The organism is Galbibacter sp. L-19, assembly GCF_056857615.1.
This window is the reverse complement of record NZ_JBSXNL010000041.1, coordinates 1-57,671: the sequence shown is the minus strand read 5'-3', so window position 1 is coordinate 57,671 and position 57,671 is coordinate 1. Positions and strand designations below refer to the sequence as shown.

40 protein-coding genes (1 of these 40 running past the window's edge) are annotated in these 57,671 nt (G+C 33.4%); 16 read left to right on the top strand and 24 right to left on the bottom strand.

Translation table 11 applies throughout. The annotated features are described in order from the left end of the window. Positions 1–907, bottom strand: partial view of a SusC/RagA family TonB-linked outer membrane protein gene (locus AC13CQ_RS04900; protein WP_335587441.1) — the start only. Its footprint begins 2,189 nt before the window's first position; the window shows 907 of its 3,096 coding nt (coding positions 1–907); its start codon is at positions 905–907; its stop codon lies off the left edge, out of view. Positions 908–1,820: 913 nt separating this feature from the next. Beyond that, entirely contained in the window at positions 1,821–4,619 is a 2,799-nt protein-coding gene (locus AC13CQ_RS04895) for a helix-turn-helix and ligand-binding sensor domain-containing protein (protein WP_337900015.1), read from the bottom strand. Positions 4,620–4,759: 140 nt separating this feature from the next. Between AC13CQ_RS04895 and AC13CQ_RS04890 the strand changes: the two genes are divergently transcribed. The 4 genes from AC13CQ_RS04890 to AC13CQ_RS04875 all read left to right on the top strand — a co-directional run bounded on the left by AC13CQ_RS04890 (position 4,760) and on the right by AC13CQ_RS04875 (position 8,182). Next, positions 4,760–6,124 (top strand): DNA recombination protein RmuC, encoded by a 1,365-nt coding sequence (locus tag AC13CQ_RS04890; RefSeq protein WP_456867418.1) that lies wholly within the window; start codon positions 4,760–4,762, stop codon positions 6,122–6,124. A gap of 44 nt (positions 6,125–6,168) precedes the next feature. Next, positions 6,169–6,714, top strand: a complete 546-nt coding sequence (locus AC13CQ_RS04885; RefSeq protein WP_008613895.1) for an acyl-CoA thioesterase — start codon at positions 6,169–6,171, stop codon at positions 6,712–6,714. 138 nt (positions 6,715–6,852) lie between these two features. After that, on the top strand, positions 6,853–7,464 hold the full coding sequence (locus tag AC13CQ_RS04880; protein ID WP_335587444.1) for a transcriptional regulator: 612 nt from the start codon (positions 6,853–6,855) through the stop codon (positions 7,462–7,464). A gap of 10 nt (positions 7,465–7,474) precedes the next feature. Then, on the top strand, positions 7,475–8,182 hold the full coding sequence (locus AC13CQ_RS04875; protein ID WP_335587445.1) for a DUF3307 domain-containing protein: 708 nt from the start codon (positions 7,475–7,477) through the stop codon (positions 8,180–8,182). 266 nt (positions 8,183–8,448) lie between these two features. Here AC13CQ_RS04875 and AC13CQ_RS04870 read toward each other — a convergent pair whose 3' ends face one another. Together AC13CQ_RS04870 and AC13CQ_RS04865 are read right to left on the bottom strand one after the other, a co-directional pair. Beyond that, a complete protein-coding gene (locus AC13CQ_RS04870; RefSeq protein ID WP_008613892.1) occupies positions 8,449–8,835 on the bottom strand; it encodes an acyl-CoA thioesterase in 387 nt (128 codons plus the stop codon). Positions 8,836–8,862: 27 nt separating this feature from the next. Then, a complete protein-coding gene (locus AC13CQ_RS04865) occupies positions 8,863–9,345 on the bottom strand; it encodes a Dps family protein (protein WP_008613891.1) in 483 nt (160 codons plus the stop codon). Between the two features lie 320 nt (positions 9,346–9,665). Here AC13CQ_RS04865 and AC13CQ_RS04860 point away from each other — a divergent pair, with 320 nt between their 5' ends. The 5 genes from AC13CQ_RS04860 to AC13CQ_RS04840 all read left to right on the top strand — a co-directional run bounded on the left by AC13CQ_RS04860 (position 9,666) and on the right by AC13CQ_RS04840 (position 19,961). Next, positions 9,666–12,926 (top strand): S41 family peptidase, encoded by a 3,261-nt coding sequence (locus tag AC13CQ_RS04860; protein ID WP_482882724.1) that lies wholly within the window; start codon positions 9,666–9,668, stop codon positions 12,924–12,926. A gap of 342 nt (positions 12,927–13,268) precedes the next feature. Beyond that, the gene (locus AC13CQ_RS04855) at positions 13,269–14,348 is read left to right on the top strand and encodes an efflux RND transporter periplasmic adaptor subunit (protein WP_337900018.1); all 1,080 of its coding nucleotides are present in this window, start codon (positions 13,269–13,271) and stop codon (positions 14,346–14,348) included. Continuing rightward, positions 14,345–17,425, top strand: coding sequence for an efflux RND transporter permease subunit (locus AC13CQ_RS04850; RefSeq protein ID WP_337900019.1), 3,081 nt, complete (start codon positions 14,345–14,347; stop codon positions 17,423–17,425). The genes AC13CQ_RS04855 and AC13CQ_RS04850 overlap by 4 nt, the downstream gene beginning before the upstream one ends. 2 nt (positions 17,426–17,427) lie before the next feature. Beyond that, positions 17,428–18,732, top strand: a complete 1,305-nt coding sequence (locus AC13CQ_RS04845; RefSeq protein ID WP_337900020.1) for a TolC family protein — start codon at positions 17,428–17,430, stop codon at positions 18,730–18,732. Between the two features lie 125 nt (positions 18,733–18,857). After that, positions 18,858–19,961 carry a formylglycine-generating enzyme family protein gene (locus AC13CQ_RS04840; RefSeq protein ID WP_335587449.1) on the top strand — a complete coding sequence of 368 codons (1,104 nt, stop codon included), beginning with the start codon at positions 18,858–18,860 and terminating at the stop codon, positions 19,959–19,961. A gap of 4 nt (positions 19,962–19,965) precedes the next feature. Here AC13CQ_RS04840 and AC13CQ_RS04835 read toward each other — a convergent pair whose 3' ends face one another. Continuing rightward, positions 19,966–20,445, bottom strand: a complete 480-nt coding sequence (locus AC13CQ_RS04835; protein ID WP_474506677.1) for an OsmC family protein — start codon at positions 20,443–20,445, stop codon at positions 19,966–19,968. 296 nt (positions 20,446–20,741) lie between these two features. Here AC13CQ_RS04835 and AC13CQ_RS04830 point away from each other — a divergent pair, with 296 nt between their 5' ends. The 4 genes from AC13CQ_RS04830 to pgl are packed head-to-tail and all read left to right on the top strand — an operon-like array spanning position 20,742 to position 24,893. Continuing rightward, positions 20,742–21,206, top strand: a complete 465-nt coding sequence (locus AC13CQ_RS04830) for an RpiB/LacA/LacB family sugar-phosphate isomerase (RefSeq protein ID WP_008613883.1) — start codon at positions 20,742–20,744, stop codon at positions 21,204–21,206. Positions 21,207–21,218: 12 nt separating this feature from the next. Further along, positions 21,219–22,631, top strand: a complete 1,413-nt coding sequence (gene gndA, locus AC13CQ_RS04825; protein WP_008613881.1) for an NADP-dependent phosphogluconate dehydrogenase — start codon at positions 21,219–21,221, stop codon at positions 22,629–22,631. Between the two features lie 22 nt (positions 22,632–22,653). Continuing rightward, entirely contained in the window at positions 22,654–24,168 is a 1,515-nt protein-coding gene (gene zwf / locus AC13CQ_RS04820; protein ID WP_008613879.1) for a glucose-6-phosphate dehydrogenase, read from the top strand. Further along, on the top strand, positions 24,168–24,893 hold the full coding sequence (pgl, locus tag AC13CQ_RS04815) for a 6-phosphogluconolactonase (RefSeq protein WP_337900022.1): 726 nt from the start codon (positions 24,168–24,170) through the stop codon (positions 24,891–24,893). The genes zwf and pgl overlap by 1 nt, the downstream gene beginning before the upstream one ends. 226 nt (positions 24,894–25,119) lie before the next feature. Here pgl and AC13CQ_RS04810 read toward each other — a convergent pair whose 3' ends face one another. The 11 genes from AC13CQ_RS04810 to xylE form a co-directional block, all read right to left on the bottom strand. Next, positions 25,120–26,619, bottom strand: a complete 1,500-nt coding sequence (locus tag AC13CQ_RS04810; RefSeq protein WP_456867425.1) for an alpha-L-fucosidase — start codon at positions 26,617–26,619, stop codon at positions 25,120–25,122. A gap of 41 nt (positions 26,620–26,660) precedes the next feature. Further along, positions 26,661–28,838: a glycoside hydrolase family 3 C-terminal domain-containing protein gene (locus AC13CQ_RS04805; RefSeq protein ID WP_456867426.1), complete on the bottom strand. Its 2,178-nt coding sequence runs from the start codon at positions 28,836–28,838 to the stop codon at positions 26,661–26,663. A gap of 9 nt (positions 28,839–28,847) precedes the next feature. Beyond that, entirely contained in the window at positions 28,848–30,854 is a 2,007-nt protein-coding gene (locus AC13CQ_RS04800) for a glycoside hydrolase family 97 protein (RefSeq protein ID WP_456867427.1), read from the bottom strand. Positions 30,855–30,863: 9 nt separating this feature from the next. Beyond that, positions 30,864–33,257, bottom strand: a complete 2,394-nt coding sequence (locus tag AC13CQ_RS04795) for a glycoside hydrolase family 31 protein (protein WP_456867428.1) — start codon at positions 33,255–33,257, stop codon at positions 30,864–30,866. Between the two features lie 295 nt (positions 33,258–33,552). After that, a complete protein-coding gene (locus AC13CQ_RS04790) occupies positions 33,553–36,042 on the bottom strand; it encodes a glycoside hydrolase family 2 TIM barrel-domain containing protein (RefSeq protein ID WP_456867429.1) in 2,490 nt (829 codons plus the stop codon). Between the two features lie 63 nt (positions 36,043–36,105). Then, a complete protein-coding gene (locus AC13CQ_RS04785) occupies positions 36,106–37,521 on the bottom strand; it encodes a hypothetical protein (RefSeq protein ID WP_456867430.1) in 1,416 nt (471 codons plus the stop codon). 25 nt (positions 37,522–37,546) lie between these two features. Beyond that, positions 37,547–39,130 carry a RagB/SusD family nutrient uptake outer membrane protein gene (locus tag AC13CQ_RS04780; RefSeq protein ID WP_474506678.1) on the bottom strand — a complete coding sequence of 528 codons (1,584 nt, stop codon included), beginning with the start codon at positions 39,128–39,130 and terminating at the stop codon, positions 37,547–37,549. Positions 39,131–39,134: 4 nt separating this feature from the next. Next, on the bottom strand, positions 39,135–42,263 hold the full coding sequence (locus AC13CQ_RS04775; RefSeq protein ID WP_456867431.1) for a SusC/RagA family TonB-linked outer membrane protein: 3,129 nt from the start codon (positions 42,261–42,263) through the stop codon (positions 39,135–39,137). Positions 42,264–42,322: 59 nt separating this feature from the next. After that, on the bottom strand, positions 42,323–43,636 hold the full coding sequence (gene xylA, locus AC13CQ_RS04770; protein ID WP_456867432.1) for a xylose isomerase: 1,314 nt from the start codon (positions 43,634–43,636) through the stop codon (positions 42,323–42,325). A 26-nt stretch (positions 43,637–43,662) separates the two neighbouring features. Further along, on the bottom strand, positions 43,663–45,147 hold the full coding sequence (locus AC13CQ_RS04765; RefSeq protein ID WP_456867433.1) for a xylulokinase: 1,485 nt from the start codon (positions 45,145–45,147) through the stop codon (positions 43,663–43,665). 4 nt (positions 45,148–45,151) lie between these two features. Further along, positions 45,152–46,783, bottom strand: coding sequence for a D-xylose transporter XylE (xylE, locus tag AC13CQ_RS04760; RefSeq protein ID WP_456867434.1), 1,632 nt, complete (start codon positions 46,781–46,783; stop codon positions 45,152–45,154). Between the two features lie 176 nt (positions 46,784–46,959). Between xylE and AC13CQ_RS04755 the strand changes: the two genes are divergently transcribed. After that, on the top strand, positions 46,960–47,679 hold the full coding sequence (locus AC13CQ_RS04755) for an NUDIX hydrolase (protein ID WP_008613860.1): 720 nt from the start codon (positions 46,960–46,962) through the stop codon (positions 47,677–47,679). Between the two features lie 6 nt (positions 47,680–47,685). On the opposite strand, the gene AC13CQ_RS04750 is transcribed toward AC13CQ_RS04755, so the two are convergent. Both AC13CQ_RS04750 and AC13CQ_RS04745 read right to left on the bottom strand, forming a co-directional pair. Then, a complete protein-coding gene (locus tag AC13CQ_RS04750; RefSeq protein ID WP_335587459.1) occupies positions 47,686–48,897 on the bottom strand; it encodes an OprO/OprP family phosphate-selective porin in 1,212 nt (403 codons plus the stop codon). Between the two features lie 130 nt (positions 48,898–49,027). Further along, positions 49,028–49,585, bottom strand: a complete 558-nt coding sequence (locus tag AC13CQ_RS04745) for a DUF4251 domain-containing protein (RefSeq protein WP_008613858.1) — start codon at positions 49,583–49,585, stop codon at positions 49,028–49,030. A 169-nt stretch (positions 49,586–49,754) separates the two neighbouring features. Between AC13CQ_RS04745 and AC13CQ_RS04740 the strand changes: the two genes are divergently transcribed. Continuing rightward, positions 49,755–50,111 carry a hypothetical protein gene (locus AC13CQ_RS04740; protein ID WP_456867435.1) on the top strand — a complete coding sequence of 119 codons (357 nt, stop codon included), beginning with the start codon at positions 49,755–49,757 and terminating at the stop codon, positions 50,109–50,111. A gap of 195 nt (positions 50,112–50,306) precedes the next feature. Next, positions 50,307–50,774, top strand: coding sequence for a hypothetical protein (locus tag AC13CQ_RS04735; protein WP_008613856.1), 468 nt, complete (start codon positions 50,307–50,309; stop codon positions 50,772–50,774). 72 nt (positions 50,775–50,846) lie between these two features. Here AC13CQ_RS04735 and AC13CQ_RS04730 read toward each other — a convergent pair whose 3' ends face one another. The 6 genes from AC13CQ_RS04730 to AC13CQ_RS04705 form a co-directional block, all read right to left on the bottom strand. Further along, entirely contained in the window at positions 50,847–52,106 is a 1,260-nt protein-coding gene (locus AC13CQ_RS04730; RefSeq protein WP_482882722.1) for a DUF4374 domain-containing protein, read from the bottom strand. A gap of 116 nt (positions 52,107–52,222) precedes the next feature. Continuing rightward, positions 52,223–54,565, bottom strand: a complete 2,343-nt coding sequence (locus tag AC13CQ_RS04725; RefSeq protein ID WP_482882721.1) for a TonB-dependent receptor — start codon at positions 54,563–54,565, stop codon at positions 52,223–52,225. 162 nt (positions 54,566–54,727) lie between these two features. Next, on the bottom strand, positions 54,728–56,299 hold the full coding sequence (locus AC13CQ_RS04720) for a PepSY-associated TM helix domain-containing protein (RefSeq protein WP_482882720.1): 1,572 nt from the start codon (positions 56,297–56,299) through the stop codon (positions 54,728–54,730). Positions 56,300–56,307: 8 nt separating this feature from the next. Further along, a complete protein-coding gene (locus AC13CQ_RS04715; RefSeq protein ID WP_008613850.1) occupies positions 56,308–56,604 on the bottom strand; it encodes a hypothetical protein in 297 nt (98 codons plus the stop codon). A 1-nt stretch (position 56,605) separates the two neighbouring features. Next, positions 56,606–56,938, bottom strand: coding sequence for a hypothetical protein (locus AC13CQ_RS04710; protein WP_456867440.1), 333 nt, complete (start codon positions 56,936–56,938; stop codon positions 56,606–56,608). 10 nt (positions 56,939–56,948) lie between these two features. Further along, a partial coding sequence (locus AC13CQ_RS04705; RefSeq protein WP_482882719.1) for an NAD(P)/FAD-dependent oxidoreductase occupies positions 56,949–57,671 on the bottom strand: 723 nt, incomplete at its 5' end.

Genomic DNA, 57,671 nt, shown 5'->3' with positions numbered 1-57,671 from the left:
CCGAACCTCCAGAAATAGCTACATTATTATTGTTAGAAAAAGCCGTTCCTATTAGTTCATCATACCAATCTGTATCATACGCTTGATTTGGCGATAATTGATAAGATCCTCCAGTTGACGTTTGCTTTTCATTAAAGTAGTTAATATACTCCTGTCCATTAGCCATCTCTACTGGATTTAGCACAGATTTAGCTCCGTAGAAAGATTCTACTTTAATTTTAGCTTTTCCACTTTTACCACTTTTTGTTGTAATTAAAACAACCCCATTGGCAGCATCACTACCATAAATTGCTGCGGAAGAAGCATCTTTCATAATATCAACACTAGCAATATCACTAGGACTGATATTCTGAATATTACTTACCATAATTCCATCTACAACATATAAAGGACTACTCCCAGCAGATGCCGTTCCAACCCCTCTAATAACAACCTTAGGGTCTGTACCTGGCGCATCACTATTTATAATGTTTACCCCTGCAACTTTACCTTGTAAAGACTGCATTGCATTAAGTGCTGGCTGTTCTGCTATATCTTCAGCTTTTGCAGATACAATAGCTCCTGTTAAATCGGAACGCCTTTGTGTACCATAACCTACCACCACTACTTCGTCTAATTGGTTGGTAGAAACTGTAAGAGAAACGTTTATTGAAGAAGTGTTTCCTACTACAATTTCTTGAGGCTCCATTCCTACATAAGAAAATACAAGTGTATCTCCATTAGTAGCTTCAATAGAATAATTTCCATCGAAATCTGTTTGGGTTCCTGTTGTGGTTCCCTTAATTAAAACTGATGCTCCTGGTAACGGCATGTCTTGATCATCCGTAATTACACCAGAAATTGTTTGCTGTTGGGCGAACCCTGAAAAACAACATAACAATATAAATGTTAACAAATAATTTTTCATTTCTATTTACATATTAAAGTTAGCTTCTTAAAACTATCATAAACTATAACGATGTAGTAGAAAAACACCACTTCTTAAATACATCATTAGTGAGAACTGTTCTTAAGGCAGGTTTTTAGAGGGATTCAAGTGTGTTAAAATGAAGTAATTCTATACAAAATTACAAAATGTAGTAGTGATGATGTATTATTTCAATGTTAATTTCGTTTTTTTAGACCCTAAAAAATGATGATTTTTCATTTAAAACCTAAAATTTTAAGATTATAGCATTCTAAGTTTTGTTAAAATAAGGATAGATAACTCCTTAAATCAACTACCTAGAGGCAAGTCTACGAGGTATTCAAAGTAAAATAATTTAATCCATTTTAACGTAGAACTCTTCGATATACTCAGAACAGACTCTGGAAAAAAACCTCAATGAGGGATTAATAGCAAAGGACTATTTTGAAAACCTCATTTAAACTTCGATATAAGTAGAGGCTAATAAATTCCGTTAACTTTTGTAGGACAACAATAATATGTTTTATAAGTTTAAGCTACAGATTCACAGATTTATTTTTCTTCTCTTCTCTTATTAAGGTTATGGGCAAGGGAAGGCAAAAAAATATTTGTGAATTCGTGGCAGAAAAACTTTGCAGCCTAGGTATAGGAGATTTTTCAAATAAAAATCATTAATGTCCGAATAAAATATAAGACCGCTTCGCTGTAAGAGAAAAGAACAAAGACTAAATCTAAACTATTACAAAATGAGTAGTTTAAAGAAACAACATTACCAACTCCTTCTTTTTATTCATTTTTCTTGATAGTAAAGGGGGAGGTATTTTAAAAACCTCTTTTAAACCTTGGTATAAGTGGAGTCCAATAAATCCAATCCCGTTAACTTTTATCGGACAACAATAATAAAAAATAGAAACTATATATTCATTAAATACTCATTAAGATTCTGTTCTGAGGTTAAGTCCAACTTTTTACGTAATCTGTATCTGTGGATTTCTACTCCTCTCACCGAAATACTCATAAGTGGTGCAATTTCTTTACTAGATAAATTCATTTTTAGATATGCACATAACTTTAAATCCTTAGAAGTAAGCTTATCTGGATGAAGTTGTAATAGGTTTTTGAAAAATGAATCGTGAATTTCATTAAAATTAGATTCAAAAATCTCCCAGTCGTTTGCGTTATTAATATTACGATCTACTTTTTTAAGGAGTTTATTAAAACGTACTTTATCAATTATTTCTGACTTAAAATGATTTAACTCTTCTTTTAAATCTACAAGAATCTCATTTTTCTTAGTCATCTCCATGGCGGTATTTGCCAATTCTTTAGTTTTCTTTTTTAACTCTTGTTCATGCTGTTGCTTCTCAATCTCATTAAGTTTTTTCTCATGCCTTAGTGCCTCTTCCTTTCTATTAAGCTCTTTTTGATGCTCAAACTGATCATCTAGATATTTTTTATGGCGAATTAAAACAAACTTATTCACCGTAAAAACTCCTACTATAATAATTGCTAAAATTCCTAGTGCAAGAAGAATTCCCCAAACACCTAGATACCATGGTTTTTTTGTTTCCAACTCAAGTTTAATTCCTGTTTTGGAAATTTCTGTTTTCATTTTAGAGCGGATATCTATAGTAGTTTCTCCATAAGGCAAATTTGTAACTATAATTTTACCATTTTGTGCATCTCTATATTCTGTTTTTTCTCCATTAGACAAGCTATAAACAATAGAGTTATTTGTAAGAAAAGGAACAGAAGTTTCAATTATAATAGTATCTCGCGGCTTAAATACATGCAAACTATCTAAAGGCAAAGGGTTTCCGTTCTTTAAAACTCTATTTATTATGGGATTTTCATGTTTTTTATTTCCGCTAATCTTTTTTGTATTAACCGCTAGGATGTCGTTATATAATGCTATCTGAACTAATGAATCGTTTACCACAATGGCTCTTTCGTCATTTTTTAACAATCGATTTGCATAATACCTAGAAGGAATATAAAATTGAGAATTTTCATCATTTAACTGCTCTCGCATAAATAACATCCCATCCGCTTTTTTAAAAATAACAGGTTGCACTCCATCATCTGTAATTGGATAGGCTGCAGCATCTTTTCCTAAAATAGTTCTTAACGATTCAAAAGGTTCAATTTTTTGCTCTATAGGATTATAAACAAACCACTTATTATTGTTATAAAAAGCTATTTGTCCTTCTATTTTAAAAATTTTCACCAAATAAATATTTGATAACGCTGTATTATATTGCTCTTCTATTCGAAGAATTTTAGCGTAATCTTCAGAAAAATGAACTCTATAAATCCCTTTATAAGTATGAGCTACCCATGCAATATGATCTTTTTCGAAAACTATTTTTTTAACAGGAAAATCTATTCCTTCTACATCATTTACCTTCCACTCTTTACCATTTTTTTTATAAAGTGTAAGTCCAGAATAATTTCCTTGTATATACGTATTTTGCTTTCCATCTATCTTCTTAAAAACGTAGCCTCCATTTTTATCAGAAATGACTTCCAATTTTTTATTTTTTATTTGATATGTTGCAAGATTATGCCCACAAACAATAACATCGTCAACCAGTGTTAAATCCCAAATATGTCCTTGAGAACCTTCAATAAATTCTATACTATCTTGGTTTCCTACATATACCCCTGTATTGGTAGCAATATAGGTTTGATTATTTAAAGAAACCATATCATAAACACCGCCAATATCGAGTTTAGAAGGGTTTAAATAATACGCATCAAAATGTATTGGAATTGCAGAAACTCCATTGTCTAATGAGAGCCATAAAATTCCTCTATCTGTAAATAAACTTCCAAGAATGGTGTTGTTTTGAAGTCCATTTTGAACATTTAAATTGTAAAACTGTTCTGTCTTACGATTAAAAACATACATTCCATTTTTAATAGTTCCCAAGAAAATATAATCCTTGTTTATAGTTATTTTATTGAGCTGATTATGCTTCATCAACTCATTAAGAGGATGCTTCCAAGGTTTTAAACTATTATTATCCCATATAAAACAACCGTTAAGAGATGTTCCTATTATAATTTTATTGCCTTCAAAAGAAGCAATAGATTGTACTTTATAATCTTTTAAAAGTGTTGTTTGCTGCTGAAGTATTAATTCATCATCTATTAACTTATAGATCCCTTTATCTCTTCCAAAAACAAAAAATTCGCCATTAACTACATTAGCACCTAAAATGGTGGTTTCAGATTTTAGTACATTTATTTTTTCATTTTTATAAATAAATATGCCACTGAAGGATTTAAAAATTATAGCGTCTTTTAATTTGTAAATAGACCAAATAGATTCCGTTTCAATATTAGTTGCTGCTAATTGATTACTCAAACTAGTATATTGCAACTCTCCGGTGGATGTTTTTTCCCAAAATCCAAACTCCTCATAAGACCCAGTGTAAATTTTATTATCAAAATAAGCTACAGAGCGAACAATTGTTTTATTAGGCAATTCATAAAATCGCCAAGTATTGCCATCAAACTCTAGCAAACCTTCATTATTAGCTACATATAAATTCTTGTCTCCATATGCAATACCCCAGTTCTGGATTCCAGCCTGATAATCTCCTACATTAAAGTTATGAATAGGTGGTCTCCGCTGTCCATTTAATAGGAAAGAACAAAGTAGAATTGCTAGAATACTAAATTTATGGTAGCGTTGATAGAAGCTCATGCTTTGCGAAAATTTCTTTTAAAATACTAAAATCCTAAAAAAGGAATCGTAATTGTTATTCTTGAAAGTTTTAAATTGAAGCTATTCTTTTATCTTTACAACTAAATTTCAATTTAAAATTTTCAACGAAAATACACATAATGACTGAAAATCTTCTTTTAATAATTGTCGCATTTATATTTGCCATTGGTGGGATCTTTTTGGGTATCTATATTCAGAAATTAAAAAACAATAGTACCCAAGGGGCTTTTGACGCCCAAGAAGCCCAATTATTAGAGCAAATAGCACAGTTAAAAAACAGTATAGAAAAAGAAGTTTTAGCAAAAGAAGCTATTAGACAAGAGAAAGATTCCCTTGCAATTCGGCTATCTAGAAAAGAAGTAGATTTTGATAATTTATTAGAGCGAAATAAAGAGCAAAAAGCAGAAGTAGAACAACTCCAAGTAAAGTTTGAAGAAAAATTTCAGGTTTTAGCTAATAAAATTTTAGAAGAGAAATCTCAGAAATTTACACTTCAGAATAAAGAAAATATAACAAATATTTTAACACCTCTTCAGGAGAAAATTCAACATTTTGAGAAACGAGTAGAAGACAGTAATAAGGAAAGTATTACCCGCCATTCTGCTTTACAAGAACAATTAAGAAACTTAAAAGACTTAAATCAGCAAATTACAAAAGAGGCTTCCAATCTTACCAAAGCGCTAAAAGGCGATACAAAAATGCAAGGAAATTGGGGAGAATTGGTGCTTGAGCGCGTCCTCGAAAAATCGGGTCTAGAAAAAGGAAGTGAATATACGGTGCAAAATAGTTTTACTACGGATGAAGGTAAACGTGTATTGCCAGATGTAATTATTCATTTACCAGATAATAAAAAAATGATTGTCGATTCAAAAGTTTCGTTAATTGCTTATGAACGTTATGTAAATGAAGAAGATGAAGATTTAAGGCCTGCTTTATTAAAAGAGCATGTAAATTCTATTAAAAAACACGTAGAGCAATTAAGTGCAAAGAATTATCACGACTTATACAAAATTGAAAGTCCTGATTTTGTATTACTCTTTATCCCTATGGAACCTGCCTTTGCCATAGCATCCCAACAAGAACCACAATTGTACAATATTGCTTTTGAAAAAAATATAGTTATTGTTACCCCTTCCACCCTTTTGGCAACACTACGCACCATTGACAGCATGTGGCAAAACGATAAACAACATAAAAATGCACTAGATATTGCTATCCAAGCCGGACGGCTGTACGATCAATTTAAAAACCTTTTAGACGATTTAGAAAAAGTAGGGAAACAGCTTAATACTGTTCAAACTTCCTACGCAAGTTCTATGACTAAACTTACAGGAAAAGGGAATCTGCTTGGACGTGTAGAAAAACTTAAAAAGTTAGGAGCCAAAGCAAGTAAGCAAATAGACCAGAAATGGCTAAATCGAGTTTCAGACGAGCAAGACGAATTGGATGAACTCCCTGCTTCTGATCAAAATAAATTACTATAAAACCACCTACCAATTTTTAAATTTGAATAACTAATTATCTTAAAATGACTCCAAAATTCAAGCCCGTAAGCGCTTCCACTGTTGAAATATCTGAACTCATGCTTCCCTCCCACTCTAATTTTAGTGGGAAAATCCATGGGGGATTCATACTTTCTCTTCTAGACCAAATAGCATTTGCATGTGCTTCAAAACATTCAGGATCTTATTGTGTTACAGCCTCTGTAGATACTGTAGATTTTTTAATGCCGATAGAAATTGGCGAATTAGTAACCATGAAAGCTTCCGTAAATTTTGTCGGAAATACATCTATCGTTATTGGAATTCGTGTTGAGGCTGAAAATATTAGAACTGGAGAAATCAAACATTGTAATTCTTCTTATTTTACAATGGTTGCCAAAGATGACGATGGTAAAAGTGTAAAAGTACCAGGTCTTATTTTAAAGACAGAAAACGATTTAAAACGTTTTTTTAAGAGTATCAAACGAAACCAACTGAGAAAAGAGCGCCATGACTATGCTAATAAATTGGATTATACAGTTAACCAACTGATCCATGAATTAGAAGGTTATAATGTTCAAATAGATTTGTAATTTATCGATTTAAAAAACGATATCTCTGTTTATCGTTTAAATAAGTGATAAAATTAATTATCGTTAAAATAGACGATATTTGTATATATCGGCTAAAAACACGATATTTGATACTCCCGGGTAAAAACCCAATATATTATGACAAGTATTATAACAGGAGATATTATTAATTCTAGGGAAATAAAAAATCCCGAAGAATGGTTAGCACCCTTAAAAGAAATTTTTTATAACATCGATTCTTCAAATAAGTATTGGGAAATTTATAGAGGAGACAGTTTTCAAATAGAAATAAAAGATTGGTATCAAGCTTTTGAAATGGCTGTATTGATAAAAGCTACTATAAAAAGTATAAAGGCGCTAGATGTACGTATGGCAATTGGAGTTGGAGAGAAAACACACAAAGCCAAACGTATTTCTGAATCTAATGGAAGTGCTTTTATTTATTCTGGAGAAGAGTTTGAAAAACTAAAACAAAATAAGGTCAATTTGGCAATAAAAACGGCTAATAACGAGTTAAATGAAGAGTTAAATCTATATTTTAAACTTGCTTTAATTGCCATGGATAATTGGACAAAAAAATCGGCAGAAATTGTAACACTTTCCATCAAAAATCCTGAATTGCCTCAAGAGGAATTAGGGAATATTATAGGAATTAAGCAAAATACTGTGAGCGAACATTTAAAAAGAGCATCGTTTGAAGAAATTATGGAAGTTGATAAAATGTATCGCCATAAAATAAGCACTTTATAAAACAGCAAAAATGGAGTTATTTTTAAAACTATTCTTAGCGCATCTATTAGGAGACTTTACATTTCAATCAAAAAAATGGGTCGTAGAAAAAGAAGAAAAGAAACTAACTTCAGGAAAACTTTATTTACATATACTCCTCCATACGCTACTAGCTTTTTTATTTATTTGGGATCTAAGTTTATGGTATATCCCTTTAATTATAGGGGTTTCACACTTTTTTATTGATGCTGGAAAGCTTTTATTTCAAACCGAAAAATCTAAAAGACTTTTATTTTTTATTGATCAAATTTTACACATATTAGTAATTTTCATTATCAGTAAATTACAAGGATCCTTAAATTTCAACTTAGATATTTTAAGCAGCACACAAACATTACTTGTTATTACGGCTATAATATTTCTAACACAGCCTACTTCAATTTTAATAAAAACATTAATCTCAATTTACACTCCTAAAACAGAAATGGATAAAGGAGATTCCTTAGAAAATGCAGGAAAATATATTGGGATGCTAGAGCGTTTACTTGTTTTTACTTTTATTGCTACAAACCATTGGGAAGGAGTAGGTTTTTTAATTGCAGCCAAATCGATTTTTAGATTTAGCGATCTCACAGAGGCTAAAGATCGAAAACTTACCGAGTATATATTAATTGGAACCCTACTTAGTTTTGGAATAGCCATTGTTATTTCTCTATTGTTTATTTTTCTACTGAAGTAAACTCTTTTAACCAGTAACTAGTGTAGGAATATTCAAACCTCTATTAACGAGGCGTATTCAGAAAATTACTGTATTTTCAAGATTATTCCATACAATCTACTATTCAAGAAAAAATATGGAAAAAACTAACAGTAATATCTGTGGATACAATAATATTAATTTAGCGCTCACGTTTAAACGAAAAAACAGTACGTATTTGCCTTATCTATCATACCAAATAAAAAAAGCGCTCCATTTCTTGAGCGCTTTTATGCATGATTTTATAATTACTTTAATCGGTCTTTAACATATTCTATTTCCGTTTTATAATGTGGCAGTGGTTTTCCATCTTCATCCAGATTTACCATAATAATTTTATCAATTGTAATTATGGTTTGCCTAGTCATTTTATTACGAACCTCACAACTCAATGTTAAGGATGTTTTTCCAAATTTTTTAACCTCTATACCTATTTCAATAATATCTCCTTTTCTAGCGGAAGAGATAAAATTTATTTCAGACATATATTTAGTTACCACATAGTTATTCTCAAGCTGAATAATACTATATAGTGCAGCTTCTTCATCTATCCATGCTAATAATTTCCCTCCAAAAAGGGTTTCATTAGCATTTAAATCTTCTGGTTTTACCCATTTTCTAGTATGAAACCTCATTGTTATTTTTTCTAAAAATATTAATAATTATTTTGCTACTACTGCAGAAAACATCCAAACCAATTTTTCTTGCTCAGTAATATAATCACTCATTAAAGATACAGTTCCTTCATCATTTATTTCGGAAGCAACTGCTAAAATTTCTCGTTCTATAATAAGTAGCTGCCTCAATCCGTCTAAAACAGTATTAACAGCCGCAACACTATCAAAAACATTTTCAACTTCTTCTATTTTTGAAATTTTAGTATAGACTTTATAAGAATGTAATGGTGTTACCCCTAAAGTTAAAATACGTTCCGCAACTTCATCTATATTTTCTAAAGAACCATTATACAACTCCTCAAACTTTTCATGTAATACAAAAAAATCTTTCCCTTTAATATTCCAATGCAAACCTCTCACGTTCATATAAAATATTTGATAGTTTGCTAAAAGCTCATTTAACTTTTCTGCTGTATTTTTAGACCCTTCATGGGTTAATCCTATTTTATTTAACTCTTGTAAATTCATTTTATATCTGTTTATTTTTCTGTATGCAAGATACTTGATAAGCTGTAAATAGAAAAATACTATCGATATGTTATTTTTATATAATAATAATTTATAGTTATTATGAATTCTATAAAAAAGTATGTTATACTAAGTAACTAGCTCAGGGCAAGCCCACAAGGTATTCAAGGAAGTAAATTTAACTCTTTCAACGCAGAGCCCTTCTACTTCTATGGGGCATTAAATCATAAAAACTATACCATGAAGCGAAACTATACTTTTTCAATTAAATAAAATTATTACCTTACTTTCATTATTTTTCTCACTTTAAACTAATTTAAATGAATCCACATTTACCCTCAAAAAAAGCATTAAGTAAGTATGTTTTTCTCACAAGTATTTTATGGTTAGTATTTTTTTCAATTAAAGTTCAAGCCCAAGGGTTTGAAGGTTATTATAGATACCCAAACATACATAACAATACTATTATTTTTACTGCGGAAGGAGATTTATGGAAAGTTTCTATCCAAGGAGGATTGGCTCAAAAAATTACTTCACATTTGGAGGAAGAAATAGCTCCTGCAATTTCTCCAGACGGAAAGTTAGTTGCATATTCTGCTAGTTATGAAGGCCCAACAGAAGTTTATACAATTCCTATAGATGGTGGAATTCCTACACGATGGACTTACGAAAGTGATTTTTCTTTAGTAAATGGATGGACTCCTAATCAAGAGTTAGTTTATGACACCAGAGCCTACTCTACCTTACCTAACAGACAACTAGTTGCTATTAACTTAACTTCAAAAGAGAAAAAAGTTATCCAATTAAGTCAGGCAAGTGAAGCTTCTTTTAGTGATGACGGAAAAACCGTTTTTTTTGTTACTCCAGCCTATCATGGTAATGTTACCAAAAGATACAAAGGTGGAACAGCAAGACAGGTTTGGAAGTATACAGAAGGAGCACCAGAAGCCATCAAACTAACTACAGATTATCTAGGAGAAAGTCATCATCCTATGTTTTTTAATAATCGAGTTTACCATATTACAGATCGAGATGGAACAATGAATATTTGGTCTGTAAACCTTAATGGAAAAGACCTACAACAGCATACTTTTCATAAAGATTTTGACATTAGGTATGCAAAACAAAACCAAGGAAATATTGTTTATCAAAGAGGAGCAGATATATGGGTATACAATATTAAAGAAAACACCGATAAAAAAATCAATATAAAAATTGTATCAGATTTAGAGCAACTTCAAGAAAAATGGGAGGAAAATCCTAAAAAATATATTACAGCTGTAGAACCAGATTATTCTGGAGAAAAAATTGTGGTAACTTCCAGAGGAAGGATTTTTGTTTTTCCTACTAAAAGCGGAAGAACTATAGATTTTACTAATAAAAGTAATGTTAGATATAGAGATGCTTTTTTTTCTACTGATGGTAAAAATATATATGCTTTATCTGATGAATCTGAAGAATTTGAATTTGTTTCATTACCCGCAAATGGCATTGGAGAAGCAAAACAAATTACAAAAAACGGAAGCGTTTTACGCTATGCCGGTATTCCTTCTCCCGATGGTAAATTTATAGCCTACGATGATTTAGAAAACAGACTTTTTATTTTAAATATCTCTTCTGGAGAAAGTGTTGAAATTCCTACTAAACATGAAGGAATTGGCTCTTTCTCATGGTCGCCAGACAGTAAGTATTTGGCATACGTGCAAACAGCTTATAACACCATGAATCAACTATACATTTATAATATAAGCTCAAAAGATAACTTTCCAATTACTACTGATAGAGCTAATGATAAAAACCCACAATGGAGTGATGACGGAAAATACATCTATTTCCTTTCCGATAGAAGCTTTACTTCCTTAGTTGGTTCTCCATGGGGCACCAGACAACCAGAGCCGTATTTTGATGCGAGCGAAAAAATATATTGTATTCCTTTACAAAAAGATACTAAAACTGCTTTTTCCGAAGAGAATGAGTTAACTGTTGATTCAGAGAAAAAGGAAGAGAAAGAGAAAGAAACTAAAGTGAGCGTTAAAATAGATGCTCAAAATATTATAAATAGAGTCTATGAGCTTCCTATAAAACCTGGGAATTATAGCAATTTAGCGGTTACAAAAAATGCTTTATATTTTACTGTAAGAGAAACTGGTGTAGACGCCAAAACTCATTTGGCTTCAGTAAAAATAAGCAACGAAACTCAGAAAGTAGACGTTATTGTAAATGATATTCAGAACTTTAAGTTATCTGGAGATAAGTCTAAAATCTTACTAAAAAAAAGCAACAAATACTATATGTTTGAAGCTGCTCCAAAAAAAGTAAGTGATTTAAGCGAGAATGAAATAGACCTAAGTAATTGGAAATTTCCTATCTCCCCAAAAGAAGACTGGAAACAAATTTTTACAGATGCTTGGAGAATGGAAAGAGACTATTTCTATGATCAAAATATGCATGGTGTAAATTGGGACGCTATGCATAAAAAGTACGCTCCACTACTGGAAAGAATTACTACTAGAGAAGAACTTTCAGACTTAATTGGAAGGTATGTTGGAGAGCTTTCTGCTTTACATACAAGCGTTCGAGGAGGCGATTTAAGAGAGGATAAAGAAGATGTTTCGGTGGCTAGCTTAGGTGCTATTTTTAGTAGAGATCCAAAAAATAACGGATATAGAATTGAACATATTTACAAAGCAGATCCAGATTATCCTGATGAAAAATCTCCTTTAGACGATCCTTATTTAAATATTAATACTGGAGATATTATAACTGCAGTTAATGGGAATGCGGCATTGGAGGTTTTAGATATTGGAGCTTTGATTCGCAATAAGCAAGAAAAGCAAGTTAGACTTACTGTTAAAAGTAAATCTGGAACTAAAGATATAATTGTAAAACCAATTAAAAACGAATACAGTTTACGTTACAGAGATTGGGAATATTCTAGAAGATTAGAAGTTGAAAATAAAACAGATAGCAAGGTTGGATATGTGCATTTGCAGGCTATGACTGCGCCAGATCTTAACCAATGGTACAGAGAATTCTATCCTGTTTTTGACCGACAAGGACTCATTATTGATGTTAGAAATAATAGAGGTGGAAATATAGAAAGTTTTATTTTAGAAAAACTACTCCGCAAAGCATGGATGTATTGGAAACAAAGATCTGGAAAACCCTATTGGAATATGCAATACGCATTTAGAGGTCATATTGTAATTTTGGTTAATGAAAATACTGCTTCAGACGGAGAAGCTTTTGCAGAAGGTTTTAGAAAATTAAATCTCGGAAAAGCTATTGGAACCAGAACATGGGGAGGAGAAATATGGCTTAGCGGCGTCAATCAACTATCGGATAACGGAATTGCAAGAGCTCCAATGATGGGAGTATATAATGATGAAGGTGAATGGGTTATAGAAGGACATGGTTTCGAGCCAGATATTGAAGTTAACAATTTACCACATGCTACTTTTAACGGTAAGGATGCGCAATTAGAGGCTGCTATTAATCATTTAATGGAATTAATTAAAAAAGATCCACGTTTAGTTCCAGATCCGCCCGCATATCCAGATAAGTCGTTTAATAATAAGTAATTATAATCAATACTACATCATTAAGAGGTCTAAAAAGTAATTAAACTCTAAATGTCATCCTGAGCTTGTCGAAGGATTATTTAGAGTTTAATTATTTTTTAGACAGCCTCTTATTATTCTTAATCCATTTCGACGTGGAACCCTTCAAGATATTCAGGACAGGCTCTGGTGAATAAAACCCTCAATGAGAGATTCAAAAAGTTAAAATTAAAACTTTAACAAACTTTAACTTGTCAAATTGACAAAATACTATTCTTTTTGAAGATTCTATAAGTTCTTAGCAATCCCTATAACTAAAATTTATAACAAACCTATTTAAATACCTGCTAATTAGTACTCCTTATGAAAATTAAACATATTATCTACCTCCTATTACTTATTGGTATTGGCGGACTTATTGCCTATCGAATAAATAAAAACAATAATGAAAATGGTAGCAATTCCAAAGCTAAAAACAGCGCCCCTGTTACCGTAAAAGGAATGATTTTAAAACCGCAAGAATTCAAAGATAATTTATCGCTTTCGGGCTCTTTAGAGGCAAATGAGCAAGTAGATATCCGAAGTGAGGTTACTGGGGTTGTTCAAAGTATTAACTTTGATGAAGGAAGTAAAGTTAACGAAGGACAAATATTAATTAAGGTTAATGATATTGAATTACGTGCACAATTATCTAAAGTAGAAACCGCACAAAAATTAGCTTCAGAAAATGAAAGGAGAGCCAAACTTCTCCTAGAAAAACAAGCCATAAGTCAGGAAGAATATGATGTAGCTAGTGCCGATTTTCAATCTGCCAAAGCCGAATCTGATTTGATAGCCGCGCAACTTTCTAAAACTTCTATCCGAGCTCCTTTTTCTGGAACTATTGGATTACGCTCTATTTCTAAAGGAAGTTATGTTACCCCAACAACAATGATTGCTAAACTAGTAAACACTACTAAATTAAAACTTACATTTTCTATTCCTGAAAAATATGCTTCTAGAATGAGACTAAATGGAGCATTTACATTTACAACTACCAGTTCTAATAAAGAATATACTGCAGAAATTTACGCCATAGAACCAGAAGTTGACACTGCTACCAGAACTTTAAAAATACGAGCCATAACAGATAATTCTGAAGGAAATTTGTACCCTGGAATGTACGTAAATGTACTTTTACCTTTAGAAACCGTTCCAGATGCATTAATGGTTCCCACCGAAGCATTAATCCCTATTCAGAATGGTAAAAAAATATTTGTGGCTCATAATGGTAAAGCGCAAGAGATAGAAGTTAAAACGGGATCACGAACTGCTAATTCAATCAGAATAATTTCTGGACTTAAGTCTGGAGATACCATTTTAACATATGGAGTAATGGCCATTAATAACGGCACTCCAATTAAAGTTGATTTAACCCAAGACGCTAGTTCAGAAACCCCATGAATCTTTCTACCTTAAGCATAAAACGGCCTGTTCTTACCATTGTAATGAACATTACCATTATTCTATTTGGAATAATTGGTTATACTTTTTTAGGGATTCGAGAGTTCCCTTCTATTGATCCTGCACAAGTATCTGTTAGAACCAATTATGCTGGTGCAAATGCAGATATTATTGAATCTCAGATTACAGAACCACTAGAAAAATCTATCAACTCAATTGATGGTATTAGAAATATTACCTCTTCGAGTATTCAAGGTTCTAGTAGAATAAATATTGAATTCAATTTAGATAAAAACTTAGAAGAAGCAGCTAATGATGTGCGCGATAAAGTATCGCAAGCAGTACGTAGTCTCCCAGACGATATAGATGCGCCACCAGTAGTTTCAAAAGCGGATGCAGATGCGCAACGGATTTTATCAATGACCGTACAGAGCGATACTAAAAACATCCTTGAACTTTCTGATTATGCAGAAAATGTTATTGCACAACGTATAGAAACCATTCAGGGAGTAAGTAGTGTACAAATTTGGGGACAAAGAAAGTACGCCATGCGCCTATGGATAGACCCTATAAAACTTGCATCTTATGGTGCTACAGTTGGAGATGTACGTACCGCACTTTTAGCGCAAAATGTAGAACTTCCGTCAGGAAAATTAACTGGTAACAATACAGAACTAACAGTAAAAACTATTGGAAATCTTTCTACTGAAGAAGGATTTGACAATATTATTATTTTAGCTGATGGTGAAAAAGTAGTTCGTTTTAGCGATGTAGGAAAAGCCACTTTAGAAGGTGAAAATATGGAGACCAAAATGAGCGATTCTGGTCAGCCTATGGTTGCTGTAGCTGTAATTCCACAGCCAGGTACAAATTATCTTGATATAGCGGATGCTTTTTATAAAGAATACGAACAGCTTAAAAAAGATCTTCCTGAAGGTTTTAAATTGAATGTAGTAATTGACGACACTGTTTTCGTGAAAAAAGCGGTTACTGAAGTTGCTGAAACTCTATTAATTTCTATCATTCTTGTTGTTTTAGTAATTTTCTTATTCTTCAGAAATTGGTCAATGGCGCTTCGTCCATTAATAGATATTCCTGTTTCTTTAATTGCTACATTTTTTATAATGTGGGCATTAGGATATTCCATAAATGTACTCACCCTTTTAGCTATTGTTTTAGCAACTGGATTGGTGGTAGATGACGGAATTGTAGTTACCGAAAACATTTATAAAAAGGTAGAAGAAGGTATGAGTCCTATAGAAGCTGCTATAAAAGGTTCTAATGAAATTTTCTTTGCTGTAATTTCTATCTCTGTAACCTTAGCTGCTGTTTTTCTTCCTGTTATTTTCCTTGAAGGCTTTGTTGGTCGCTTATTTAGAGAGTTTGGGGTTGTACTTGCTGCAGCTGTTTTAGTATCGGCATTTGTATCGTTAACTCTTACCCCGATGCTGAATGCGTATTTAATGAAAGGTGGAAAACAAAAACATACTAAATTCTACAATCTTACCGAGCCTTATTTTATTCAGATGAATAAAAGCTATGCCAGTTCTTTAAGTAGTTTTATGAAACGTAAATGGTTGAGTTTTCCGATCTTATTAGTCTGCATTGGAATGATTGGCCTTTTTTACAACATCCTGCAAAAAGAAACAGCTCCTTATGAAGACCGTGGTTTTGTAAGTTTAAGTATTACAGCTCCAGAAGGTTCTTCTTATGAATATATGGATCAATATATGACCCATATTACTAAGCTTATAAACGATTCTGTTCCAGAAAAAAAAGTGAGTTTAATTCTTACCTCTCCTGGTTTTGGATCTTCTTCTGTAAATAGTGGAAGAGCGTTTATAGCTTTAAAAGATATTCATGAAAGAGAGCGCTCTCAACATGAAATTGCAGATAATCTTGGAGATTGGACCAAAAGTTATGTTGGAGCAAAAACAAATGTTTCCGAAAAACCTACCATTTCTGTTAACAGAAGAGGCGGTCCTCCTATTCAATATATTATTCAAGCACCAAATTTTGAAAAGTTAGAAGAAAAGATTCCTGAATTTATGAAGGAAGCCGAAAACAACCCTACTTTTTCATATACCGATGTTGACCTTAAATTTAATAAACCCGAAATTTATGTAACCATCAATAGAGAAAAAGCAGAAAGCTTAGGAGTTTCTGTTAGAGATGTTGCTCAAACATTACAACTCTCTCTTAGTGGACAACGCTTCGGATATTTTTTGATGAATGGAAAACAATATCAGGTAATAGGTCAATTTGATAAAAAAGATAGAAATGCACCTACAGATTTAACTTCAATCTTTGTTAAAAATAAAGACGGGCTTTTAATTCAGCTTGATAATTTAGTAACCACATCAGAGCATAGTAGTCCGCCACAATTATTCCATAACAATAGATATTTATCTGCTACAGTGTCTGCTAATTTAGCTCCCGGAATGAGTATTAGTGATGGGATTGACGCTATGAATTCTATTAAAGAAAAAGTATTGGATGAGTCGTTTACTACCGATTTGGGTGGAGAATCTAGAGATTTTGTTGAAAGTAGCTCCAATACTATGTATGCTTTTGGATTGGCTTTATTATTAATTTTCTTGATTTTGGCAGCCCAATTTGAGAGTTTTATAGACCCATTAATTATAATTCTTACAGTTCCAATGGCAGTTGCTGGAGCTATGTTCTCCTTATGGATTTTCGGTCAAACTTGGAATATTTTTAGCCAAATAGGAACTATTATGCTTATTGGATTAGTTACCAAAAACGGAATTCTAATTGTTGAATTTGCCAATCAATTAAGAGAAGAAGGGATTCCAAAAGGCGAGGCTATTATCCAAGCTGCAGAATCGAGACTACGCCCTATTTTAATGACAAGTCTTACAATTGCCTTAGGTGCATTGCCTATTGCTTTATCGCTTGGAGCTGCTTCTACTAGTAGAATTGGAATGGGAGTTGTTATTATTGGAGGAACTATGTTTTCCTTAGTTCTAACATTATTTATTATTCCTGCTATTTATTCCATGTGGTCCAGAAATAAAAAACATAGACCTGAATTTGATGCGCTAGAAAACCTATAAAAATGAACAAACAATTTTCCATATTATTACTTTTAGTTTTTATTGTATGCTACGGAAGGGCACAAGAAACTCTTTCCGCAGAAAATGCTATACAAATTGCGCTAGAAAACAATTACGAAATTAGACTTGCAAAAAACGATTTAGAAATTGATGAAATTAGTACTTCTCTAGGTTTTGCTGGAATGTTGCCTCAAGTATATGGTACCCTAAACGACAATAATAGCATTCAGAATTTATCGCAAGTACGTTCAGACGGAACTGAAAACTCATTAGAAGATGCAAAAAATAATAGCTTAAGCTATGGAGTTGCTATGGATTGGACTCTTTTTGATGGTTTTAAAATGTTTGCAAAGTATGACCAACTCAAAGAGAATAAAAAGCTTGGAGATGTTGAATTACAAAAATCAATCCTCACCAATGTTAGTAATGTTTTAATAACGTATTACGATCTTGTCCAGCAACAGCAACAGCTTTCTGCTTTGGATAGCACGCTAGTGATCTCTCAGCAACGTGTGGATCTTGCTCAAAATAGATTTACCATTGGAAAAGCTTCTAAACTAGAAGTTTTAAATGCAAAAGTAGATTTAAATACAGACCAAACATTAATGCTCCGTCAAAAAGAGCTTTATGCAAATACAAAAGTAGAACTAAATCAACTTCTAGCTCGTGATGAAAAAGCCGCATTTAAAGTAGTTGATGAAATTTTTGTTGATAATAGTTTGTTTCTCCCTAATCTTGAAACCACAGCAAAAGAAAACAATCCAGAGTTGATGGCTCAGGTTATAAATAAACGAATTGCAGAACTCGATTTAAAGCAGACTCGTGCGTTAAGGTACCCTACCCTAGTTGCAACTACTGGATATAATTTTAGCGATTCTGAATCTAGTTTAGGATTTACAACGAGTTCTTCTGCTCATGGATTAAATTATGGTTTTAGAGTGAATGTAAATGTATTTGATGGTTTCAATCAAAACAGAAGTGAAAAAATAGCTAAACTGAAAATAGATAACAGCAAACTTCTTATTGAACAACAAGAAAAAGCTTTATTATCTCAACTAAGCATAGCTTACCAAACCTATCAAACTAATTTAGACCTTATAGAATTAGAGCAAAATAATGAAGCCATTGCAAAAGAAAACTTGGAAATAACAATGCAGAAATATCGTATTGGAGCTATTCCTACTATAGAATTTAGAACAGCTCAGCTTAATTATATAAATGCACAATTACGATTTAGCAATGCTAATTTTCAAGCTAAACTATCAGAAATAGCTTTAAAAGCCCTATCTGGAAGTTTACCTTTATAGTTATTACAAACATAGTATCGTTAATAACTTGGGCGTAAAATAAATCTTACAACACTACTAAAAACATAAGTATTTTTAAAAAAGACTTTCGTAAGTTTGGTATAATTCAACTTAAAAAGTAAAAAATGAAGGTATTTCGTTTCCTTTCCATTCTTTATATTGGAATTTTAACTACACAATGTAAAGAAAATAAAACAGCAACTTCTGAAGTTCTTGAATCTAAAGAAACCGCTACTATTGCTATTGAAAAACCTAAGGATATTAAAACTCCAGAAGGCATGGTTTGGATTCCTGGAGGTAGTTATACCCAAGGTGCAAGAAGTGATGATAAGTTTGCTTTAAATCATGAAAAACCTGCGCATCCTGTGGAAGTAGATGGCTTTTTTATGGATGTTACCGAAGTTACAAATGATGAATATGCAAAGTTTGTAGCCGCTACCGGATACAAAACTGTAGCGGAAAGGGCAATTGAATGGGAAGAGATAAAAAAACAAGTTCCTCCTGGAACTCCTAAGCCTCACGATTCTATTCTCCAACCGGGTTCACTTATCTTCAAAAAAACAAAAACAAGTGTGCCTAATTTATACGATTTTTCTCAATGGTGGGAATGGAAAATTGGTGCCGATTGGAAGCATCCTAAAGGCCCTGATAGTTCTATTGAAGGAAAAGGAGATTACCCTGTAGTACATATAGCTTATGAAGATGCAATAGCCTATTGTGAATGGGCAGGAAGAAGACTTCCTACAGAATCGGAATGGGAATTAGCCGCTCATGGAGGGGTTAATAACTCAATGTATGCTTGGGGAGAAGATAAATCAAAATTAACCGCTCAAGCAAATACATGGAATGGAGAATTTCCTACAACTAACAGCAAAGCTGACGGTTATGAAAACAAAGCACCCGTAAAATCTTTTCCTCCAAACGCATATGGACTTTATGAAATGTCTGGAAATGTTTGGGAATGGACACAAGATTGGTTTAATGTAAACTATTACGGAGAAATGTTAGAACAAGGTCTTGTTGTAAATCCTCAAGGAGCAACTAAAGCCTACAACCCAAACAATCGTTATGTTCAGGAAAAAGTAATTAAAGGAGGATCTTTTTTATGTAGCGATACGTACTGTTCTAGTTACCGCATTTCTGCAAGAATGGCTACAGCCCTAGATTCTGGACAGGAGCACCTTGGTTTTAGAACTGTTGCTACTCCAGAAATGTTAAAAACAAAATAAGAAATTATTCTATTTCTTTAATTTTAATAATGGGCTTATGCTCAATAATGAAATTACAAGAATTAGCTATAAAACAATATTCATTTGCTTTATGATGTAGTTTTATAGCTTTTTCTTTTATAGAAATGTCGGAAACTGTAACAATAGGATTCAGAATTACCGTGGTAAATTTTCCACTACCATTTTTTTCTTCTTCCATAACTCCATAAGCAGTATCAGTATAATTCAACACTTCAATCCCAGAAGTGGCACAAAAATGTAAATACCAAAGCATATGGCAACTAGCTATAGACGATAGAAACAAATCTTCAGGATTATGCCGTTCCATATCTCCCCTAAAAGCAACATCCGAAGAGGCTAAAATAGTAGGTTTCCCTTCAATGGATACTATATGATTTCGGGAATAAGATTTATAATCTTTTGTACTCCCTCCCTGCGCTACAGGCCACAATATTGATGCTTTGTATTCGTGCTTCTTATTCATTATAAAAAATTAAAGCCATAAAATTAGCTAACCTTTTTATATAACACAACCAAGAAGTAAACTATCTCAGAGAAGCCACTAGGTATTCTCTCGAAAAACTTTTAACTCATTTTAACGCAGAGCTCTTGGACAAGCTCAAAACAAACTTCGGAGAATTAAACCCTCTGTGAAGGATTTAAATAAATCACTATTTGATTAAACTATCGTTATATAACTAAATAAAATTACGCTAATCATCTAGAAATACTTAATTTTATACTTTCTAACGTCTTTTTGAAATTCATAAATATTTTTAAGTGAAAATAGGAATAACAGCCGACCATGCAGGATTTGAGAAAAAAGAAGAATTAAAACAACTTTTAAAGGACAATAAGTATTCTTTTGAAGATTTCGGCGCTTTTTCTTACGATGCTACTGATGATTATTCTGATATTATTATTCCTTTAGCCAAAGCTATTTCAGAAGGAAAAATAGAAAGAGGAATTGCCATCTGTGGAAGTGGGGTTGGGGTTTCTATTGCTGCTAATAAATTTTCGGGGGTTCGTGCTACGTTAATTACCGAAAATTATTCTGCTCATCAAGGTGTTGAGCATGACAACATGAATCTTATGTGCCTTGGAGGGCGTGTAATTGGTTCTGCTTTAATTTGGGAGCTCACAGAAACTTTTTTAAATGCCACCTTCCATGAAGAAGAACGCTTTAAAAGAAGATTAAATAAGGTTTTAGAAATTGAAAAAAATAACTTTAAAGAAATAAATTAACAATAGTAGGTTATGGAAAATTTTGATTTTGGTATGGTTGGTCTTGGTGTTATGGGAAGAAATCTTTTGCTAAATATGGCAGATCATGGTTTCTCTGTTGCAGGTTTAGACCTAGATGCCGAAAAAGCAGCTTCCCTTGAAAATGAAGCCGACGAAAAACATACAATTAAAGGAACTACAGATACTAAAGAGTTTATTCAACTTATAAAAAAACCAAGAGCTATTATGCTTTTGGTTCCAGCAGGAAAACCTGTAGACAGCGTTATTAATTCAATTTTACCACATTTAGAAGAAGGTGATATTGTTGTTGACGGAGGGAATTCTTACTTTGAAGATACCAATAGACGTGTTAAAGAATTAAATGCAAAAGGTATTAATTACTTCGGAATGGGGATTTCTGGAGGTGAAAAAGGAGCTCGTTTTGGCCCTAGTATGATGCCTGGTGGAAATGAAAATGCATACGAAAGATTACGCCCTATTTTTGAGGCAGTAGCTGCAAAAGTAGATGGAGAGCCTTGTGTTACTTACCTCGGAAGTGGCTCGGCAGGAAACTATGTTAAAATGGTTCATAACGGTATTGAGTACGCTATTATGCAGCTTATCGCTGAAACTTATGATGTTTTAAAACGTGGATATAATTTTGAAGATAACGAGCTTCAACAGGTGTTTGAAACTTGGAATCAAGGAGCGCTACAATCGTACCTCATAGAAATTACAGCTGCAATTCTTAAAAAAGAAGACACTATTACTGGAAAACGTTTAGTTAGTCTTATTTCTGATACTGCAAAATCTAAAGGAACTGGAAAATGGACCTCACAAAATGCAATGGATATTCAAGCTCCAGTGCCATCTATAGATTTGGCTGTAACTATGCGAGATATATCTAAATATAAAGAAGAGCGTGTTAAAGCAGCTACTATGTATCCATGGAATGGAGACGCAAAAGATGTTAGCAATCAAAATCTAGTAGCGCTATTTAAAGATGCTTTCCATTTTGCTATGGTAACCATTTATGCACAAGGAATGGCACAATTAACTATTGCTTCCAAAGAGTTTAATTATGGCTTAAATTTAGAAGAAGTTGCTAAAATTTGGCGTGGTGGATGTATTATACGTGCTGCCGTTTTAGAAGATTTTAGAAAAGCATATAAAGCAGATAAAAACTTACCAAACTTATTGCTCGACAGTAGTCTTGCTTCTACTTTAAATACACAGCAAAAAGCAATAAGAGAAGTAGTAAAAATTGGAATCGACAAAGGAATCCCTATGTCTGTTTACAATACAACCCTTGCTTATTTTGATGCGTATAGAAGTGAAGTATTACCTACCAACCTTATACAGGCGCAAAGAGATTATTTTGGTGCACACACCTACGAACGAATAGATCAAGAAGGTATTTTCCACACAGAATGGGATGAAAAATAGCATTCTGTAAATTAATAAAAATATGAAAACGAATAAAAAGGTAACCCCTACAGTTATTGTAATATTTGGTGGTACTGGCGATCTTGCTAAAAGAAAACTTATTCCCGCATTTTACAATCTTTTTATAGAAAATTGGATGCCTGAAAATTTTGCGATTTACGGGTTAGGAAGAACAGAATTAAGCAACGATGAGTATAGAGATAATCTACATGAAGGACTCGCTGAATTTTCGAGAAGCGGTGCTCCAGAAGATAAACAATGGAATACATTTAAAGAATCGCTTCATTATTTCACTTCCAATATTAACGATGCTCAATCTTATACAGATTTACTTAAAGAAATCGAAGCATATGATGATACTTGGGGAGTAAGAGCTAACCGATTATTTTACTTGTCTGTTTCGCCTAGATTTATAGAAACTGCAACTCAAAATATTAGTGGTTCTGGTCTAGCCTGCGATAAAACAAAAGATAGAATTATTGTTGAAAAACCTTTTGGATACGATAAAGCATCGGCTGTAGAACTTAATCAAATGCTTACTAAAACATTTGATGAAGAACAGATTTTTAGAATTGACCATTACCTTGGTAAAGAAACTGTACAAAATATTCTTGCTTTCCGTTTTGCTAATACCTTATTCGAACCGCTTTGGAACAGAAACTATATCGATTCTGTACAAATTACAGTAGCCGAAGAAGTTGGTGTGGAAGATCGAGGCGGATATTATGAAGGTGCTGGAGCCTTGCGAGATATGATTCAAAATCATTTATTGCAAATACTTTGTATGGTGGCTATGGAGCCGCCTGCTTCTTTTGATGCAGAGGAAATCCGTAGTAGAAAGTACGATGCCTTAAAAGCCATCCGAAGAATAAAACCCGAAGAAGTACATCATTACGCAGTTCGTGGACAATATGGAGAGGGTTGGATAAAAGGCGAGAAAGCTCCAGGATATAGAAACGAAAATGGGGTAGACAAAAACTCCAATACCGAGACGTATGCTGCTATAAAGTTTTACCTAGATAACTGGAGATGGCAAAATGTTCCTTTCTACCTAAGAACAGGAAAACGCATGCAAGAAAAAACATCTTCTATTACCATTCAGTTTAAACCTGTTCCTCATGCGTCCTTTCCGGCAACGCAAGTAGATAGCATTAAACCTAATAGACTTACCATTAATATCCAACCACAAATGGATATTAGATTACGTTTTATGACTAAAAGAACTGGTTTAGAAATGAATTTGAATCCTTCGGAAATGATTTTTGACTACGACACAGGGTCAAATCAAACTCCAGAAGCCTACGAAACTTTACTCCTAGATGCTATGGTTGGAGATACCACTCTTTTTATGAGATCTGATCAAATTGAAGAAGCTTGGGATGTTATCTCTACTATTCAAGAAGCTTGGAAAAATAGAGATTCTCTAGATTTCCCTGATTATCCTGCAGGAAGCTGGGGACCAGAAACAGCCGAAGCATTAATTGCTCGAAATGGACATGTTTGGGCAGTAAATAAACATTCAAACGACAAAAAATAATGATTCAAGTTTTTGAAAATACAGATAATTTAAATACCCAATTAGCCGATTTATTTGTTGAAAAAGCTACAAACGCTATTAAAACAAAAGGTAAATTTACAGTTGCATTAACTGGAGGTTCTTCTCCTGCTGAACTTCATCGTTTACTTGCCTCTGATGCTTATAAAAACAAAATAAATTGGAATAAAGTATTTGTTTTTTGGGGCGATGAGCGCTGGGTTCCTTTAAATGATGAAAAAAGTAATGCTGGAGCGGCTATAAAAGATTTTTTAAACCATATTCCTATTCCTAAAGAAAACATCTTTCCTATGTGGAAAGAAGGCATTGAACCTCAAGTCTATGCTAAGGAATACGAAGCTATTTTAGAAGATCATTTAGAATTAGGAGATATTTTTGACCTTATTATACTTGGAATGGGAGACGACGGACATACAGCCTCTTTATTCCCTAATCAAGAAATTATTTTAAAAGAAAAAGAAAAGAAGGTTGCTGCTTATTTCTTAGCTCCTCAAGACATGTACCGAATTACACTTACAGCACCATTAATTAATAAAGCAAAACAAATTGTTTTTATTGTTTTTGGAGAGAAAAAATCTAATGCTCTTTATGAAGTTCTTCAAGGAGAACGAAATAGCAACTTATACCCTTCTCAGCTTATAAATGAAGACGACGGCAACGTAACTTGGATGGTAGATAAAGCAGCTGCGAGTAAGCTAAGCTTATAAAAAATTACACTATTATAAAAAACGTGGTTGTTTAAAAAAGCAATATGTAGTTATCAAACTAGGCTTTTCGCATAGTTTTCTATCTGATTTCTATGACAAATCTAACTGAGCTTGTCGAAGTTTCAAACAATGAACACTCAAAAATAATCCTTCGACAAGCTCAGAATGACATTTAGAGTTTAATTACTTTTTATACAACCACGTTTTATTTTTATTTCTGATAGAATTACTTCATTTCAATTTTAATTACAAATGCTCTATCATCAACTTTTTTATTAGGAGTTATAATGTGTAAACCGCTATCGTCCCAATTATAATCAATTTTGCTATCCGTTCCTAAAATACTTAGGCTTTGAATTTTTAGACTCCCTAATTCCTCTTTAGTAAAACTAGTTAAATCCACTTTTGCACTCTCTCCAGGCCATCCTAAAACAATAGCATACACCGTATTCCCTTTTTTAGTATAACGAATATCCTTAGCTGTATAGGTAAGTTTATCTAAAAACATCCCCGACTTCTCTTGCTTCGTAGGACCTTCTCCAAAAATCTCCCAAGTTCTAGTACCATAAATAGCCTCTCCATTTACTGCCAACCACGCTCCTATTTGTAATAAAACTTCTTGTTGATCTACTGGAATCTCGCCATCTGGTTTTGGAGAAACATTTAGCATCAAAGCACCATTTTTACTAACAATATCTGCTAATAAATCTATTATTTCGTTAGCCGATTTTAATCCTAAAGTATTTGTATAGCTCCAACTTCCTACAGAAACAGTTTCATCTGTTAACCAGAATTCTTCGGTCTTTTTATTCATTCTTCCCTTTTCAAAATCTTCAATACTAACAGATTTTGGAAGCTCTCCTTCTTTATGTGTAATTACAACTTGTTTGTTTTCTTTTACTGAATTATTAAAATAATAGGCTGTAAATTCTTTTTTATAAGTATCAGGAATTTTAGTCAGTTTACTATCAAAATAAATTAAATCTGGACTGTAACTATCTATCACTTCTTTAAGTTCTCCAAACCAGTTTTGATAGAATTTTTCAGGAGAAATATTTCCATACATAATGCTTATTTCTGAATCTTCAGAAGAAGTTGGCATTTCTGGATTGTAGGGGAAATATGAGGTGTCGTCTAACCATTTTGTAGAATCTTTCTGAAAAAGCTGAAGATTTCTAGCTTTATGAAAAGAAGTTACAAATTTCATATTTTGAGCTTTTATAGCCTTTGCTAGCTGACCGACAATATCTTTGTGAGGCCCCTTTTCAAAGGAATTCCATGGATTAATCCTACTCTTCCAATTTGACCAACCATCGTGATGCTCTGCTACAATTCCTCCAAATTTAGCACCAGCTTTTTTAAAGAGAGAAGCCCATTGTTCTGCATTAAATTTTTCAGCTTTAAACATAGGTACAAAATCGTGGTATCCAAATTCCTTAGGCTCTCCATACGTTTTTACATGGTACTTATATTCATTTGAACCCACAATATGCATATTCCTAGGATACCAATCATTTGCATAAGAAGGAACCGAAAGAACTCCCCAATGGGCATAAATTCCGAATTTTGCATCTTTAAACCACTCTGCAGTTTCCTCATATTTGGCTAAAGAATCCCAATTAGCTTCATAAACTGGTTCTTCTTTTAATGTGGCCGACTTCTTTTCCGAATTACAAGACATTAAAAGTACTGACACTATAAATAATGTAAATCCTATTTTCTTCATTTATATATTTTAAATTATTGTATCTCACAACTTGTATGCTCTTACTTAACAGCTACTTTTTCTGAAAGAAATATTTTATTTGAAGCACTCCCTATCTGAACTTCAATAGTATCTTTTTCTAAAATAAAATCTTGCTTTTCTTTATTCCAATACTTCATATCTTTCGGATTTAATAGCAAGCTCACAGTTTTAGTTTCTCCTGCTTTAATGTGAATTCGTTTAAAGCTTTTTAGTTCTTTAATGGGTCTCTCTACAGTCGAGTTTATGTGTTTAACATAAAGCTGAACAACCTCATCTCCATCCACTTCTCCTGCATTTGTAATATTTACCTTTACTGATACTTCCTCATTTTCTTTAATTTGCTTCGGAATTTCCATATCCTTATATTTAAAAGTAGTATAGCTTAATCCGTGTCCGAAAGCATATAAAGGTTTTCCTTTAAAATACATATAAGTACGACCATTACGGATGTTATAATCCATTAAAGGCGGTAAATCACTAATATCTTTAACCCAAGTTTGTGTAAGTCTCCCCGCAGGGTTGTATGCTCCAAAAAGCACATTTGCAATAGCTGTTCCTAATTCTTGACTATTTTGGGTTACATGGAAAATAGCAGGAATATTTTCTTGAGTCCAATTGATTGTATAAGGAAAACTGCTAATCAATCCTACAACCGTATTAGGATTAGCCTTGTAAACTAATTTTACTAAATCTTCATATTCCGAATTTAATGCCTGTCTATCTACAGCTTCTTTTCCATTACTTGGCACGGGACATTGCGCCCAACCAGCATTACAAGTAGGATGGTTTCCTATAAAAACAATGGCTACATCTGCATTTTTAGCTATTTCTACAGCTTTGCCATCAGCATTATTTTTTGCAAACAGTACTTCAACATTTTCCCCTACTTTATTTTTTATTCCTTGTAAAGGAGAAATTGTATATGGCGGAGTTCCACTATACCAGTCTAACAAAACAGCATCTGCATATTCTCCAATAATAGCAATCTTTTTTACTTTCTTTTTTTGAAGAGGCAGCAATTTCTTAGCTGGATCATTTTTAAGTAATACAATCGATTTCTCGGTTGCTTCTAAAGCTAGTTTTTTATGAGCCTCCAATTCCCATGGATCCATACTATCTGCTTCTGCACCAATTTTAGCATACGGATTGTTAGCAGAAGAATCAAGCATTCCTAGTTTTATCATGACCCGATAATTCCCTCTTAAAACTTCATCTAAATCGGCTTCCGTTAAATATCCGTTAGCTAAAGCTCCGTAAACCCCTTCTGTAAAATCGTCTAAAAACTGATTAATTCCTGCTTTTATAGTAGCTGCAGCCCCTAAATATTTATCTTTATAATACTTATGATCGGACAATAATAGTTTATATGCACCTCCATCTGTGCAAATAATTCCATTTTGTCCCCACTCATCTACAGTAATATCTTTTAGCATTGGATGCACCATTGCAGGAATCCCATTTACTTTATTATACGCTGCCATATATGCGCGAGATCCACCTTCTACTACTCCCATTTTAAAAGGCAAGGCATAATATTCTCTCCATAACCTTTCGTCAAAATCTGAGGAAGTATACGTCCGTCCATCCTCATTACTATTCGCCAAAAAGTGCTTCATCAAAGAAGCTGTTTGCCAATATGTTTTATCAGAACCTTGTAATCCTTTTACAAAAGCTACTGTCATTTTTCCATTAAAAAAGGCATCTTCTCCATAGCTTTCTTCGGTACGCCCCCAACGTGGATCGCGAGCCAAATCTGCATTAGGAGCTCTAATCACGAGTCCACCTCTCCCATATTTTTGTAAGGCATATCGGGCTTCATAACCTTCTATCTTTGCAATTTCTTTTAGTAATTCTGTATCCCAAGTTTCTCCTAAACCATATGCTTGTGGAAAGGTAGTTGTAGGCAAAGGTTCTTTTCCTTTTCCACCCCATCCTGCTGGGCCTCCTAGAGCTAAGCCATGTAATCCTTCAACATGCCCTGTCCCTTTTACCCCTAACCTAGGAACTTCTGGATTGGTGCTTAAAGCATTTACTTTTTCATCTATTGTCATTAAAGACAATAAGTTATCAACCCGTTTCTCTGTAGCTATTTTAGGGTTTTGAAACGGGTAGTCATAAGACTTTTGAGCTTGTAATAAAGATACTACAAGCCCAAAAGTTATATATAAAAAAATATTTTTGAAAGGTTTCTTTTCCATATCAAATGGCTAATCTATTTTTTTAAATCTAATAGCAACACCACCGCTAGCTCCAAGATGTAAGTTTAACGAATCTGAAGCTTTTACTTCTTTAGTAGATATAGCTACTGAAGAAGGATTGTGAGTTTCATCTGTTCCTTCTGCATCAGCATATATTTTTGCTTCATAAGTAGCTCCTTCCTCTAAAAAGGATAATGAAATTTCAAAATCTCTAGCCTTTTCATTGGTCATACTCCCTAGGTACCAATCATCACTAGCAATATCCTTACGAACGGTTGTAATATATTCTCCTACTTCTCCATTCAATACTTTAGTATCTTCCCAATTGGTAGGAACATCATGTAAAAACTCAAATGCTGGTTGCCCTTCATAATTTTCTGGTAGATCTGCCAACATTTGGATTGGAGAAAATACGGTTACTAATAAAGCTAATTGTTTGGCTGCTGTGCTGTGCACACGTCTGCCTGGATATCCTTGTTTAACCTCAACATCTAAAATTCCAGCAGTGAAATCCATAGGCCCTGAAAGAAATCTTGTAAAAGGTAAAATTGTAGTATAATTAGGAGGATTCCCATCACTCCAAGCGTTATATTCTTGTCCTCTTGCACCCTCTCTAGCCATCATGTTTGGGTAAGTTCTACGCTCTCCAGTGTCTTTTATTGGCTCATGAAACAATACTGTTAAATGGTATTCTGCAGCTTTTTTAAGTACATATCTAAAGTAATTCACCCCAAACTGACCATGATGCCATTCTTTCATTTTAAGTAGTGAACCTACATGACCAATCTTAACATCGTGTATTCCAACTTTATTGTACAACGCAAATGCGCTATCTATTTGCTTTAAATAGTTATCTATATTGGAACCCGTTTCATGGTATCCAATAATTCTAACATTGTGCCTTTTGGCATAATCGGTAACTTCTTCTAAATCGAAATTATCGGCTTCTTTGGTAAAACTAAACTGATGCATTGCATTTTTATACCAATCTGGAGTCCATCCTTTATTCCAACCTTCAATTAAAAGATGATCTATATCAACCTTTTCAGCAAAATCTATATACTCTTTTGCATGTTTAGTGGTAGCTCCTTGTTTTTCACCTTCCCAAAAGGTATATTTTCCAATGTGCATTGCCCACCAAATTCCTAAATATTTAAAAGGCTTAATCCAACTTGTATCCTCTATTTTATTAGGTTCATTCAAGTTTAAAATTAAATATGAAGTAATTAAATCGGTTGGTTTTTCTCCTATTTGAATAGTTCTCCAAGGTGTTTTAAACGATTCTGTAGTTCGAACTTTTACTCCATCTGCCCAAGGCACTAAATCGGTTTTTAAAGTTGTTCCCTCGGTATGCGCTAATGTTGTACTTGCAAAATCTACCAAATTTGCCTCATGAAAACTCAATGACAATCCACTTTTACTCTCAATAGTTAACGGTGTATGCACTGTATCCAACGTACTTACAGGGTCGTTATTGAATAAATATTCATAACGCTGTTCCCCATAAGCTGGAATCCACCATGCTTTCCCGTCGTCTTTCAAGTTAAAAGTTGTTAACTCGTCCATAATGAAAATGCTGTCTTTAATTCCTTGCTCAGGAAAAACATATCGAAAAGCAACTCCATCATCAAAAGCTCTAAATTCAATATTTAACTTACGCTTAGCTTCATCTTTTTCCTGCAATTCAACAACCAATTCGTTATAATTATTACGAATTTCTTTTTTCTCTCCCCAAACCTGTTCCCAAGTATCATCAAAGGTGCGTTCTTTAATACCAGCTATTTCAAAATTAGTATTCAACGAATCTGCATTTTTAAAAACAAATCCCAATTTCGAAGGATTTAAAACTGTTTTTTCTCCATGTGTAACGCTATAACTTGGCGCTCCACTTTCTAGAGAAAAAGAAATCTTGTTTACCCCTTCTGGAGAAGCTACTTCAAATTGTGTAGGCTGCTCTTTTTGGCAAGCTATAGTAACAAGAGCTACCGCCGATGCTATAAAAAATTTAGTTTTCATATATTTCTTTTATTTTATAATACTGAAAGATGTTTTCCCTTGAAGTGGATTATTTTTCAGTTTAAAATTATTCCCTTCTTTAGTTACTTCTATAGTTTCTATTTTTTCTCCCTTCGGAAGATAAACAAGGCCTTTTGCTGTTGTAGTTTCAGAAGAAGCAAATACTTTTAATTTTAAATTACTCCAATCCATATCTTTTGTAGACTGTGCTAAATCGATATGTGGAATTACAGTTCCGTTTTTAACTAATGCTATTATTGGAATATCTCCTGCTTCTATATGGTGCCATCCCCCCTCATATGCTTTTCCTGTTTGGTAATCTACCCAAGTTCCTTTTGGCAAGTATACATCTCTAGACGTTCCATTTTCAAAAAGAGGAGCTACCAACATACTCGAACCAAATAAGTATTCGTTATCTACCAACCAAGAACCAGCATCTTCTGGGAATTCTACAAATAAAGCACGCATCATTGGCAGTCCTTTTTCTGAACTCTCCTTTGCTTGTGCATAGATATACGGCATTAATTCATAACGCATATTATCAGCTTTTCTAAAAGCTTCTAAAAAACTTTTGTTGTATAACCAAGGTTCTGTTGGTGGTTCTCCGTGACTTCTAACATGAGATGATAACATTCCAAATGGTGTCCATCTACGGTATAAATCTTCTGGAGATTTTGTTACAAATCCTCCCACATCATGACTCCAAAAGCTAAAACCACTCAACCCTAAAGAAAGTCCGCCACGTAAGGTTGCCGACATTGCCGTATTGGTAGTAGCTGCATCTCCTCCCCAATGTAATGGGTAGCGCTGACTTCCAGCCCATGTACTTCTAGCCCAAATAAGGGTATATCCTTTTTCTTTTTTAGTAATTTCTGCTACTGCTTTATTATATCGAAGTGGGTATAAGTTATGTTCGTAAAAACCTGTTCTTCCAGAATGATATATTCCGTTGGCAGGAGCTGCCTCTCCAAAATCTACTTTAAAAACACTTACCCCTAAATCAAACAAATGTTTTAGTTTGTTTTGGTACCAAGTTACGGTTGCTGGATTGGAAAAATCTAACACAGCATCTTCATAAGGAATGTTGCCTTTTCTGTCTTTTACAGCTAGGTCGTTTTCAACAATTTCATTAAATAAAGTGTTTTTAGGAGTAAAATAAGGCAATTGCCATAAGCAAACTTCAAAACCTTCATCCTTTAAATCTGAAAGCATTTTTTTTGGATCGTCAAATCTATCTCCTGCAAATTCATAATTATTACGCCAATCAACATCAAACCATCCTGTGTCAAAATGAATTACATCACTAGGTATTTTATTTTTTCGTAATTCTTTAGCCACATCTCTTCCTTCTTTTTCTGAAAAATATGTAATCCTACTCATCCAAAATCCGAAAGACCAAAGTGGAGGCATTTCCGACTTCCCTGTAAGATTAGTGTATTCATCTAAAATATCTTTTGGCTCTCCTAAAAAGATAAAAATATCAGCTTCATCATCTCCTATCATCATTTCATTAGCGCCACTAAAATACTTCCCAAAATCCACAGTAATTGGTGTAGAATGATGCATAAACACACCATACCCTCTACTACTCATATAGAAAGGAATTGGTTTATACATGGTCTCATTCTGAACTCCATTGGCATCATCTGTATATAAAACTACCTTTTGTCCTCGTTTATTAAATTGCGTAAAAGACTCCCCACAACCAAATATTTTTTCATCTGGTTGCAGTGTAAATGCCGCTGAAAAACTTCTGGAATAATCACTATTTTTTCGAACATAAGAAAAAGGTAAAACAGGAGTGTACGTATTAGCTACATCATTAGTATGTAATGTACTTGTAAGTAGTTTCCCGTTTTTATCAAATATTTTTACATGCCACGGATTGGTATGAATTTCTACAGTTCCGTGCGCACTTGTATACCTATGTCCTTCTTTTATTTTACTATACTTCCATTGATCTGGATTTTGTGGAGCTACCCCATCTACCAACATCAAAGATTCCTTTTCTGGATTAAATTGTGGCCCTGATGTCATTTTAATTCTAACAGTTCTATCAGAAATAAACTGAATTTCAAAAGGTAAATTTGGCGACACCTCATACTCTGTTGCAGGAAACTCATTTGCTGGAACCGTATCTGGTTTCATCAGCATATTATTAAAAGCCTGTCTGCTTTGATATTGATATCTTTTATATTCCACTTTTCCTTTTCCCGTTTTTGGATCAAAATCTGCTAATTTATCAGCAAAATAAAAAGTGTTTTGGTAGTCGTAAAAATATTCACTTACATCCACAGGTGCATTTAAAACATCTGCATTTTGTATCTGAGCTTTCCCTTGTTTTATTATCAATAACAGAAATAAAGCTCCTATTGAATATTTAATTAAGTTTCGTTTTTTCATTTTTTTATCGTTTTCAAACTAATTTTTCTATTTTTTATCATTAATGTCCGAGTAAAAATACAAGACCACTTCGCTGTAAGAGAAAAGAACAAAGACTTAATCTTAACTATTACAAAAAGAGTAGCTTAAAGAAACAACATTACTAAACTCCTCTTTTTATTCGTTTTTCTTAATAGCAAGGAGGCTATTTTAAAAATCTCTATTACCCCTTAATATATGTGGAATACAATAAATCCCGTTAACTTTTATCGGACAACATTAATTTTTTATATGAAAAAATTAAGTCTACTCCCATTTATTTTAATTGAAGCGTTATAGTCTCTGTTTCCATCCCTTCTGAAGCTGCCGAAAGTTTTATACTTCCTTTTGTTTTCCCAGCTTGTACAACTACCAAGCATTTACCATTTAGAGCTTTATGCTGTTTGCCTTTAAATGATTCATGATTTGTAGGATCTCCATTAGCTACTGCCACAATTTCCCCATTCCCTCCATCAAGAGAAAACTTTACTAAATTATTGGCTGTAGGTACAAAATTTCCGTTTTTATCAAGAATATCAACTGTTATAAACGAAAGATCATTTCCATCAGCATTTATTGTAGTTCTATCGGCAGTTAATTGTAATTGTGCTGCTGCTCCAGCTGTTTTAATTTCTCTTTCTAAAACTACATTTCCATCTTTTCTAGAAACAGCTTTTAAAGTTCCAGCTTCAAACGGAAGTCGCCACATAACATGTAAGTCTTCTCCTTCTTTTTGTTTAACTCCTAAAGACTTATCATTTAAGAACAGTTCTACCTCATCTGCATTATTATAATATGCCCAAACATCTACTAACTGTCCTTTTTTCCAATTCCAATGTGGTAACAAATGAAGCACAGGCTCCTCGGTCCACTCACTTTTATACATATAATAAACATCTTTTGGAAAACCTGCCAAGTCTACAATTCCGAAATAAGAACTTCTAGAAGGCCAAACATATGGAGTAGGCTCTCCTAAATAATCGAAGCCTGTCCAGATATAAAAACCAGATAAATAATCGTTTTTCTTAATAATCTTCCAAGTCGTTTCGTGCAAAGACCCCCATGGAGTCCTTACTTGATCAAAGGCAGAAACTGTATTGTCAGCATTTCCTTCTGTAAAAACTTTATCCCATCGAACTGGCCATATTTTGGTAGTATCTGAAGGGAAATCGTAATATCCACGAGTTTGTAATCCAGAGGTAGTTTCGGTAGCTATAAACGGAGTTTTTGGAAAATTTTTCTGATGATCTTCATACGTTTGATGCGCATAGTTATACCCAATAATATCTAATGCCCCAGATCCGGCCAAAGCATTTGGTTGGGCTGCTACATCTTCAAACTGAAGAGTTACCTCTTTATTTTGAATATGAATTGGAGGATTCATAGCGGCAGTTACCAAACGGGTAGTATCTAAATCCTTTACTATTTTAGAAAGTTCCCGTCCAATTTCTGCACCACGCTCACTCCATTGTTCAGGAATTTCATTTCCGATACTCCACATAAAAATACTAGCATGATTTCGGTCTCTTAAAATCTGATCTTCTAGGTCCTTTTTATGCCAAAGTTCCCAATCGTTTCCGTAATCAAATTTAGTTTTACTTTTTTCCCAAATATCAAAAGCTTCATCCATTACTATAAAGCCCATTTCATCGCATAAAGCTAGAAGTTCTGGTGCTGGTGGGTTATGAGCCGTACGAATACCGTTCACTCCCATTTCTTTCATAATCTCTAATTGACGCTCTATAGCACGTGTATTTACTGCTGCTCCAAGAGGTCCTAAATCATGATGTAGGCAAACTCCTTTTATTTTTACTGGCTTACCATTTAAAATAAAACCTTTATTTAAATCGAATTCAAACGCTCGAACTCCAAAAGTAGTTTTGTAAGTATCTATAGTTTCTCCTTCAACTTTAATTTCTGTTACTGCTTTATAAAGCGCAGGATTTACATCCGACCATAATTTTGGATTTGTTATTTTAAGATTTTGAACTACATTTTTAAGCGACCCTTTTTCAACATTTATTTCATTTTCTGAAGTTGTAATCGTTTCCCCTTTATAATAAATTGTATTAACAAGAGTTGCCGATTGCTGCTGAAGGGTTTCATTATTAATAGTTGTTTCTATACGTACTTCTGCTGTTTCTTTTGAGACCTTTGGAGTAGTTATATAAGTTCCCCATTGCCCTACATGAAGCTTATGAGTAGTTTTTAACCATACGTTTCTATAAATTCCAGAACCAGAATACCATCTAGAATTAGGTTGATTTTTGTTATTTACTTTAACCAAAATTTCGTTTCGAACATCCCCATAATTTAAATAAGGAGTAATATTATATTCAAAACCAATATATCCATTTGGACGTTTTCCCAAATAATGGTTATTCACCCAAACTTCACTATTGCAATACACCCCATCAAAAACAATAGCAATGCGTTTATCTTTTTTTTCTTCTGCAACTTTAAAAGATTTTTTGTACCATCCTAAGCCACCTACAAGATAAGCGCCTCCGTGACCTGTATGACTTTTCTCATCGAATTCCATTCCGATACTCCAATCGTGCGGAACTTTAACATCCTGCCATTTGGTTATATTGGAGATGGTGTCATTGTCTTGAAGACTATCATTTAAATGAAAAGACCATCCTTCATTAAAATTGATTTTTCTGCTTTGTAGTATGCTTTCATTTTTCAATGAAGAATTGCATGCACTGAAAAATCCAATGCATGCAACAAATAAAACTAACTTAAAATATGAAGTAAAATTCATCTATTTTACATTAAACATACAGACGGAAAATTTCCCATCTGTATGTATATTAATTTATATTATTTAAGGAATGATGTAGTGAAATGACAACCATTCATCTTTGCTTTCATCATAACTAGTACCAAACCAAATCCCTTTAGTTTCATAATCATCATAAGCTTTTACCACTTTAATAATATTTGTAGTAGGATTTAGAGAACTACTTGTATTTTGTATTAAAGTTTCACCATCTAGAGTAATCTCGTTGGTAGTTTCATCTATAGTAAAAGTTCCAGAAGTTTCAACACCACTTTGATTTCTGGTATATGTTTGTGCTCCATTCCATTGGTCAAAACGAATCCAAGAATTACCTGCTATAGCAGTCCAATCATCATTCCAACCCCAATTATAAGAGCTAGAAGCATCTTCTGTCCATCCTATCCCTCCAGCAATCCAATCTATAGGATTCCCAGCGGCATCTATAGTCCAAACTCTACCAGAACCTGTTCCTCCAGTAAGCATATTTAATAACTCCCCTGATTCAAAACTTGGATTGTAACCTTCATCAATTTCTGGTTCTGTTTCTTCAGGCACCCAATTATCGCTATATTCTTTTGAAATGAAATTGAAAACTAACATGGCTGCACCGTCACAATTGTCTTTTCTTAACACTCCTAACTGCATGGTATCTTCAGTTAAAGAAAAAATTCTGATAGAAGCCCAGTTATCAACACAAGCATCATTTTCTGTATTATGAAGCATTTCAGCATTGGTTAATGTAAGTGTATGTGCATTGGCATCTAAATAATAAGTCCCATTTTCTTCTCCTAAAGAAGGCATCATTAAATGATTCACATCCACATAAGGTCCACCGTCTAAACTAAAAGTCATAGAACCATAATCTCCTGCTGCCATTAACCATTGATTTCCTGGCCAGTCTGGACTCCAATTCCAACAGTCTTCACCATAACATCCAGAGTCTCCACCATCCCAAGCTTCGCCATCTTCAAGCCATCCATTATCGGTTCCGTAGAAAAATTGAGGACCTACAAAGTATTTAGACACTCCATTTTCATCTAAATCCAACACCCATGTCTTACTATTTCCTACACCACCAGATAGCATAATCCAAAGAGGATCTTGTACATAATTAAAGTTGTCTTCGGTGACAGAAATTGTTACAGGCTCTGCTTCTACAACACCACCATCTGTCATTGCAGAAAATTTAATTTCATAATCTCCAGCAAATGCAAAATTAATTGTATCTACTGCTCTATTCGATTTTCCAGTACCATAATCCCACACAGGAATTATTCCTGGAGTATTGCTAGTTAGAATTACAGTGTTTCCCCCTGCATCCGTATTGTAGTCCTGCTCTATTTTAAAATCTATGTTGGAAATATCCAATTTAGATCCCATTTCATACTCATGATCCTCACAAGATGTAAATAGCATCCCTAAGAAACATAAGAAGAGACTAATTTTATATATAGTTTTCATCTGTTAAATTTTATAGTTAATTGATTTACCAACCTTCATTTTGTTCCAAAACTCCGTTAGACAAGGTAATCTGAGTATTAGGAATTTGTTGTAAACCTTGACTTGCTTGCACGTTTCCTGCTGAAATAACCTTTGTTGTTTCAACACCTCCATTTAAAACAGTTGTATTAACTGCCAATTCTGCTGCTGCTGTGCCAACACCCTGTCGAAGCAAATCCCAATATCTAACCCCTTCCATAGCAAACTCTAGCCTTCTTTCTTTTAAAATATTTGTTTGATTTGCTGTTAATGGCGTAAAAGCATCTCCAAGAGAGCGTTGTCTAACTTCGTTTAAGTATTGTTGTGCGTTTGCACTACCTAACTCAGCAGCCATAAGAAGTACATCAGAATATCTAATAACAAAATAATCTTGGAATTGACCGATTTGAAAGTTTACAGCTCCATTTTGTTCTGCTGTACTATTACCATCTTCATCAATCATAGGGGTATACTTTTTATTATAATAACCTGTATACTCTCTTTGTTTATCTTGATTTTCAAAAGGAATATCTTCTTCGGAAATTGCAATAATTGTAGCCTCTCTTCTGGCATCTCCATCTGAATAAGAATTATAAAGCTCTGGAGTAACTGTAATTCCCCAACCTCTTCCGAAAGGGTAATAATCAAACTCTCTCATTCCAAACATTACCATCCAATGATTTCCATCGGTATTACCTTCGTAATCACTAGTGTATGTAAACTTCACTGAAAAAACAATCTCTTCATTATCCTCTCCTGCATAGTTTTCTAAAGATGCTGCAGGCCATAAATTGTTAAAATCTTCAACCAATCCATGTCCACTCATACTTATAACATCTTCTAAACCAGCTAAGGCTTGTGCTTGAGACACTACTCCCGCTAAATCTGAAGCTCCATAATAACCTGTATAATAAAGGTATACTCTTGCCAACATAGATTTTGCTGCCCATTTTGTAACCCTACCGCTTTCTACAGAGGTATATGGTGCTGCTTCTAAGTTTTCTGATGCGAAAGACAAATCTTCAGCTATAACTTTGTACACTTCTTCTGGAGCAGCTTGCGGTATGTTCTCTGTAGAAGGTTCAGTCAATAAAGGAACATGACCAAATAAGCGCATCAAATCAAAATACATATAAGCTCTAATAAATCTAGCCTCAGACTCGTATTGAGCTTTCAATTGATTATCTCCTTCCCAATCTATTTGATCCATTTTTTCAAGAAGAGAATTACATCTAAAAATAGCAGAGTAATACTTTTTCCATGTATCGTTATAAAAATCTACATCAGATGGAGATCTCGCTGGATCAAACTCATCTAAGGCCTGATAAGTATAACTATCTGAATTTCCAGTACCACCAAAACAATCGTCCGACAATACTTCTGATGCTAAAGGAAAAGCTAAACCAGCAGCTCCTTCTGCTATTTGCATTCCGTCATAACAACCTACAAGTGCATCATATGCATCGTCTGTTGTTTTATAAAAATTTTGTCCCGTTAACTCTGTTAAAGGCTCTGTGTCTAAATAGTCTTTAGTACAAGATCCTAATGTTAACATTGCTAGGGTTATTGTATATATGCTTAGTTTTTTCATTGCTCTAGAATTTAATGTTTAGTCCCATCATGTAAGTTCTTGGACGCGGGTAATACCCAACATCTACTCCTGAAGAAAAGTTATAATCGTTAGTAGAAACTCCATATCCAACCTCTGGATCCATACCATTATAATTGGTAAAAGTATAGGCATTTAATACCGAGAAATAAACTCTTAACTGACTTGCAAAGAAGTTTTCTTTGTTAACACCCTTGGCAATATCATATCCTAAAGTAATGTTACTTATTCTAAAGAAATCGCCATCTTTTACATAGAGGTCAGAAAATTTTGTAAAGTTTTTATTATCCAATGTTAATCGAGGAATCTCATTAGAAGATCCTGGTCCATGCCAACGGTTTACATATTCCCCTGGGAGATTTCCGTATGCATTAGAAGGGTTTCTGTACGCTTGTACTAGCTGATTTCCTGCAACTCCATTAGTTTGTACTGAAAAATCTAATGCTTTATAATTTGCAGATAACGATATTCCGTAAGTAAGGTCTGGATTAGGGTCTCCTATTTCAGTTTTATCACTGTTATTTATTTCTCCATCTCCATTAGTATCCACATATCTTAAATCTCCAGGCAAAGCAGTTGGTTGGATTTTTGTACCATCTGCACTTCTGTAATTTTCAATCTCTTCTTCTGTTTGAAAAACACCATCTGTTTTATATCCCCAGAAATAGCCAAGAGCATGACCATTTTCAGCTCTATAAAATTCAGGAGAGTTATCCCAAAGTTGATTTATTTCTCCGTGAATAATACCATCTTCGGTAGGAATGTTTCCAACTTCATTTTGATTATACGCTCCGTTAACTCCAATATTATAGCTAAAGTCTTCTCCTATTTTATCTCGATAAGAAATAGCCAATTCCACACCTGTATTGGTAACATCTCCTCCATTTATCCATTTACTCTCTACCCCAGAAGTAGCGTATGTAGGCACACTAATTAACCAATCTTTTGTAGTTTTTTGATACCAATCGAAGTTTACAGAAAGTTTAGACTCTATAAATCGAGCATCAAAACCAAAGTCTAATTGTTCTGAAGTTTCCCATTGAAGTTCTGGATTTGCTAATCTGTTAGGATAAGCTCCTGGTGTTAAAACCCCTTCTTCGCCCCCAAATATATAATTACTTCCACTATAGGTAATAGGAGCTAAATATTGAAAGTTTCCAACATTTTGATTCCCTACTTGTCCCCAACTAGCTCTTAATTTAAAGTAATTTAGTACGTTAGAGTCGCTTAAGAAATCTTCACGAGTCATAATCCAACCTGCCGAAACAGATGGGAAGAATCCCCAACGATATCCATCAGCAAAATTAGAAGAACCATCGGCTCTATATGTAAAATTAAGTAAGTACTTTTCTTTGAAGTTGTAATTTAAACGACCAAAATAAGACATTCTTTTGATAATATTATCTGGTCCTCCAGATAAAGATATCTGTGCCCCATTGGTATTTGTGGCATTACTTAACCAAGCATGCTCTAAATCGTCAAAAACTAAATTTACATTACTTCCATACATTGAAACTCCCTCATATTTATAAGATGAAGTTCCTAGCATAGCCTCAAAATTATGATTGTCTTGAAGATTGAAAGTATAGGTCAATAAATTATCCCAAATAAGAGATTTACCTTCATTCATACTTTGCGATGCTGTAGTAAAATTGCTAAAATCGTATGACGACAATTGATAAAGAGGACTAAAAGAATGTCCTTGAGAAGAGAAGTAATCCAGTCCAAGACTTGTTCTAAACTTCAAATTGTCTGTCAATTTAAATTCCATATAAACATTCCCCAAAAGTTTCTGTGTTTCACTTCCATTTTGGTTTCCATAAACCATAGATGCATATGGATTAGCCATTCCATTTAACCAAACTTCTGAATCTCCAGCTGTATTATAAAAATTTCCATTTTCATCATACATAGGAATTAGCGGACTTGCTTGAAAAGCTCCACGCAAAGCGTTGTTGTATTGTCCTCCAACACCTATTCCATTATTTTTGATATATGCAAAACTTAAATTCTCACCAAAAGTAATTCTCCCATCATATAATTTATGTTCAGAATTAAATCTAAAATTATAACGCTCGTAATTTGAAAGATCAGGACCGCCAACGACCCCTTCTTGATTTGTATAAGACAAAGAAGAAGAATAGTTTGAGGTTTCACTTCCTCCCGTTACTCCCAAAGTATAGTTTTCGGTTTTTGCTGTAGAGAACATTTCGTCCATCCAATCTGTTCCTTCTCCTAGTTGACTAATTTCATCATTAGAAAAAATAGGATTACTACCAGAATTCAATGCAGCTTCGTTTAACAAAGTTGCATATTCGGTACCATTGGCCATGTCCATTTTCTGTTGTACTTCTTGCAAACCATAGTAATGATCAAAAGTAATTTGAGCATGCCCTTTTTTACCTTTTTTAGTGGTAACCAATACAACCCCATTTGCTGCCTGTGAACCATAAATAGCTGCAGATGCTGCGTCTTTTAATATGGAAATAGTTTCAATATCTGCATTGTTTAAATACGAAATATCATTTGTTAAAACTCCATCTACTACATACAAAGGAGAATTATTTCCTGTAGAACCTAAACCTCTAATTACAACATTTAATCCCTCTCCTGGCTGACCAGAAGTTGATGTTATTTGCACCCCAGGAGTTTGTCCTTGCAATGCCTGCAAAGCATTAGTTGTACTTTGCCTTTCTAAATCTTCTCCAGAAACTTGAAGATTTGCTCCTGTTACGAGTTCTTTTTTCTGAACTCCATAACCAATTACTACAACCTCATCAAGTTGTTGCGTATCGGTTTTTAAAGCAACATCTATGGTAGACTGCCCGTTAACAGGTATTTTTTGATTTATAAAACCAATATATGTAAACTGAAGTACGCCTCCTTCTGGTACCTCAATTTGGTAATTCCCATCAAAGTCTGATGTTGTTCCTTTTGTAGTACCTTCTACCATGATACTAGCTCCAGGAATAGGCATTCCATCTTCCGCAGATGTAATTGTACCCTTTACAGTGGTTTGCGATTGTGCATAACTTACTTGTAAAAGGAAAACAAAAAGCAATACTGCTCCTCTCAGAAAATTTTTGTTAAAAAAACGATCTGTTTGTTTTTCCATAATAATTAATTTGTTGTTAGAATAAAATAATCAGTTAGCCAAATAAAACAGTTAGCTACTTAAAAAGCGTTGGCTAGAATTTGTTCAAATAATTCTTGCTTCCCACTTATTTGTTTTGGCTCTCCATTAGCTCTTGCTATTTCACTTAGCTGCTCTAATGAAAGCTCTTTATTTTCAAATTTTGCACCGTTACCAGTGTCAAAACTTTCGTAACGCTGTTTGCGTAATTTTTTAAAATCTGTATTTTCTAAAACATGATCCGCACAAATTAAACCACGTGCAAAAGCATCCATTCCAGAAATATGGGCTATAAACTTATCTTCTAAATCTGTTGAATTTCTTCTAACTTTTGCATCAAAGTTGATTCCTCCTCCTTGAATTCCTCCTCCTTGAAGAATCACTAACATGGCTTCTGTTATTTCGTAAAGATTTAATGGGAATTGGTCGGTATCCCAACCGTTTTGATAATCTCCTCTGTTAGCATCTATACTCCCTAACATTCCATTATCTACTGCCACTTGAAGTTCGTGCTCAAAAGTGTGTCCCGCTAAAGTAGCATGGTTTACTTCTATATTTAGTTTGAAATCGTCTTGAAGACCATATTTATTAATAAAACCAATGGAAGTAGCCGAATCAAAATCATACTGATGTTTTGTTGGTTCCATAGGTTTTGGTTCAATTAAGAAAGTTCCTGTAAAGCCTTGTTTTCTAGCATAATCTTTACAAATGTTAAGGAAGTTTCCTAAATGATCTAACTCACGACCCATATCGGTGTTTAGAAGACTCATATATCCTTCTCGGCCTCCCCAGAAAACATAATTCTCTCCTCCAAGCGCTATTGTAGCATCTATAGCAATTTTAGCTTGCGCTCCTGCATAAGCTAGTACATCAAAATTTGGATTGGTAGCAGCTCCATTCATATAGCGAGGATTACTAAATAGATTAGAAGTTCCCCACAATAATTTTATTCCAGTATCCTGTTGTTTTTGTTTTGCATAGGCTACCATTTCTTGAATTCTATCTTCAAACGCTGCAAGTGTTGGCGCTTCATCTACAACATCTACATCATGAAAACAGTAGTAAGGAGTACCTAGTTTACTCATAAACTCAAAAGCAGCATCCATTTTATCTTTAGCTCTTCCAATAGCATCTTCCTTTTTATCCCAAGCAAAAGTTTCGGTTGGAGCTCCAAAAGGATCGCCTCCTTTATTATTAAAAGTATGCCAATATGCAGTTGCAAATCTTAAGTGTTCTTTTAGGGTTTTTCCTCCTACAACTCTGTTTTGGTCATACCATTTAAACGCTAAAGGGTTGTCACTTTCTCTTCCTTCAAACTTAATTTTGTCTATGTTCTTAAAAAATGTTGATTTCATATGTGCTTACTTTTAATGTTTATAATCTATTTTATATTTTTTTTCCAATCTTGATATATTTCCTGATATTGAGCTACTAAAGTTGCATTAGGTTCTATTTTTTCTAAACATTCTAATCCTTTAAAAGCAGCTTCTATGGTTGAGAAATAACCATATCCATAGGCTGCTCCTCTTGCAGCGCCCTCAGCACCAGAAGTATTGTATAATTCTACTGTTGTATTTGTTGTATTTGCAAAAATTTCTCTAAAAACTGGATTCAGAAATAAATTTGCTTTTCCTGCCTTTACCACTTTTCCTTCCACCCCTACATTACGCATGATTTCGAAACCATAATTCAGCGCAAAAACAATTCCTTCACAAGCAGCTCTTACCATATCTGTTTTCTGATGAATATTAAAATTCAACCCTTCAATTCCAGAAAAAGCTGGCTTATTATTAAAAATACGCTCCACACCATTTCCAAATGGATAAAATCGAAGTCCTTTACTTCCTATTTCGCTTTGCGATGCTAGCTCATTTAATTTGTCATAATCCATTAGGTTCTTCGAATCTTCAGACAATGTTTTTCGTAACCATTGGTATAAAATCCCTGAACCATTTATACAAACCATTACTCCATTTCGTTTTTCTTCAGGAGTATTATTTACATGTAAAAATGTGTTAATTCGGTTATTTGCATCGTAATCATCCGTATTACTAACCCCATACACTACTGCAGAAGTCCCAGCCGTTGCAGCAATCTCTCCCGGATTTAAAACATTTAAAGACAAAGCATTGTTTGGTTGATCTCCTGCTCTATAATTTATCTGAACATCTTTAGACAGTCCTAATCCTGCTGCTATTTCTTTATCTATAATTGCTTGCTTTCCGAAATTTGAAACTATCTCTGGAATAATTTCTTCTGAAATATCCATCGCTTCTAATATTTCGGTTGCTAGTCTATTTTCTTTAAAATTCCATAAAGCTGCTTCCGATAATCCTGAAGTACTTGTTTGCGCAACTCCCGAAAATTTTGCAGCAATAAAATCGCCTGGAAGCATCATATACTTTGCTTTAGCATACACTTCTGGCTGATTATCTTTCACCCATTTTAGCTTAGAGGCTGTAAAATTACCAGGACTTCCTAGAATTTGTTCCTGACAAGCTTCTGCTCCTATTTTATTATAAATAGACTCGCCAATTGATGCAGCTCTGCTATCACACCAAATAATAGAAGACCGAACAGGATTTAAATTTTCATCAGTTAAAACCAATCCATGCATTTGGTATGCTATTCCAATTCCTTTTATTTTTTCAATTTCAATTTGATGTACTTCTTTTAACTTAGCAATCCCTTCTTTTACATACTGCCACCACATTTCGGGTTCTTGTTCAGCCCAACCATGCTTTGGAGCTTTCATCTCTAATTCAAAATCGGGTACCGATATTGATGCCATACATTTTTCGGTTTCAGCATTTAAAACCGATAGCTTAATTGAAGAACTTCCTAAATCTATCCCTAAAAAATACATAGCTTTAATTTATTTTTGATTCTAAAGTACCCTCTGCCTCCCATATACTTTCCATTTCTTCTAATGTTTTTCCTTTTGTTTCTGGAACAAATTTCCAAATAAAGAAAGCCGATAAGACCGCCATAATACCATAAATCCAATAGGCAAACCCATGATTAAAGAGTTCGTTTAAATGGGAATTATTATTCATCATTGGGAAGGTCCAAGAAACTACAAGATTTGCCAACCATTGCACTGCAACAGCTACAGCCATTACTCCTTTTATTTTGTTAGGGAAAATCTCCGAAAGTAAGACCCATGTAACAGGACCCCAAGAAATTGCAAAAGCAGCAATGTAAAGTAACATTAGGAGTAATGCGGCAATCCCACTACTATCTGCATACAATACCGTTCCTAATCCGAGCATACTAATTGCCATAAAAATACTCCCAATAATCATTAATATTTTTCTCCCAAATTTGTCAACTGTAAACATTGCAACCACCGTAAATAGTAGGTTTATAGCTCCAACTATAATAGTTTGCATCATTGAAGCATCTGTTTCCATCCCCATTCCTTTAAAAATTTCAGGAGCATAATATAGCACTACATTAATCCCTACAAATTGCTGAAAAATAGACAGTAACAATCCTATTATTATAATAGCCCAACCATAACTAAGCCATGGAGCCTTCTTTGTTTTAAATGATTTTTTTATATCCTCTAAAATTTCTGAAGCTCTTGAAGAACCGTTATACTTTGTTAATACAGCAATAGCTGCATCTTCATTTCCTTTTAAAACTTGAAAACGTGGCGTTTTTGGAACTATCAGTAAAAAGAAGAAAAAGAGAATTGCAGGAATACATTCAGATAGAAACATATACCTCCAACCAATATTATTAATCCAATCATCTGCTTGTCCTTTAATAATAAAATAGTTTACAAAATATACTACCAACATCCCGCTAACGATTGCGAGCTGATTACAAGAAACAAGTTTTCCTCTCATGTTGGCTGGTGCCATTTCTGCAATATAAAGTGGCGCTAGCATACTTGCCAACCCTACTCCAATTCCACCAATAATTCTGTAAATAATAAATGTAGTAAGGTTTCCAGCCATTAAAAATGGTAGCTTTTCTGGATATGCAGAACCAAGAGCAGAGATAATAAACAAAAGTGCCGCTACAATTAAACCATTTCTTCTTCCTATTGAATTTGCAATTCGGTCTCCTACAGCAGCCCCTATAATACATCCTACTAATGCACTACTAACCATAAAACCTAAGATAGAATTTCCTAGATTTTCTGATAGCTCATTAGAATCTGATAAAAAATTAGAATAAAGTAAACTCCCTATTAATAAAATAGAGACTACCATTATACCGATAGCGGTTACTTTTTTAAAGAATTTGAAGATGAAAGAACTAAATAATGCAAAAATAACTAAAGTACATATAGTTATTAATCCTTTAAATTCCACAATAGTCTCTGTGGCTATATTTATATTTTCTGATAGCGGACTTACAAAATAGCTTCTTAGCCCTCCTACCGCTCCAGAAATTACTGCAGTATCATACCCAAAAAGTAATCCACCAAGACTAGCTACCGCGGTAATTAAGTATACATTGCTAGGTTTTAGGTTAGTTTGATTGTTCATTAATGGTCATTTAAACTATATCTTATAGTTAATTTGACTACAATACTAATTAAATATTTTTATTTTATCAAAAAAATGTTATTAAAAGTGAATAATTGGTAATAATTTTTATGATAAGATGCCATATAGAAATTATTTTGTATATATGCACTTAAAACTAATCGACCTATTTAAAGATGGTTAAGAAATTTATTGATGAAGAATCGGGGAAAATAGTAGAAGAAAAAGTAATGAATGCTATTACTATTGACTGTGCTATTTTTGGATTTGAACAAGGAAAGTTAGAAGTATTACTTATTCAACACGCAGAAGGAATTAGCAAAGGAAAATGGGGACTCCCTGGAGGTTGGATAAAAGAAGATGAAAGCATAGACAATGCCGCACATAGATTGTTGAGAGAGTTAACTGGAATTTCCGACCTTTATTTGGAACAGTTAAAAGCCTTTGGCGACCCCAAGCGTTTTCCTCTTGGAAGAGTAATTACTATTGGATATTACGCACTAATAAAAAAGGAAGATTATGATGTAAGAGCTGGTTTTACAGCTTCTGACGCTAAGTGGTATAAAATTGATGAGATTCCAAACTTGATTTATGACCACAATGAAATTCTAACTTACAGCCTCCACCATCTAAGAAATAGAGTACGAAATGCGCCTATTGGTTTTAACCTACTACCAGAAAAATTTACATTACTGCATTTAATGCAATTGTATCAAGAGATTCTAGGAGTAGAACTTGATAAACCTAATTTTAGAAGAAAGATTTTAAAGATGAAACTTCTTGTTGACCTTAAAGAAAAACAACAAGATGTGTCTCATAGAGCCGCAAAACTATATAAGTTTGACCCTGAAATATATAATAAACTGACAGAAAAAGGCTTCAATTTTGAAATGTAACTAAAGTTATAATGATATATCCCACTGCAATCTAAATCGGATTTTATCATCTACATTCCCATCTGCAGTTTCATAATCAAAATGACTTACCTCTAATGTTAGTTTGTTTTTATGCTTGGTAAAAAACCAATTAAAAGCCAACGTTTTTTCATGCTGAAAATTAGTATCTAAACTAGTATCAGGTTGATATCTAGCATATCTAGCAGCTACCTCTAAAGGTTTTGGCCACCAATTAATACTTGTATGTGCTAAATATCCCGCTTGTAAATAAAAGCCTTCTAACTTAGTCTCGGCATCATTGTCAAGTTTATTAATTATATTTTTATGATGCCATTCTGATTGCCAACTAAAACCTTTGTAAACAAATGCAGTTTCTATATTATATTGATTAACACGATATTCTCCAACCTCTTCCTCCTCAAAACCAACTAAAGAACCTCCTCCAGATTGCGAAAACCTAGTATACGGACTCCTATTTGTTACTCCAGCAATAGCTATAATGGCTGCAGGCTTTTCATGCAGTTCTATATCACTTCCTTCAAAACCCAAATCTTCCCCTAATAAGTTCCATTGAAACCTTCCAAAATACATTAAATGCTCATCGTCATTAACAGTTACGCCTCTTCCAGAACCTGTTAGTACTGCCGCCCAATAACTAAAATCTAATAATTCCTTCCCTCCTCTAAGTCTTCCATACAATTCTACACCTTGCTGCCTATCTACCGTAAATGGTCTATTTAGAATAGAACGATCCATGGTTTGCTGTTCTCCACTACTTATTCTACGTTCCCTAGAATATTCTATTTTCCATTGTCCTACTTTAAGATTAAGCCACTCCCATTTTTCAATCATAATTCTAAAATCGAGTAAATTAGACCTACTTAGTTCGTATTCCCAATAGTATTTAAGCCACGTTTGATAGGCGTTTCCTCCTACTTTTAAACGTGCTCTATTTATTTTAAACAAATTTGTATTCTCATCATCATAATCATCAAAAGTAACAGGGTCCTGATCGTCTGGAGTAGCAAAACGGAATTGTAGCCTACTCTGGATTTGTAATAAATACCTATTGTCTGTAGATTTAAATTCAAAACCCTTAAATCCATAATCTATTTTCCATTTCCGAATGGAATCTCTTTCTACTTCTTGAGCATTTATTTTGCTGAAAAAAAAGAGAAAAAAACTAGTTAGAAGAAGTAATCTGAAACTTTTTATCATTCGTTTTTCTAAAATTATAAATGTGTATTTCTACACATTGCCAATACCTTTTAATTGTACTCTTAAAAAAGAAAATCTAATGAGGTTTGTAAAGGGGAATAGATTTATAAAATTAGTAATTAGAATTAATTTATTCTTTAGAAAGCTCAGAAATTGTTCCATCATAGGTAATAAAATCTCTTTGAGAACTATTTACAGAGAGTGAGGTTTTCTTATTTGGAAAAACTAAAAGTGTAACATTAAAAGATTCTGCGCCGTTATTGGCTGTGAATTGAATTTTATAACGTTGTTTATTTTCAATAAAATCTACTTGCATATCTGTAATTTCTTGCTCAAACTGGATTCCTTCCCCGTCAGAATTATATCCGCCTCCCATTTGACGTTCTCCATAATACGGCAAAAATGCTTTTGCAGAATCTCCTTTTATCTCCAAATAATTTGTGTTTCCAATTAAACTGATGCGTTGCATATTGTTTCCTGGGCCTAAAATTCCGCTATTCCCCAACTGAACCATACTAGAACTCACTTGCGGCATAGCCCATTGATTCTCTACTTTAAATTTTTTATCCTTAATTAAAGTTTCTACTTCTGTAAATTCCTTAGCAGTAGTTGCCGAGTCTTGCGCTCCACCACAAGCAATTAAAAGCAACAAAATACAAGAGCTCAAAAAAATAGTAGTATTTTTCATCTTATTAATTTTCTCTACAAGTTAAGAAATTCCACAATCATTTGAAAGTGAATATTTCATTCACACATTTCAACTAAAATAGTATTTCTATATCCATAAACAGAAACAAGCCGCTAAAAATAATAAGAAAAATGTTTGCAAAACTGATGAATAAAGTACCTTTGCCATTGTGAAAATTTGGAAAATTATATCGCTTTTTATTTTAGGAGGAATTATTTATTTAAATTCTTCTAAAACTGATATTGATCATTTTGAGAAAATTCAACTTCCATTATCTCAAAATTCTACAGAAAATATAGCGGTAGGCATTAAATACCAAGGCGTTGCTACGCTCCAAACAAGAAACAATATTGAGTTTTTTGAAAACCTTAATATTAAATTACACAAACTCAAGTTTAAATTTTTAAACTATATAACTCTCGGAATAAGTGTTGCAAAATTTAATCCTTTATACATTGGAGCTAAATTTAACCTATCACACTTCTTAATAAAAGTTATTATTTACCCTTTCCATTACCATTGGTGAAGTTTTATATAAAGTTTTAATCCATTTCGACTTAGAGCCCTTCGGTAAACTCAGGACAGGCTCTGGGAAATAAAACCCTCAATGAGGGATTCAATTGTTTTTATCTAAAAAACACTAAAACAATTGATCTTGTCACTATTAGTTAACGCATTAATATTGGCTATAATCTTTTATATAAATTTTAAATTAATAGCAATGGATACATCTTCCATCCTATGGGGAACAGTTACATTAACTGTTTGCCTTGTTCCTTTATTGCTTTTAGGAAAACAAATAAAAAAAGCCTCTAGAAAATTATTAATTCCAATTTTGGAAGAAGCTAAAAATAATAATGGCGTAATCTCTGTTCATGAAATGATTTCTGATGTATGTTTTGCGTTAGATGAAAAGCAAAATACACTCTACTATTATAGATCTACAAAAGAAATTGAAGAATTAAAAAGCTTCAATTTGAACGAGGTTGAAAATTGTAAAATAGAGATTATAAGAAAAAGTGAAAATAGAAAAAGTAACGCTGCTATTGTAAAGGTTTTTCTTGAATTACATTTTAAAACTTCAGCAATAAAAAAGCTAGTAATTTTTGACCTTCAAGAATCTACTCAACTTATTCCTGAGGTTCTTTTTGCTGAAAAATGGAATAGAATTATTAATTCCAAAATATAATTAACTATAAAAAAAGTCGTCTGGAAGAATATTCTTCAGACGACTTTTAAAATCAAATTTCAAACTAATTAATTATTCCGCAGGGTCAAGTTTACTTATTGCAGTAATTACTCCCCCATTTACTTCTAATCCTTTTGTTGCAGTAGCACTTGCTACATCTATATTATAAATAGCACTTCCAGTTTCTGTGGTAACTCCAACATGCACTGTACTTTTATCTTCAGAAACTAAAATATCCATTCCTTTTGTTACATTTAATATGGCTTCAGCTGCTGGCATTCCACTTACAAATGTTAGCGTTTTGTTGTATAAATCTATCACATAAAATAAATTACCTGTTTCATAAGCAGATGTTTTTTCATCTCTTAAAATCCCTATTGCTTTACCATTTCCAACATATTTATGATCTGCAATATAAGCACCACCAGCCGCTGCTTCTATATCAAAATAATAATCGTCAAAAGCTGTGGTACCACTTTTAATTCTAGTAATTGCAGATGGTTTTGTAGAAGTTAACTCTCCATTAGTAGTGGCAACTGCTGCTGAGAAAGCATAAGCATCTCCATTTTCATCAACAGAAAGTCCGTTATCAAAATACCTTCCTATATAACTTGTACGATCGTCGTGAATAACCGTTTCTAATTCCATTTCTGGATATGAATACACAGCAATATTAGCTTCGTTAGGATACTCAGTTCCAAAAGTATCATTACAACATCCTTTAACTGTAAAATAAGGAAGATACACCTTATCTCCCACTTGTGTAATCCAAGAGAAAAATGCTATTTCACCATTTTCTTTATTGGCTAGCTCTTGAGTGTTGATTTGCCCTTCTGCAGTAAATTGAGAAGTTTCTGTATCTAATTGATACCAATAAGCAATTGGAGACTCGGCACTTCTTGATATTTTAATCATTAACACATCATCATTAACAGCTCCAAAAGCTTGTACTGTTTCCGACTGAAAATCGGATATTTTTTCCAAAGTACTTTCCCCACTTAATTCATACGTGGTAACTGCTCCTGGATTTCCTTGCCCATATAACAAACTAAAAAACTTATTATTTGTAGTTAAATAGTAACGGTACGTTCCATCTTGTTCTATTCCATTTCCTTCTGTAGTAATGCTCCCTTGAGATAAATCGTCTGTAGTTAAAATATAATCTGCCACCCCTTCCGAAGCTGTTGGAGTTGCGGTTATAATGTACTTTGATGTTGCATCTGGATTCTCTGTTCCTCCATCTGGATTTCCAGAATCGTCATCACTACATCCTATTAATAGTGAAGCTCCAGCAAATAATAGACTGAAAAAATAAGTTGATTTTTTGATCATTTTAAATAATTTTAAACTAAAATTTATACTTAACTCTATTGTTTAATTGTTATAATGCACTTAAATAGTTTATCTGTATTTATAATGCTAATAGCGGTTATAACGCCACTGTTTTCTTATAAAAAAGTGTATTTTATTTTTCCTGTAATGCTTCTTCCTGGCTTTTGTAAACTAAAATTATCATACAATTCGGCATCAAAAATATTTCTACACTCTAGCGTAAATTGCAGTTTTTCGTTGTATGTATAGGTTGCATTTAAATCGTGTGAAAGTTGTTCAGGAATATCAAGTTTATCCGAGCCTAAGCTTGGCCAATACAAGTAAAAAGCATGCACATAAAGCATATTATAACCTATACTCAATAAATTCCCCTTTCCTCCTACATTCTCGAAAGTGTAGCTTGCATCTGCATTTCCATAGAGATAGGGCATGTTTGGAATTCTGTCTCGATACACTATGCTTTCGGTAGTTTGTCCTTCTTCGTATTTGGTATTATTTCTTAAATCTTGATATGTTAAATTAACCCCTGCATTAAAATGTCTAGCGCTTTGGTATCTAACTTCAGCCTCTACACCTAAATTGGTTACACTCCCTAAATTATCCATAACTTGCATGGTTTGGTTATTATTAAGTCGTGGACGGATAAAATCGCTCGCATCTCTATAAAATCCATTTAGATTGAAATTTATTTGATACTCGTTATGTAAAGCCAACCAATAGCTAGCTCCTAAATTATAGTTATAACTGTGCTCAGGTTTTAGGTCGATATTTCCTTGAAGGTTGATAACATCTCCGTATAATTCTTCTGAATCTGGAAGACGATAACTCTTTTCAAAAGAAGCTTTCATTTGAAAGTTTTCATTAAAAAAGTGAGAAACTGCCAAGCCATATCCGAAGAAATTATAAATATTAATTTGGTCTCTATAAGCTACATCACCATAATCTCCAGTAGGGTTATAGGATTGTGAAAATTTATTTTGCTGAAAATACTGTTTCGTAAAGGCAGATGCATTCCAATTTTCCGTTTCATATGCATAACTCAATCCTAGAATATTTTTTAATGTTTTTCTAGGCTGTTGGTAAGTATCGTTATTCGGATTTAACTCATCTTCTCCTTCTCTATTAAAAGTATTTAAAGTATTCCCTAAAGATATTCGGTGTTTTTCTGCAATTGTATAATCAAAAGCAGCGGCTCCAACCCCATTATTATTTCTATATTTATATAAAGAATATGATCTTTCTCCTCCTGGCCCTTCATACTCTTTATACTCTCCAAACCAATTATACCTTCTATGGAGCGTATCTATATTTTTTTCTTGTCCTAAATTGTAATTAGCATTGATTCTAACATTTAATCCTTCTACTAAAAAATTCTTCTTTTTATACTTTACGCTTGGCATAATTACATTCCCTCTTCTATGCCAGCCCCCAAATACACTAACAATTCGAGCTCCTGTTTGAATTTCTCTATAATTATTCCCTAGTGTTATTCCGAATAGCAATTGGTCTGCATACGATTTATTTACAACCCCAAAATTTGCTATCACTGTTTCGTTATGATATTGATCGTGAAAACGTTTTACTGTTTGATTTGGGTAATACTGCCCTGTATTTATATCGGCTACATCCACATTTACTTTATATGAATTGTCCGAAAAGTTTTGATATGCATTTAATTGTGCTGTAAATCCGTTTTTAGCAACATAAATAGCATTGACCATTGACCTATGAGTATTAAAAGACCCATACGAATACGAAGCATCTAAATGATTTTTGCTGTACGCATTTGTAATAATATTTACGGCACCTCCTAAAGCATCAGACCCTAAACCTACTGGAACAACTCCTTTATAAACTTCTATTCTTTCCGCAAGATTTATAGGGATATTATTTAATTGAAATGAGCTTCCGAAGTTATCCATTGGGACTCCATCTATAAAAAAACGAACTTGCTTTCCTCTAAAACCATTAATCGAAAAATTCATCTGAGACCCTACTCCTCCACTTTCTCTAACTCTAATTCCCGACACCCTATCCAAAGCGTGCCCCAAATCTAAAGTTGTATTATGCAGTTCTTTTGCATCTACCACACTTACATTAAAAGCCTTCTCTCTAACTTGATTTACTATACTTTGTCCAGAGACAACAACCTCATCTAAATCGTAAGAAGATTCCTCTAACTGTAGAGCTACATTTACCGTTTCTCCTTGTTTTAAATTGACTGAAATTTCCTTTGCTTCAAATCCTAAATAAGAAACTTTCAAAGTATAGCTTCCACTCTTTGCATTTGTACTTAAGTTGTAAACCCCATCAACATTAGTAGTCACCCCTTTTAACAGTTCTTCAATCACAACAGTAGCACCAGCTATTGGAGCTCCCTCACTATCGTTTATTGTTCCTGTAACATTTATATTATTACTTTGTGAAAATGCCGTTAAGGAGCAAATTAATAAAGACAAAAGCAGTATTTTGTTCATGCAAACAATTCGCATATTATTCTTATTTAGACTTATTAAAAATATAATTTGCGCAAAAGTACCTATATGAGCTACTGAAATTAATACGCAAAACGGATTAATATCTACGCAAAAGGGAATAATTAAATTTGGTTGAAGAAAGTGTTATTTCCTTTTCATTTTAAACACAACAGTTATAGAAATTAATGCCACAATAAGCCAGAAAAGGTCTATTATTAATATTTGAGAATACCCATTAGCATAAGACACCCAAGGCCAATTTCCTGTCTTAATACCATTAGAGATTGGAATAAGTAAACTAAAAGCTGCACCAGTAATTAGGCATACCTTATTGGTAAAATAATTACTCTTTTTAAGAAGTAGTAAAACACTAAAAATAAGCCATGTCCAAAAGAACGTTTTATTGATAAAGCTATTTCGAGCCCCATCAAAGTCGTCTGCAAATAGCTTAACAATTACAAAAGTGAGTGCAGTAACTGGAAATAAACTTAAACAGCCTACCATATATATTTTAACCAGCCAAGTATTGAAACGCTTTTTATGTTCGGCTACATTCTTTTTATCTCTAGCAACAAGCCAGATAAGAACCCCAGAAATAATTACAAAACAGGTTATAAAACCAAGAATTAAATAAATCAATTTCATTCCATACCCTCCATAATCTCCAAAATGAAGCCTTTTTATAACATCATTTGCACCTTCTACGTAGGAAATATCATTGTAGGGATCTTTTGTACTTACCAGTTTTCCGTCGTTCACGTTAAAAGTTTGATATCCCGTTCCTACAAAGCCATCGGTAAACTTAGGAGACCCCATTACTTGAACATGCATATTTTCATTTCCGTAATTAAAAACTTTAAAGCCATTAATTTCAAGATTTGGCCATTCTTGCTTTGTTCGTTTTACAAATTCGTTAAGAGAAAAATCTTTTTGTAAAGGACTTCCATTAAATGCATATTCCTCTACTTTCTGACTCTCCATTGCTTTTTGCATTTCCCGAGGATTATCATCAAAAAGTACTTTTTGTACAGGAGGCAACATTACTGTATAACCTATAATTAAAAAAGCTCCGGTAACGGCAAAAATAAATTGATACGGTAATCCTATTAACCCTAAAGCAACATGAGCATCTGTCCAAATAGTTTTTAACTTAGCCTTTGGACGGAACACATAAAAACTAGATACTATTTTTTTCCAATGAACAAGTACCCCCGTAACCACTGCAAACAGGAAAAAGAAGGCAACTATTCCTGCTAAAAAATATCCAGACCTCCCAAAGAAGTTTAATTGTGCAAAAAAGTGAAGCCTATAAAAAAACTCTCCCAGAGAATATCCAGATGCATAATCGGTTTTGGAATAATTATCCATATCCAAATAAAAGAAACCTCTTCTTCTTCCACCTCCTTTTTCGGTTACTATGGTTGTATCTTTTGGTGGCGTCATAAAAACACCTATTCTTCTTTCAAAAAAACGCTGAGAAAAAGTTATATCTCTACTATAAAGCGTATCATGCTGCTTTAATGAATTTAAAGCCGAATCAAAATCTATATGCTCAAAATAGCCTTCTGCTATTGGTTCATTCCGCTCCCACGCATTTATTTCATCTCTTAAAAAAGAAATAGAACCCGTAAAAAAAATAAGGTATAATAAGGCGCTTATAAAAATACCACTGATGGTATGCGTATGAAAAAGAACATTGTAAATTCTATTCGACATGTAAAAAATTATAATGAATTAATATTTGAGCTGAAGTATATTATTACGGAAAGAATAAGGGTAATTGACAGATAAATCCCCCATATTTTCCATCCGCTTTTTGCTAAAAAAGCAACAATCATTAATGCAGCCCAAAGCATAAAACCTGCATAACGAATTGTAAACATAATAGCTCCAAAGTCAAACCAAAGCGCTAAAACCATATGGAATGCCTCTGTTATAATAAAACCACCCACAAAACCAGCAGTTATTTTTAAAAATCGTTGAAGAGGAGACTGAGTTAAATATTTTTTATTTGCAGGCATACTATAAAATGTTTATTTCTAACAAAAGGGCTAAAATTCCAATAACTACAATACTCTTAAGTGAGAAAAACCTTATAGGACTAATTAAAATTATCAGACTAGCTAATGTCATCAAAACAACAAAAAATGAAAAGATTCCACTTCCCCACCCTAACAGATAAATATCTAATAGAAGCCCTAAAACAATTAATAATATTCCTATATATTTTGATTGAGAGGCGTTAGCGTGTCCCCATTTATAGATACCTAATTCACTCCTATAATCTGCTCTTTTGGAGGTGATATATAAAAAGTAAAATCCGATAAAGATTAAAAAAATAGATACTGTAAGCATGAGTTGGAGGTTAGTTTATACTTTTAATCACTTCTTTTTTAGCTTCTTTTTTAGTTCCATCAAACCCTTGAACTCCACCAACAGTTGTATATTTCATTACATATTTTTTGTCTGGAAAAATACGTTGGTAAGCACTCTGACACATTACTGCTGCTTCATGGAAACCAGAAAGAATTAACTTTAATTTTCCAGGGTATGTATTTACATCGCCAATAGCATAAACCCCCGGAATATTGGTAGAATAATCATACGCATTATTCACCTTTATAGCATTCTTTTCTATCTCCAAGCCCCAATTTGCAATTGGCCCTAACTTTGGTGACAATCCAAAAAGTGGAATAAAATTATCTACCTCCACATGAGATTCGCCATTTTTAAGATGTTTTACGGTTACCGCTTCCAATGCATCTTCTCCATGTAGCTGCGTTATCTCTGCTTCGGTAATTAACTCTACTTTTCCTTTTTTAGAAAGTTCTGCTACTTTTTCAACAGAATCTAAGGCACCTCTAAATTCATTTCTTCGGTGTACTAAATAAACTTCCGAAGCAACATCGGCTAAATAAATAGACCAATCCAAGGCAGAATCTCCACCTCCAGCTATCAATACTTTTTTATCTCTGTAAACTTCTGGGTCTTTTATAATGTAAGAAACCCCATTATCTTCATACTTATCTATATTTTCTAACTGTGGCTTTCTAGGCTCAAAACTTCCTAATCCTCCAGCAATTACAAC

Excerpts from the sequence above, each read along its gene's own strand:
- AC13CQ_RS04895 (WP_337900015.1), bottom strand. The coding sequence starts at position 4,619 with ATGAGCTTCTATCAACGCTACCATAAATTTAGTATTCTAGCAATTCTA.
- AC13CQ_RS04890 (WP_456867418.1), top strand. The coding sequence starts at position 4,760 with ATGACTGAAAATCTTCTTTTAATAATTGTCGCATTTATATTTGCCATT.
- AC13CQ_RS04885 (WP_008613895.1), top strand. The coding sequence starts at position 6,169 with ATGACTCCAAAATTCAAGCCCGTAAGCGCTTCCACTGTTGAAATATCT.
- AC13CQ_RS04880 (WP_335587444.1), top strand. The coding sequence starts at position 6,853 with ATGACAAGTATTATAACAGGAGATATTATTAATTCTAGGGAAATAAAA.
- AC13CQ_RS04875 (WP_335587445.1), top strand. The coding sequence starts at position 7,475 with ATGGAGTTATTTTTAAAACTATTCTTAGCGCATCTATTAGGAGACTTT.
- AC13CQ_RS04870 (WP_008613892.1), bottom strand. The coding sequence starts at position 8,835 with ATGAGGTTTCATACTAGAAAATGGGTAAAACCAGAAGATTTAAATGCT.
- AC13CQ_RS04865 (WP_008613891.1), bottom strand. The coding sequence starts at position 9,345 with ATGAATTTACAAGAGTTAAATAAAATAGGATTAACCCATGAAGGGTCT.
- AC13CQ_RS04860 (WP_482882724.1), top strand. The coding sequence starts at position 9,666 with ATGAATCCACATTTACCCTCAAAAAAAGCATTAAGTAAGTATGTTTTT.
- AC13CQ_RS04855 (WP_337900018.1), top strand. The coding sequence starts at position 13,269 with ATGAAAATTAAACATATTATCTACCTCCTATTACTTATTGGTATTGGC.
- AC13CQ_RS04850 (WP_337900019.1), top strand. The coding sequence starts at position 14,345 with ATGAATCTTTCTACCTTAAGCATAAAACGGCCTGTTCTTACCATTGTA.
- AC13CQ_RS04845 (WP_337900020.1), top strand. The coding sequence starts at position 17,428 with ATGAACAAACAATTTTCCATATTATTACTTTTAGTTTTTATTGTATGC.
- AC13CQ_RS04840 (WP_335587449.1), top strand. The coding sequence starts at position 18,858 with ATGAAGGTATTTCGTTTCCTTTCCATTCTTTATATTGGAATTTTAACT.
- AC13CQ_RS04835 (WP_474506677.1), bottom strand. The coding sequence starts at position 20,445 with ATGAATAAGAAGCACGAATACAAAGCATCAATATTGTGGCCTGTAGCG.
- gndA (WP_008613881.1), top strand. The coding sequence starts at position 21,219 with ATGGAAAATTTTGATTTTGGTATGGTTGGTCTTGGTGTTATGGGAAGA.
- zwf (WP_008613879.1), top strand. The coding sequence starts at position 22,654 with ATGAAAACGAATAAAAAGGTAACCCCTACAGTTATTGTAATATTTGGT.
- pgl (WP_337900022.1), top strand. The coding sequence starts at position 24,168 with ATGATTCAAGTTTTTGAAAATACAGATAATTTAAATACCCAATTAGCC.
- AC13CQ_RS04810 (WP_456867425.1), bottom strand. The coding sequence starts at position 26,619 with ATGAAGAAAATAGGATTTACATTATTTATAGTGTCAGTACTTTTAATG.
- AC13CQ_RS04805 (WP_456867426.1), bottom strand. The coding sequence starts at position 28,838 with ATGGAAAAGAAACCTTTCAAAAATATTTTTTTATATATAACTTTTGGG.
- AC13CQ_RS04800 (WP_456867427.1), bottom strand. The coding sequence starts at position 30,854 with ATGAAAACTAAATTTTTTATAGCATCGGCGGTAGCTCTTGTTACTATA.
- AC13CQ_RS04795 (WP_456867428.1), bottom strand. The coding sequence starts at position 33,257 with ATGAAAAAACGAAACTTAATTAAATATTCAATAGGAGCTTTATTTCTG.
- AC13CQ_RS04790 (WP_456867429.1), bottom strand. The coding sequence starts at position 36,042 with ATGAATTTTACTTCATATTTTAAGTTAGTTTTATTTGTTGCATGCATT.
- AC13CQ_RS04785 (WP_456867430.1), bottom strand. The coding sequence starts at position 37,521 with ATGAAAACTATATATAAAATTAGTCTCTTCTTATGTTTCTTAGGGATG.
- AC13CQ_RS04780 (WP_474506678.1), bottom strand. The coding sequence starts at position 39,130 with ATGAAAAAACTAAGCATATATACAATAACCCTAGCAATGTTAACATTA.
- AC13CQ_RS04775 (WP_456867431.1), bottom strand. The coding sequence starts at position 42,263 with ATGGAAAAACAAACAGATCGTTTTTTTAACAAAAATTTTCTGAGAGGA.
- xylA (WP_456867432.1), bottom strand. The coding sequence starts at position 43,636 with ATGAAATCAACATTTTTTAAGAACATAGACAAAATTAAGTTTGAAGGA.
- AC13CQ_RS04765 (WP_456867433.1), bottom strand. The coding sequence starts at position 45,147 with ATGTATTTTTTAGGGATAGATTTAGGAAGTTCTTCAATTAAGCTATCG.
- xylE (WP_456867434.1), bottom strand. The coding sequence starts at position 46,783 with ATGAACAATCAAACTAACCTAAAACCTAGCAATGTATACTTAATTACC.
- AC13CQ_RS04755 (WP_008613860.1), top strand. The coding sequence starts at position 46,960 with ATGGTTAAGAAATTTATTGATGAAGAATCGGGGAAAATAGTAGAAGAA.
- AC13CQ_RS04750 (WP_335587459.1), bottom strand. The coding sequence starts at position 48,897 with ATGATAAAAAGTTTCAGATTACTTCTTCTAACTAGTTTTTTTCTCTTT.
- AC13CQ_RS04745 (WP_008613858.1), bottom strand. The coding sequence starts at position 49,585 with ATGAAAAATACTACTATTTTTTTGAGCTCTTGTATTTTGTTGCTTTTA.
- AC13CQ_RS04735 (WP_008613856.1), top strand. The coding sequence starts at position 50,307 with ATGGATACATCTTCCATCCTATGGGGAACAGTTACATTAACTGTTTGC.
- AC13CQ_RS04730 (WP_482882722.1), bottom strand. The coding sequence starts at position 52,106 with ATGATCAAAAAATCAACTTATTTTTTCAGTCTATTATTTGCTGGAGCT.
- AC13CQ_RS04720 (WP_482882720.1), bottom strand. The coding sequence starts at position 56,299 with ATGTCGAATAGAATTTACAATGTTCTTTTTCATACGCATACCATCAGT.
- AC13CQ_RS04715 (WP_008613850.1), bottom strand. The coding sequence starts at position 56,604 with ATGCCTGCAAATAAAAAATATTTAACTCAGTCTCCTCTTCAACGATTT.
- AC13CQ_RS04710 (WP_456867440.1), bottom strand. The coding sequence starts at position 56,938 with ATGCTTACAGTATCTATTTTTTTAATCTTTATCGGATTTTACTTTTTA.